Raw genomic sequence first — 56,574 nt, forward strand, 5'->3', positions numbered from 1 at the left:
CGAGAGTTTCCCGCCAGAACGCCAGGTTCTCGCGGCGGCTGCGGATCCGGGCGGCTTCGCGAGCGGTGGCGGGATGGATCCGCCCGAGGTCGGTGCCGGGCGCGGCGGCGGCGAACGCGTCGAGGAACTCGATGAACTTGCTGTGGTGCGCGGAGAGTTCGGCCTCGGTGTAGCGGTCGGGATTGGCCAGGAAGTGCAGGATCGTCCGGGACGGTTCTCCGGTCTGATACAGGTTGACCAGCAGATCCTCGACCGGCCCTGAGCTGAGGATGTGGAATTCCCCGGTCATATCGCCGAAGCGGACCTTCTGCGGGAAGAACATCACGTTCACCATCGGGCCCGCGAACCGCCGCTGCCACCGGGATCCGGTGGCGGCGCGAATGTCGGCGAGGCCGCACCGCTGGTGCCGCAGCGCGCCGACCAAGTCCGACTGCACCCGCCGTACCAGCGTCGCCACCGTGTCCCCCGCGCCGAGTGTCAGCGGAAGCGGCGCGAGGTTGACGAACACCCCGCCGGACCGGCGCAGCACGGCCGTGGTCCGGCCCGAGACGGGAACATCGACGAGCACCTCGTCTCGGCCGGTCATCCGCGCCAGATAACATCCGAACGCGGCGATCACCACCGCGGCCGGGCTGGCTTCCTGCGCTTTCGCGGACTCCGCGATCCGCTCCACCAGCTCCGTCGGCAGGTCGGCGATCGCGACCACGCTGTCCGCGCGCGGCGGCGCGTAGCGGGTGGCCAGGCTGGATTCCTCGTCGCCGACGCCCGCGAGTTTGTCCACCCAGTAGGCCTCGTCGTCGGCGAACCGCTTCGACTCCCGATAAGCGCGGTCGGCCTCGTACAGAGTGCGCAGGTCCGCCGCCCGGTTCGGCTCCGGTGGCCTGCCCTCTACGGCGGCGGTGTACAACTCCGCGAGCCGGTTCTGCATTGTCATCGCGGCATAGCCGTCCACCGCGACGTGGTGGGATCTGCTGTACAGCAGGTAATGTCGATCCCCGACCTGCAGAAGCGCCGATGCGAACAACCGGTCTCGAGTCATATCCAGTGGCGCGGTGTATTCCTCGCGCATCCACCGCAAGGCCGCCGCCATGGGATCCGGTTCGGCCCGCATATCGAGTATCGGCCCCCTCGAATGCAGCGACGTGTCGAAAAGTTGATGCGGATTTCCGTCGACCTCTACCAGGCGCATATATCCCGACTGGAACTCGTGGCCCGCTCGAATGATCATCTGACGCAGGAGTTCGCGATTCGGGTCCCCGTGGAACTCGACGTACTGCGCCTCACATATCGGAACGTCCGGACTCAGTCGTTGCGCCAGCCACAGCCCCCGCTGCCCAGCAGACAGCGGTACAGGCTCTGGTGGCGACACGTCCGGTACGGCGTTCGAACTCGGGTTGGGGTCGAACTGCGGTCGCGGAACGGTCATCACCTAGCCTCCAGACCCCGACCGGAATCAGTCTAAGCCGACCGGTTCGTTTGCGTACACCCAAACGGGTGAGAAATAATTGCCGAATTGACGACTCTGATAACCGGGGCGCGTTGGTTCCTCGGTGGAGGTTCGCGCGGCGCTATACCGCCCGAACAGTAAGGCGACAGCTCGATTCGGCGGGTGACGCTGTCATCCCGAGTGAGCGGCCGATTCGGACAAGAGTCGAAAACGAAAGGGCTGTCCCCGATATCTCTTTTGTCTCGATTTTCGGTATGGTGCATTTCTATTGAACCGCGGGCAGGTGTGAATCGTGGCGGTCGCCGGCGGTAGCACGGCCTGCGCCGCGGTGATCCGGCGCTGAACTCGGCGCGGGCGAAAGTGACTAATGTCCATGACATTCAGCGGCAGCTGTACGCCGAGGTGGCGAGGTGCGACTGCCCGCCGCGGTCCGCAACGGGCCCGTGTAGGCGGGATCGCCGTACCGGCGGAATCGGCAGCGCGCTAGTCGGCGGCCGGGACGGGCTCGGCGGTGTCGACCGGTGCGGGAACCGCCGTCTTCCATCGCGCGTCGACGACCAGACCGACCGAGCCGACCGCGAGGCAGACGCCGGACAGCGCGAGCATCGCCGGATGGGTCGTCCCGGTGAGCGCGTCGCCGAGGATGACGGTGCCGATCGTGCCGGGCAGCACGCCGAGCACCGTGGCGATCAGGTAGGGCCAGAACCGAATCGAGGACAATCCGCAGCAGTAGTTGATCACCGAGAACGGCACCGCCGCGATGAGCCGCAATGAGCCGACCGCCAGCCAGCCCCGTCGCGCGAGACGTTCGTCGATCGCGCGCACCGCGGGATGGGTGAGCCGGGCCGCGACCTGATTGCGGTCGAGCGCGCGGATGAGCAGGATCGCCAGCGCCGCGCTGACGGTCGTCGCGCCCACCGCCAGCGTGATGCCCAACAGCGGGCCGAACAGCAGCCCGGCGCTGACGGTGAATACCGTGCGCGGGATCGGCGCCACCGTCACCAGGGCGTGGACCAGGAAGAACAGCAGTGGGAAGACCGGGCCGACGGAGGTCGCCCAGTCCTGCACCTGGCGGGGCGACGGCAGCGGAACCAGCAGCGCGGCGCCGAACAGCGCCACCGCGCCGACGATCAGCGCGACGACCCGCGGGTCGCGGATCAGCCTGGCCACGACCGCGCCGCGCCGGCGCTCGGCTGTGTCGTGCCCGTCGGTGCTGCGCTCCGTCACGGGCGACAGGTTACCGGTTGGTAGTGGCGGGCAGGATCAACCGGCTGGGAATACGCCCGCTAGCATCAGGAGGAGCGGGACGAATGCCCGTTAACCGAAGTAGTCGCTGAGCTGGGCGAATGTGAGGGTTCGGGCGCGCACTGGCGGTGTGCCCGTGGTGAGGAAGAGGAACAGCAAGCTATGCCGATTGCTTCAGATCCCGGGGCCGACCCGGTGCCCGAATACGGCGCATGGCGCAAGGGCGTTGCGGGGGTGCTGGCGAAGGCTCGCCGCGTCGATGTCAGCGAACTTCCCGAGGAGCCCGAGCGGCTGCTCGACGAGACCACCTATGACGGATTGACCGTCGCTCCGCTCTACACCCGGCGCGACGAGTTGCCGGAGCAGCCCCTGCCGGGAACCTTCCCCTTCGTTCGCGGTCGGGACGCCACCCGCGACGTGCACCGGGGCTGGTTCGTCAGCGCGCGATTCGCCCGGTCCGACGCCGCGGCGGCGAACCGCGAGATCCTGGCCGCACTGGAGAACGGGATCAGCGCGATCTGGCTCGGCGCCGGCGAGCGCGGCGTCCCGGTGGCGGATCTGCCGACCGCCTTGACCGGCCTGCTGTTCGAACTGGCCCCCCTCACGCTGGACGCGGGCGCCGACGTCGCCGACGCGGCCGCGCAGGTGTTCGCGGTGCTCGACGGCTACACCGCGGCCACGCGCGAAGACATTCGGATCAACCTCGGCGCCGCGCCCTTGACCAGCCGCTTCGCCGGCCTCCCCGACATCGGTCCCGCCGAGGTCGGCGCGCTCGCAGGCCGGGCGGCGCAGCGGCCGGAGACGGTGCGCGCGATCACCGTGGACGGCACCGTCTTCCACGATGCCGGCGCCTCCGACGCCCAGGAACTGGGCGCGGCCGTCGCCGCGGGCCTGGCCTACCTCCGGTCGCTGACGGAAAGTCTCGACATCGCCGACGCGCTGGAACAACTGGAGTTCCGGTTCGCCGCCACCGACGATCAGTTCGCCACCATCGCGAAGTTCCGTGCCGCCAGGCAGCTGTGGGCGCGAGTCGCGCAGGTCTGCGGCGCACCGGATTTCGGCGGCGCGCCCCAGCACGCGGTCACCTCCGCCACCATGATGAGTCAGCGCGATCCCTGGGTGAACATGCTGCGCACCACGCTCGCCGCGTTCGGCGCGGGCATCGGCGGCGCCGACACGGTCACCGTGCTGCCGTTCGACTCCGCCCTGCCGCCCGGTGAGCTCGGCGTTTCGAAGTCGTTCGCCGAACGCATGGCCCGCAACACCCAGCTGCTGCTGCTCGAGGAATCGCACCTCGGCCACGTGCTCGACCCCGGTGCGGGCTCCTGGTACGTCGAGGACTTCACCGCCGCGCTGGCGGCGAAGGCGTGGGAGTTCCTCCAGGAGATCGAGGCGGCCGGTGGCTACCTCGCCGCGCTGGAGTCCGGACTGCTCGCCGAGCGCGTCGCCGAGACCAGGACCGCTCGCGACACCGATGTCGCCCACCGCAGGACCGCCGTCACCGGCGTGAACGAATTCCCGAACCTGGCCGAGCAGCCGCTGTCGGAGGCGGCGCGGGAGGCGGGCCGGGTGGCCCGCTACGGCGCCGCGTTCGAGCAGTTGCGCAACCGCTCCGACGCCTACCTCGCCGCGCACGGCGCGCGGCCGAAAGCGCTGCTGGTGCCGCTCGGTTCGGTGGCCGAGCACAACGTGCGGGTCACCTTCATCGCGAACCTGCTGGCCTCGGGCGGTATCGAGTCGATCAATCCCGGGCCGCTCACGGTGGACGGCATCGCCGCGGCGGCCACCGAAGCGGGGGCGCCGATCGCCGTGCTGTGCGGCTCGGATACGCGGTACGGATCCGAAGCCGGTGCGGCGGTGCAGGAACTACGTGCCGCCGGCGTGCCCACGGTGCTGCTGGCCGGCGCGGCGAAGGCCGTCGCCGACTTGGACGACACGCAGCGCCCGGACGGATTCCTCGCCGCGCGCATCGACGCCGTCGCCGCGCTGTCCGGCCTGCTGGAGAAGGTGGGAGCCTGATGACTACTCGTGAGATCAAGCATGTGATCGGCAGTTTCGCCGACGTGCCGCTGGCCGAGGGCGCGCCGGAGCCCGCCGCGGTCGACGCGGCGCAGGTGACGGAGTACGTGCGCGCGGCCGCGGCTGCCAACGAGTACGCCCCCGAGCAGCTGGTGTGGTCGACGCCCGAAGGCATCGACGTGCCGCCGGTGTTCACCAAGGCCGACCGGGACGCCATCGCGGCCGAGGGATATCCGCTCGACAGCGTGCCCGGCGTCGCGCCGTTCGTGCGCGGACCGTACCCCACGATGTACGTCAACCAGCCGTGGACCATCCGCCAGTACGCGGGTTTCTCCACCGCCGCGGACTCCAACGCCTTCTACCGGCGCAACCTCCAGGCGGGTCAGAAGGGTCTGTCGGTCGCGTTCGACCTGGCGACCCACCGCGGGTACGACTCCGATCACCCCCGGGTACAGGGTGACGTCGGCATGGCGGGCGTCGCCATCGACTCGATTCTGGACATGCGCCAGCTGTTCGACCACATCCCGCTGGACCAGGTCAGCGTCTCGATGACGATGAACGGCGCGGTGCTGCCGATCCTGGCGCTGTACGTCGTGGCCGCCGAGGAGCAGGGCGTCGCGCCCGAGCAGCTGGCCGGAACCATTCAGAACGACATTCTGAAAGAGTTCATGGTCCGCAACACCTACATCTACCCGCCGAAGCCCTCGATGCGGATCATCTCCGACATCTTCGCCTACACCAGCGCGAAGATGCCGAAGTTCAACTCGATCTCCATCTCCGGCTACCACATCCAGGAAGCGGGTGCGACCGCCGACCTGGAGCTGGCCTACACTCTCGCCGACGGTGTCGAGTACATCCGGGCGGGCATCGACGCGGGCATGGAGGTCGACAAGTTCGCGCCGCGGCTGTCGTTCTTCTGGGCCATCGGCATGAACTTCTTCATGGAGGTCGCCAAGCTGCGCGCCGGTCGCCTGCTGTGGAGCGAGCTGGTCGCGAAGTTCAACCCGAAGAGCGCGAAATCGCTGTCGCTGCGCACTCATTCGCAGACCTCCGGCTGGTCGCTCACCGCGCAGGACGCCTACAACAACGTGGCGCGCACCTGCATCGAGGCGATGGCCGCCACCCAGGGCCACACCCAGTCGCTGCACACCAACGCGCTCGACGAGGCGCTGGCGCTGCCGACGGACTTCTCCGCCCGCATCGCCCGCAACACCCAGCTGCTGATCCAGCAGGAGTCCAACACCACTCGCCCGATCGACCCGTGGGGCGGCTCGTACTACGTCGAGTGGCTCACCCACCAGCTGGCCAACCGCGCCCGCGCGCACATCGCGGAAGTCGAGGCGCACGGCGGCATGGCGCAGGCGATCGGCGAGGGCATCCCGAAGCTGCGCATCGAGGAAGCCGCCGCGCGCACCCAGGCCCGCATCGACACCGGCCAGCAGCCGGTGATCGGTGTCAACAAGTACCAGGTCGAAGAGGACCAGCAGGTCGAGGTCCTCAAGGTCGAGAACTCGCGGGTGCGCGCCGAGCAGATCGAGAAGCTGCAACGCCTGCGCGCCGAGCGCGACCCCGACGCGGTGCGGCGGGCGCTGGCCGAGTTGACCCGCGCCGCGGCCTCTTCCGAGGGCGGCATGGCGAACAACCTGCTCGCGCTGGCCATCGATGCCGCGCGGGCCAAGGCCACCGTCGGTGAGATCTCCGATGCGCTGGAGCAGGTGTACGGCCGCCACCAGGCGGAGATCCGTACGCTCTCCGGTGTGTACCGCGACGAGGCAGGGAAGGTCACCAACATCACCAAGGCGAGCGAGCTGGTCGAGGAGTTCGCCGAGGCCGAGGGCCGCAGGCCGCGCATTCTCGTCGCGAAGATGGGTCAGGACGGCCACGACCGGGGACAGAAGGTGATCGCCACGGCCTTCGCCGACCTCGGCTTCGACGTCGACGTGGGCCCGCTGTTCCAGACCCCGGAAGAGGTGGCGCAGCAGGCGGCCGACAACGACGTGCACGTCGTCGGTGTGTCGTCGCTGGCGGCGGGCCACCTCACGCTGGTGCCCGCCCTGCGGCAGGCACTGGCCGATGTCGGGCGACCCGACATCATGGTCATCGTCGGCGGCGTCATCCCGCCCGGTGACTTCGCCGAGCTCTATCAGGCGGGCGCGGCGGCGATCTTCCCGCCCGGCACGGTGATCGCGGACGCGGCGATCGACCTGCTGAAGAAGCTCGGCGCCGAACTCGGTCACGACCTCGGCAGCGGCGCCGCGGATTCCGCCGCGACGGAATGAGCGAAGCGGGTTCCCCGGCGCGCGACACCCCGGCGGTGGCCGGGCGCCGGGTGATCGACGTCGATGCCCTCGCCGCGGCGGTTCGCGCGAACGAGCGGGCCGCTCTGGCGCGGGCGATCACGTTGGTGGAGTCCACCAGGGCCGATCATCGCGCGCTGGCGCAGCAACTGCTGTTGAAGGTGACGCCGGAGGCGGGTGCGGGGGGCGCGCCGTCCAACCGAGTCGGCATCACCGGCGTTCCCGGTGTCGGCAAGTCGACTTTCATCGACGCGCTCGGGATGTATCTGATCGAGCGGGGGCACCGGGTCGCGGTGCTCGCGGTCGACCCGTCCTCGACCAGGACCGGCGGTTCCATCCTCGGTGACAAGACCAGGATGGCGCGGCTGTCGGTGCAGCGGGACGCCTATATCAGGCCCTCGCCGACGGCGGGCACGCTCGGCGGCGTCGCCAAGGCGACGCGCGAGACAATCGTGCTGCTCGAGGCGGCCGGATACGACGTGATCCTGGTGGAGACCGTCGGGGTGGGCCAGTCGGAGGTCACCGTCGCGAACATGGTCGACGTGTTCTGCTTCCTCACCCTGGCCAGGACCGGCGATCAGCTGCAAGGCATCAAGAAGGGCGTGCTCGAACTCGCCGACCTGGTCGCGGTGAACAAGGCCGACGGCAAACACGAGGTCGAGGCCAGGTCCGCCGCCCGGGAACTGGCGGGCGCGCTGCGGCTGATCCACCCGCACGACGCGCTGTGGCGGCCGCCGGTGCTGACCATGAGCGGTTTGGAGGGCATCGGCCTGGACCGGTTCTGGGACACGGTGCTGGAACATCGTCGGGTGCTCACCGACGCGGGGGAGTTCGCCGAGAAGCGCCGTCGCCAGCAGGTGGACTGGACCTGGACCATGGTCCACGATCAGCTGCTGCGCAGGCTGGCGGACAACCCGGACGTGAAAGCCATTCGGGCGCAGGTGGAAAAGCAGGTCCGCGACGGCACCCTCACGGCCGCGCTCGCGGCCGAGGAACTGCTGAACGCCTTCGACGGCCGCTGACCCGCCAGGACCCCGTTCCGGCGTGCCGCGACGAGGGTCAACGGCCGTTCAGTTGAATCCGCGCCACCAAGGCGCGATGGTCCGCGCCGGGGAGCCCCACGGTCTCCGCCGCGACCGCGCTACCGCCGGCGATGAGAATGTGGTCGATGCCGACCAGCGGAGGCCACCGCTTGTCGGTCGGATAGGTGACCAGATGTCCGGCGCCCGCCTGCTCGGCGGCATCGCCGAAGCGGCCGGACAGCATCGCGCGGAACTGCCGATGGTCGTAGGTCGCGTTGAAATCGCCGCCCGCGATCACCGGTCGATCGGCAGGCGATCGGTCGAGAATCGCTCGCAGGCGGGACAATTCGTCGGCCCAGACCCGGGTGCCGTACACCGGTGGGACCGGATGGAAGGCGTACACCGCGACCGGACCGAGCCCGGGAACGTCGGCGGTCGCCGACAGCTGATTCAGCACGAACCCGTCGTACTCCACGGTTTCCGTCAGGGGGTAGCTGCTCCATATTCCCGTCCCGGTCGCGGTTCTGCCCGGTGAGACGAAGCGGTACGGCAAGATCCGGTCCAGTCCCGCGCGGCCGAGGTCGTCGACTGCCGTCGGCGTGAGTTCGTTCACGGTGAGCACGGCGACGTTGCGTGCGCGCACCTCGTCGACCAGCGTCCGGGGATCGGCTCCGTCGAAAAGGAGATTGGCTTGCATCACCGTCAGGGTGTGCCCGTCCGCGTCGCCGGAGCGTCCGACATACAGCGGCGCTTGCGTCCACGCCGCGACGGCGACGACGACGATCGCGACTGCCGCACCGCTCCACTGCCGCATGGCGACGAACGCCACCGCCCCCAGCACGGCGGAACCCATCAGATACGGCGCACCCGAAGCCGCCAAGACCAACATCCGAGACTGCGAGCCACTGAAGTGCAGTGCGATCCCCACGCACCCGGCCAGTGCGGCAAGCCAGGCCAGTAGCTGGACGACGACCAGGATCGACTTGGAGATCACGTCCGATATTCGAACACACCGGCGACGCCGGGCATTCGACGGCAGCCGCCGCCGACCGCTGCTGCCGAGGCAGAGCGTGTTCTTCGGCCGTTCCGGACGCCGTAGGTGACGACCGCTGCGGGCAGGTGCGGTCGGGCTGATGCCCGCACGGCCCAGCGGCTCACGGTCATGGCGACCCGAAGGTCATTCGAGGCCGAACAGCGCCGCCGCGTTGCGATAGCAGACCTGGCGCAACCAGTCGTCACCGAGATCGAGCCGTTCGAGCGCCTCGATCGAATGAGCATAGGAATGCGGGATATTGGGAAAGTCGCTACCGAACAGGATGCGGTCGGCGAAGGCTCGCAGCCTGCCGTGTTCGTGCACCGGAAACGGGGCGTCGGCCTCGGAGAAGTCGGTCCAGACCATCGTGGTGTCCAGCCGCAGGTCCGCGTAGACCTCGGCCAGATCGAGGAATTCGGAGTACTCCGGCGTGCCCATGTGCGCGACGATCAGTCGCAGGCGCGGAAAGCGCCGCAGCACACCGGCGATCGGCTCCGGCCCGGTGTGCGTTCCGGGAGCGGGGCCGGAACCGCAATGGATGACGATCGGGACGCGCGCGTCCTCCAGCAGGCCCCATACCGGGTCCAGCAGCGGGTCGCCGGGATGGTAGCCGCCGACCTGGACGTGCGCTTTGAAGACGCGAGCGCCGCGCTCGACAGCCTCCCGCACATAGCTCGCCGCCTGCGGTTCGGGAAAGAACGTGGCGGTGTGCAGGCAATCGGGTGTGCGCGCCTCGAAATCGGCGGTCCATTCGTTCAGCCACGCGGCCATATCCGGCTTGTGGGGGTACACGAGAGCGGTGAACGCGCGGACACCGAAGTCCCGCAGCGTCTTCAAGCGGACCTGCTCGTCGGCGCGGTAGGTGATCGGCCAGGTGCGGCCGATCAGCGGGCCCGCCGAGTCGAAGTACGCCCACACCTTCCGCAGGACCTGGTCGGGCATGAAATGCGTATGGACATCGATGATTCCGGGCAGCCCGAGCCGGTCGTGGAATACGGACAGGTACGTCGTCTCGTCGGCGTCGCTCATCGGACCTCCTGCGTCGCGGGCGGATGCACCGTGCACGCGAGGTCGCCGACCCGCGCGATCAGTCGCTCGAAGAACAGCTCCTGGTCGGTGCCGATCACGATCTCGGCGTTGGGTTCCCGGCCCCACATGCCCGTCCAGTCGGCGACCGTGGTCGCGCGAGTGATGGTGCCCGCCAGTTCCACGTCCACCGTCGCCGGGCGGGTGCGGGCCAGCGCCGGGTCCAGCGCCACCGCGGCCGCGAACGGATCGTGCATGTGGGCCAGGTAGCCCAAGTCGTAGCCGTGGTGGAAGTCGAAGTAGAACCGCACGGCATCGGTGACGTACCGGACGATCGGATTGCTCGCCGCCGAACGGGCCTCGGGCGGATCGGCGGGCGAGACGACCTCCACCGGATAGCTCTTCGCGCGCTCGGCTAGGCGGACCAGGTGCTCGGGCCGCATCTCGATGGTCTCGGTGATGTCGAGCGCGCACACGATCGGCCTACGTTGCGCGGGGGCCGCGGCGAACGCGTCGAAGACCTCCTTGGCGGCTTCGGGGTCGACGTGCACGTTCCACTCGTTGGTCGGTGTCGTGTTGCCCGGGTGGTTGAACGCGCCGCCCATGATCACCAGGCGGTTCAGCAACAGCGGCAGCTCGGGTTCGATCCGCAGGGCGAGCGCGAGGTTGGTCAGCGGCCCGGTGCACAGGCCGACGATCTCGCCGGGATGCGCGCGCACCAGATCGGCCCACATCCGCGCGGCCGATCGCGGCGAGAGACGGCGAGCCGACGGGGGGAGTTCGGCGTACCCGATGCCCTGGGGTCCGTGCGTGTCCTCGGTGGTGCGCAGCGGGATCGCGAGTGGTTCGGCGGCGCCGAGCGCCACTTCGATGTCCGGCGCGTGGCAGACGTCGAGCCAGGCCAGATTGTTCGCGGCCACCTGCGCCGCCGGAACGTTGCCCGCGGTGGCGGCGATGCCGATGATCTCGGCCTCGGGCGAGCCGAGCAGGTACAGCAGCGCGAGCGAGTCGTCGATGCCGGTGTCGACGTCCAGGATGATCTTCTGCCGCACGGGACGAGACTAGCGAGCCGGGGTGCCGGGGCGACGCCGAGGGCTCGATAGCTCCGAGATCGCAGGCGATAGAACGTACGTCTAGTACATATGTCTGAGACGCTGTAGTCTCGGTTCATGGGAAATCGCGAGGATCTGCTGGCGGGAGCACGAAAAGTCATCATCGAGCGGGGCGTCGCCAAGGCGACCGCCCGCGACATCGCCTCCGCGGCCGGGGTGAGCCTGGCCGCGATCGGATACCACTTCGGCTCCAAGGACCAGTTGATCACCGAGGCACTGGCCGACTCCTTGGGCACCGCGATCGGCGACAGCATGGAGCAGAAGATTCGCGAGGGCAGCGGCGTCGAGCTGCTGACGGCGTTCGCCACGATGTGGAACGGCATGCCCGCGGTGTTCACCGAGAATCACGACAGCATGCTCGCGAGCATGGAGAACCTGGTCCGCGTCGCCCGCTCGCCGGAGTCGCAGAAGTTCTACGCGCAGGCTCTGCCCGGGGCCTACCGGGAAATGGCGGACGCGCTGCGAGAGACACACCCTCGGCTGAGCCGAGAGCAAGCCGAGGCGATCGCCGAACTGTATTTCGTGCTCGTCCAGGGCCTGGGCGTGCTGCAGACCATCGCCCCGGAGGCGAACCTCCCGGACGGCGACCGCCTTGCGCAGGCGGTCGCCGCACTCGTAGGGACCCAGGGTTAGTCGCTCGCTCGACGGCTCGGCGGCGGGAATGGGGCGCGAGCGCGGCACCGTGACCGCTTCGAGTGCCGCGATTCGGGGCGCCGCTGAACGAATTTCGCGGCGCCCCAGCGGGGTCAGTGCGTCGGCAGGGGCCACGCGGGGTGATCCGCGCCGTAGGCGGGCGCGGGCCAGGCGTAGTCCGGGTATTCGGCGAGCACGGGCAGCGCGGTGACGACCTGCCCGTGCCTGACCGCATGCGCCGCGCTCGGCGCCGCGGCACCGGCATGGCGCGGTGTGCGATCCGGCGCGTCGAGCAGCCAGGACGCGGTGCGGGCCAGCGCCACTCGCACGTCCCGGCCGACGCCGTCGCCCGCGCGCGCGACCAAGGCGTCGATCACACCGGCCGCGAGCAGATAGCCCGACGCGTGGTCGAGTGCCTGTGCGGGCAGGGCCCCGGGTACGGAGGGCGCGCCCTCCAGGATCGAGATGCCGGATGCGGCCTGCACGATGCTGTCGAAGCCGCGCCGCTCACCCCACGGGCCGGTTTCACCCCAGGCGGACACCCGCCCGTGGATCAGCCCGGGACGGGCTGCTGCCCGCACCCCGGCGCGCTCCAGCGCGCCCGGCCGGTATCCGGTGATCAGCACGTCCGCGGCGGCGATGAGATCATCGATGCCCCTGGTGCGCAGATCGACCAATGTCGAGCGCTTGCCCTGACCGGTGTCGGCGAATTGCCAGGGGATCTCGGGCAGTTGCGGCGGGTCGACCCGCAAGACGTCGGCGCCGAGCAAGGCCAGCGCCCGTGTGGCGACCGGGCCCGCGATGACCCTGGTCAGATCGAGCACACGCAACCCGCGCAGCGGCTGCAGAGGTGCGGCGCCCGCCGGCAATCCGGCTTCGCCACGGTCGGCGCGTGAGTCGATCGCGACCAAGGGGCCCGCTGCCGCGGCCTGTCCCTCCTGGCTGGTGGTCCATTCGTCCTCGGTGCGGACGCGAACGGCAATGGCGCCGTGTGCGGCCGCCTGGTCCTCCAGGTCGGAGGCGCGGATCATGGCCATCTGGGCGACGGCGAGGTCGACGGGCGCGGACTCGGGCAGGCCGAGTGTGGCGAGCAGCCGCGCCCGGTGATGCGGATAGTTGGCGTGCGTGCGAACCCATCCGTCGAAGGTGGGGAAGAAGCCGGAGAGGTCGGCGAATTGTGTCGGCAACCGGCCGCCGACGCGTAGCAGACGCTCGCTGGAGAAGGCCGCGGTGATGCGGGACGGGTCGATGCGATGCGCCACCGGGTCCAGACCGCGTGCGGCTCGCATGCGGTTCGCGGCGGTGGTGAGCGCCGCGACCGAACCGGCGGCAAGGGCCCAGACCGGTAATGTGGCGGCGAGATTGCTGCCCGGGTCGGGCGCGGGGGAGATGCGCGAGGCGGTGACACCGATACCGGCCTCGTAGTCCTGGACGAGCCGTGCGTGCGTGTTCACTCGCTTCAGCCTAGTTGCCGGTCCGGTGGACTCGGGTGCCGTGGTCGCCGCGGTCGTGGCGCGTGCGGACCGCGGTTTCCGCGCCGCGTCGCCGTTCTGTGCTGCGACCTGCGGTGATTCGCTTTCGAGACCGGCACGGCACGCGCGCGGGCGCGTGGCGCCTCGATGCCGCGGTGCGGTCGTCGACCGGATGGCGCGCCCGCCCCGGGTGGACCTCATCGGTGCGCTCGAACGTCGAGCGCCCGATCGCGCAAGGACGATGCCGAGATTGCGGATGAAATGCTGACGAGCCGGCGGCGTCCTCAGGATGCTCCCGATGCCCCGCGCGGTGGTGTGCCGGTCCGGTTTCGCGGCCTGCGCCGTACGAAAAAGGCTGTCCGAGTGGACTTCTCGCCAGTGAGGATAGTGGCGGACGCCGAATCCGGACGTATCGGCCAGGATGTCCGCATGCTGCACCGCAGCAGCCGGCGCGGGGACGCCGCGCCGATCCGATGACCTGCCCGTCGCGCGCGGGCAGAGGGGCAGAGCATGGCCGGCCGCACCGAACTGCCGCGCGGTGGCCGTAGGTGAGGTCGATCGACGATGACGGATGTCTACGCCGGAAGTGCGGAATACACGGTGCCCGCGATCAGGAAGAAACCGAATTCATCCTCCCGGGAACGGGTCCCGGTCTTCGGCATCGACCTGCGGCCGCGCACGGCTCTGCTGCCGGACCGGGTGCGCCGCGCGCCGATCACGCTCGACTACGAGCTGATGGCCGTGCAGGATGCCCAGAACGCCGGGTACCTGCGGGAGATCCAGGACCTCGCCGCCGAGCGCGCGGCACTCGGGACCGCGGGTCACGACCAGGCGATGCGATTGCGCGTGGAGCAACTCGAGGCGGCGCTCGCGGCCGCGCGGACGGACGCGGTCGCGGCGGGAGTCGCCACCAGCGACGTCGATCGTGCGGTGGAGTACGGCCGCGCCGGCGCCTACTGGGCCGACCGCCCCGCGCACCGCTACCTCGGCCGGATCGCTCAGCTGACCGACGAAATAACCTCTCGCCTCACGGAATTGGCCGACTATCGGCAGCGGATCGCCGAACTCGAACAGCGGCTCGCGCGGGCCACCCCCGACGAAGCCTGAGCCGTCCGGCACGCCCCCCGGCGCCGTAGCCGCCACCGCGGACGGGGATGCTGCATCGGTGCAGGAGATTTTTCGAACCGTCGGCGTCGAAGGGTGGGTACACGCCCGGTGTATCGACTGCGGCGCCGAGGCGGGCATCCGCGCGGATGAACCGGTGGTGCTCGCCTCGGTGGTGAAGGTGCCGCTGGTCCTGGAGTTCGCCAGGCAAGTGGCGGCGGGGCAGTTGGACCCCGCCGACCGGGTGCGGGCGCGGGCGGCGGATCGGCTCGGCGGCGTCGGCACCGCGGGTTGCGCCGACGACGTCGAGTTCAGCCTGCGCGACGCGGCGTACTTCGCGCTCACCGTCAGCGACAACACCGCGGCGGACCTGCTGTTCGACCGGGTGGGGCTGGACAACGTGCGCTCGCTGCTGCGCGAACTCGGTCTCACCGCCACCCGCGTGGTCGGTCCGCCGCGCACCGTTGTGCAGTCCATGGCCGAGGACATCGGCGCGGCGGACGCGGCCGAGTTCGCCCGCCGGTTTCCCGCGCTCGACGCCGAGCAGGTGCTGCGCACGCGCGCGCTGGACCCGCGGCGCACCACCGCGAGCACCCCGCGGGAGATGGTGCGGCTGCTCACCCTGATCGCCCGGGATCAGGCGGGCGCACCGGAGGCGTGCCGGTGGGTCCGTGACCTGATGCGCCAGCAGGTGAACTGGTATCGGCTCGCCGCCGCCTTTCCGCCGGAGGTGCAGGTCTGGGCCAAGACGGGGACGCTGCCCGGTGTGCGCAACGAGATCGGCGTCGTCGAGTACCCGGACGGAAAGCGCTGCGCCGTAGCGATTTTCACCCGTGCGACGACCTTGGTGCAGCGGTTGCCCGAGGTGGATCGCGCCATCGGCGCCGCCGCGGTCGAGGCCATCGGCCGGATCGTTCACGGTGGGCCGTAGACGACGTTCCACGGCCGTTGCGGCAGGTCCGCGGCCGTGCTCGGCCGCGACGCGCCGTCGCCTTGCAGCACCGTGACCACCAGCTCGGCCAGCTCGCCCACCAGCGGATGCGCCACGCCCACCGGCCAGGCCAGCGACAACCGATGACCGAGCGTTCCCTCCGGTAGCGGCCGCCAGACCACGCGGGGTTCCTTCTGCGCCACCATGCCCTGGTCGAAGGCCACACCCCGCCCCGAGAGCACCATCCCGAGGACGAATTCCGGATTGCGCGCGTGCTGCACCGACGCCGGGCGGAACCCGTGCTCCCAGCAGCGGCGCAGCGTCGCGTCGTAGAGCCCGGGCGCGGCGGCGCGCGGGAAGATCACCAAGCCGTGCCCGGCGAGATCGGCCAGTTCCAGTGCCGACCGCGCGGCCAGCGGCGAATCGCGGGGAAGTACCACGCCGAGCGGTGTCTCCACCACCGGACCGAGTTCCAGGCCGACGGTGTCGACCGGGTGTTGCAGCACCCCGGCGTCGAGCTGCCGGTCGGCGAGCAGCCGGACCTGCTCGGCGGTGGTCAGTTCCTGCAGATCGACCCGGACGTCGCTGGCCTCGAACGCGGTGAGCAGTGCGGCGAGCACCCGCCCGGCCAACTCGGGCGGCACCCCGATCCGCACGGCGTCGATCTCGCCCCGATGCGCCTTCCCGACCAGCGTTCGCGTCCGCTCCCAGCGGGCGAGCAGATCGCGCGACTCCGCGAGCAGGATCTGCCCGGCTTCGGTGAGTTCGACGCGGCGGCTGTCGCGGTCGAACAGGCGCGCGCCGAGGTCGGCCTCGAGGCGGCGGATGCGCTGGCTCAGCGGCGGCTGGGCGATGCCCAGCCGCTCGGCGGCCCGCCCGAAATGCAATTCTTCGGCGACGGCGACGAAGTACCGGAGTTGGCGCAGCTGGTCCACGCTGCGACGATATCGTTTCCGATATCACCGAGCACTGGGTCGGGTCTTGGACACGGCCGCCGCGCATGTGGTGTGGTGCCCGCATGACAGCTTTCGGACGGCGTGAATTTCTCGGCGCGACCGCGGGCGCGGCCGCGCTGGCGGGGTTGGTTGCTTGCGCGACAACGGATTCCGCCGACAACGGTGCGACATCATCGGTCTCCGCGCAGGGCTCGCCCAGTGGTGTGACGCTGCGGTGGTGGGGCAACAACAGCTGGGAGATCCGCCTGCCGGAAGGCAAGACCGTGCTCATCGACCCCTGGCTGACCAGGTTCCATACCGGAACCTACACCGCCGAGGGCGCGGACCCGCGGACACCGATCACCGTGAACACCGCGCTGATCGACCACTACGTCGACAGCGGTGAACTGCGCGCCGACCATATCCTGGTCACCCACGGCCACTACGACCACATCAGCGACGTGCCGTACCTGGCGAAGAAGACCGGAGCGACGGTGCTCGGCACCGAGACGCACCTGAACCTGATGGCCGCGCTCGGCGCTCCGGAGCAGCAGCTCGCCCTGGCGACGGGCGGCGAGTTCCTCCGTTTCGACGGTTACACCATCCGGGTGCTGCGTTCCCTGCACTCCGCTTCCGGGCCGCGTGCCACGGTGGCGTTCGCGGGCACCCGTCCTGGCTTCGGCACGAAAGAACTGCCGGAGCCCAAGGTGATCCGCGATCTGGTCGAGGGCGGCACGCTCGCCTATCAGGTGAGCGGCGGCGGCGTCGGCGTGCTGAACTTCGGCGGCTCGAACTACATCGAGTCGGAACTGGCGGGATTGCGCCCGGACGTGCTGCTGCTACCCGCAGGAGGCGGCAAGATCCAGGATTACGTCGGACGCCTGCTGCGGGCCACCGGCAACCCGCGCTACGTGCTGCCCACCCATTGGGACGACTTCGATCATCCACTCACCGAACCCGCTCGCGACTGGGGCGGCCTGGAGACCCTGCGGGCGGCGGTGCTCGCGGCGAGCCCGCAGAGCGCTTTCGTCACCGTGGACCATCTGCAGACCTTCCAACCCTGATCGAAGTCCGCTCCGATCGCACCGTCAGCCCGGCGGGCGCGGGCCGCGGCGCGCCGATCACGCGGTCGTATTGATCCGGCGGCCTGGGGTCACCTCGAGGCTTCGACCCGGTCCGGCGGCCGAGGGCGACTACCGTGGTCTGGTCCGGCCGCGCGGCGAGACCGGCGCAGGAGAAGGGAGATCCAACGTGGCAGGCGGTATCACCGATTCGGACTGGTTGCGGACGCTGCGATCCGAGGCGGTCGTGCGGCATCACCTGCTGTGCTTCCCGCCGGGCGGCGGCTCGGCCACGGCATTCCGTGACCTCGCACAGCGGTTCGGGCCCGGTGTCGCGGTCTTCGCGGTGCAGTATCCCGGGCGGCAGGACCGGTTGGGCGAGGACCTGATCACCGACCTGGCCGCACTGGCGGACCGGATCGCGCGCGAGGTGCTCGCGCGGGGCGAGATCGCGCCGCTGTCCTTGTTCGGGCACAGCATGGGCGCGACCGTCGCGTTCGAGACCGCCCGCAGGCTGGAGCGCGCCGGGCAGCCGGTGGCCACCCTGTTCGTATCCGGCCGTCCCGCACCGACATTCGAGGAGACGCAGCGGCTGCACCTGGCCTCCGACGACGCACTCATCGACGAGTTGGTGCGGCTGGCCTCGGATCCCGCTCCGCTGGAGATGCTGCGTGCCGAGCCGGGCCTCGCCGAACTCGTGCTGCCCGCCGTGCGCGCGGACTACCGAGCGGTCGAGACCTATCGCTATCAGCCGGGCGAACCGCTGCGCGCGGACATCGCGGCGCTGGTCAGCACCGAGGACCCCACGATGCGACCCGAACAGGCCGACGAATGGCGAGCGCACACCAGCGGCGGATTCGACCGCGCGACGTTCCCCGGCGGGCATTTCTACCTGGACGAGCACGGTGCGCAGGTCGCGGATTTCGTGCAGCGCCACCTCGGCGATTGAACACGGTCAGTGCGGTGCGTGCACCCGGGTGGCCGGGGCGGCCCGTCGGTGCAGCGCCCACGCGTAACCGATCCAGGACGCCACCACCAGCGCGGCCACGAGTGCCCGCACCAATCCGAGCGCGCTCTCGGGGTAGATCACACCGGTGAGATAGTGATCGATGAATCCGCTCGACGGCAGCCGCTGCTCCCCGGCGCGCTCGCGCGCCCAGTTCTCCGAATACGTGAGCGGGCAGTCGAACCCGAACACGATCGTGCTGAACCCCCAGCAGACCGCGAGCGCGTGCAGCCAGATCGTGCGCACGAAGCGCCACGCGAGGAACCCGCCGACCACCACGTAGGCCACGAAGGCGAAATGCGTGACGGCGGTGGCGTCGGCCAACAGCCGGTAGAGCACGCCTCCAGCGTAACCTTCCGCCGCGCGGCGGGTCCCGCGCCTGCGGCTACCACGGGGAGGGTTGATAGTCCTTGAGGAAACAGCCGAACAGATCGGTGCCGTTCTCACCCTGCACGATGGGGTCGTAGACCCGCGCCGCGCCGTCGACCAGGTCCAGCGGGGCGTGGAAGCCTTCCTCGGCGAGGCGGAGCTTGGTGTAGTGCGGGCGCTCGTCGGTGATCCAGCCGGTGTCGACCGCGGTCATCAGAATGCCGTCCTGCTCGAACATCTCCCTGGCGCTGGTGCGGGTCAGCATGTTCAGCGCCGCCTTGGCCATATTGGTGTGCGGGTGTCCCGGGCCCTTGTACGCGCGGGAGAACTGCCCTTCCATGGCGGAGACGTTCACGACGTACTTGCGGCGCGCCGCGGCGGCGGCCATCGCCGGGCGCAGCCGCGAGACCAGGATGAACGGCGCGACCGAGTTGCACAGCTGCACTTCCAGCAGTTCGGTCGGATCCACCTCCGCGACGGTCTGCACCCAGCTGTTGGTGTGCGCCAGGTCGGGCACCAGGCCACCCGCGTCGATCGCCACGCCGCGCGCGATCCGTTCCGGCGTCGCAGATCCGGCGACCAAGGCCAGCTCGGCGACATCGGCGGCGGTCAGCGCCGGGGTGAGCGAGGCGGTCAGCGCGGTCGGGTGCGCCTGCATGGTCTTGCCGAAGCTGACCACCTCCGGCAGCGCGCCCGCGGGCAGCGGTCCCGACTCCGCCTCGACCAGGGCGCTGTAGGCGCCGGGGGAGCGGCGCACCGTCTGCGCGGCGTTGTTGATCAGGATGTCCAGCGGGCCCTGGGCGGCGACGTCGTCGGCCAGGGCGACCACCTGGGCCGGATCGCGCAGATCGATGCCGACGATGCGCAACCGGTGCAACCAGTCGGCGCTGTCGTCCATCGCGGCGAAACGCCGGATGGCGTCGTTGGGAAAGCGGGTGGTGATGGTGGTGTGCGCGCCGTCGCGCAGCAGTCGCAGCGCGATGTACATGCCGATCTTGGCGCGACCGCCGGTGAGCAGTGCCCGCCGCCCGGCCAGATCGGTACGAGCGTCCCGTTTGGCGTGGCCGCGCGCCGCGCACTCCGGGCACAGCTGGTGGTAGAAGGCGTCGACCCGGGTGTAGCGCTGCTTGCAGATGTAGCAGGGACGCGGGCGGATCAGGGTGCCCGCGCTGGCTCCGGTGGTGCTCGAGCTGATCGGGATCCCCGCGGTCTCGTCATCGATCCGGTTCGGCGAGCCGGTCGCGGTCGCGGCGACCACCGCGCGATCGGCCTCGGACACCGCCGCGCGCGCGTCGGAGCGGCGCCGCTGCTTGAGCTTCTTGAACATGTGCCCGACCGCGCGCTGCACCGTCACCGAGTCGGGATGATCCTTCTCCAGCGTTCCGGCCTGCTCCAGGACCCGAAGACAGGTCGCGAGATCCTCGGGATCGATCATGCTTTCGGCCATCGCGGCTGGGGACATCCTTCATCGAGCTGGGCAGGCGACCGGCCCATTGTCGCAAACCCGCCGACCCGGTCGCCCGCACCCCGGCCGGTACGTCGTGGTCAGCTGCTGCGCGGGGTGATCGCCGCGCGGTCGGCGCGCAGGTCGTCGACGAAGTTGGCGATCGCCTCGGCGACCAGCAACGGCTCGGTGATCGGCAGCCAGTGATTCGCCGGGACGGCGCGGCGCCACAGCTTGTCCACCCAGCGCGCGGAGGCGTCGTAGACCGCGGCCGGGACGAACGGGTCGGTGGTGTCGACCAGCAGCTGAACCGGAACCGCGGTCCGCCGCACCCGCGGCTTGCCCAAGTGGTGCAGCAGATTCGCCTGCGCGATGCGCGCGCCCGCCAGCAGATCGCCGCGCCAGGTGCGGGCGATCCGCGCCGGGAGTGGCGAGAACCCGCCGAGCCCGCGCACGAGCAGTCCGCGCACTCGCGGCGGGTAGAGCCTGCGAGCCATCGGACCGGGCGTCAGCGCCCAGCGCGCACCGTGCAACCACCAGCCCAGGTCGCGGAGTTCCCGGCCGGCGAGCGGCGCGAGGGCGCGCAGCCACAGGCCGAGATGATCGAGGTTCGGTCCGGCGATCGCGGTGAACGAGGCGATGCGGGTGTTGGCCCGCTCGTCGCAGACCGCTTCCCACAGCTGCACCGCGCCCCAGCCGTGGCCGCACGTGTGCACCGGCCTGCGCGGGCTGGCGGCGTCGATCACCGCGAAGAAGTCCTCCGCCAGCGTGCCGAGGCGATACTCCGGCAGTGTGGCGGGAACGGACGAATCGCCATGGCCGCGCACGTCATAGGTGATGACCCGGAAGCCGTCGGCCAGCAGGGCCGCGACCGTGGACCACACCCGATGGGTGTCGGTGAGGCCGTGCACCAGCACCAAGGGCTCCGCGGCGGCGTCGCCCCATTCGAAGACGGCGAGTTCGGCGCCGTCCCGGTCGACCGTCCAGGTGCGGTCGGGTCGGGGCGTTTCGGTGGTGTCGAGCAGTTCGGTCATGTCCTTACCTCATTCGCTGCCGGCTACCGATCCGATGGCACGTCGCCGTCGTGCCCAACGTCAGTAATTCCGATACGGACAGTACGAAGGATTGACCCCGGAAGGGAAAGATGAAACGCCCGAATATGGCACAGCTCACCGCCGGTGTCGCGGCGGCGGCTCCCGCCTCGTCGTCCGGGTGGGCGGATTCGTCTCCGGACGGCCGTGACAACGATGCGGACCCCTTGTTGACAACTCGCCAATAGTTCGGGAATCTGGGGCGGAAACCGGCGACGGGGCCGGATCGGAGCTAGCAAAGGATCGAGCGATGGCGCGCGCGGCATGGAGTGACGACGAGGTCGAGGCGGTACGAGACCTGGCGAAGACCTTCTTCGAGAAGGAGGTCGTGCCCCATGAGGAGAAATACGTCGCTCAGGGGCACCCCGATCGCGCGCTGTACAACCGGGCGGGTGAACTCGGCCTGCTGTGTCCCGCGATTCCCGCCGAATACGGTGGCGGCGGTGGCACGTTCGCGCACGAGGCCGCGATCATCGAGGAGCAGGCGCGCGCCGGAGACGGATCGATGGGCATCCCCGTGCACAGCTCGATCATCGCGCCGTACCTGTACGAGTTCGGCTCCGAGGAGCTCAAGCGGCGCGTGCTGCCCAAGGCCGCGAGCGGCGAGATCCTGCTGTCCATCGGCATGACCGAGCCGGGCACCGGATCGGACCTGCAGAACATCAAGACCCGTGCGGTACGGGAGGGCGACGAGTACGTCATCACCGGCTCGAAGATCTTCATCACCAACGGCTGGCTCTGCGACGGCATCATCATCGCCGCCAAGACCGACCCGACCAAGGGCGCGGCCGGTGTCTCGCTGATCTTCGCCGAAGTCGGCGACGACACACCCGGCTTCAAGCGCGGGCGCATCCTGAACAAGATCGGCGGCAAGGCCCAGGACACCGCCGAGCTGTTCTTCGACGGCCTTCGGGTGCCCGCGTCCAACCTGCTCGGCGCCGCCGAGGGCCAGGGCTTCTACCAGATGATGCAGATGCTCGCGCAGGAACGCCTGGTCACGGCGATCATCGCGGTCGCGATGATGGAGCAGGCCGTGCAGCTCACCGTCGACTACACCAAGGGCCGCGAAGCGTTCGGCAAACCGCTGTTCGCGATGCAGAACACCAAGTTCGAACTCGCCGAGTGCGCGACCATCGCCAAGGTCTCGCGCGTCTTCCTCGACGACTGCATCGGCAAACACCTGCGCGGTGAACTCGATATTCCCAGCGCTGCCATGTCGAAGTACTGGCTGACCGATCAGCTCGGTATCGTGGTTGACCGCTGCCTGCAACTGTTCGGCGGCTACGGCTACATGACGGAGTATCCGATTTCCCAGCTCTACACCGGCGCCCGCGTCCTGCGCATCCTCGCGGGCAGCAACGAGGTGATGAAGGATCTCATTGCCCGGTCTCTCTGACACCAGGAGTGCGGCCGCGGACGGTGGCGCGGACCCGGCGCTACCGCGCCGCCGCAGGCTCGGACCCGACGAGCGGCGCGCGCAGATCCTCGCCTGTGCGATCGACATGTTCGGCGAGCGTCCGTACGCGGCCGTCTCCACCGCCGAACTGGCGCAGCGCGCCGGCGTCGCGCGCGGCCTGATCAACCACTATTTCGGCAACAAGCGCGACCTCTACCTCGCGGTGGTGCGGCGGATGGTGACGCTGCCCAAGCTCGACAACATGGTCGTGCCCACCGGCAGTTGGCGCGAGCGGGTGGAGGCCAGCGTTCGCTGGCTGCTGGACACCATCGCCGAACACGGCAACACCTGGGTGAAAGTGACCAGCCACGAGGGCGTCGGCGACGATCCCGAGGTGCAGCAGATCCTCGACGCGGCCGACGACGCGGCGGCCGAGCGCCTGCTGCTGATGGTCGGCCTCGCCGATTCGGCACACGATGCCGAACTGCGCGCGATGGTGCGCGCCTACGGTGGACTGGTGAAGGTCGCGGGCCGGGAATGGATCACCCGCGGCACGCTCACCCGCGAGCAAGTGCACGAACTGCTGTGCGACATGTTGCTGACGCTGGTCACCGAATCGCTGCCCAAGGTCGATCGCAGGCAGTGACTCGGCTTCCCGGATCACCGGTCGCCGCTGTAGCGAATCGGTCGCAGCGCGCCCGGCCCGTGTCCGTGGCGGCCGTGCTTCAGTTCGATCGCCTGCTCCCGGTGATGTTCGACCAGCAGGGCGCCGACGCCGGTGATCCACAGCGCCGCCGTCACGACCACCCCGACGCCCGCCCAGCCGGTGAACCCGTATCCGGCGGCGGTCAGCGTGCAGGCCAGTGCGACGACGCCGAGCGTGCAGAGCACGATGCCCGGCAGGTTGAAGTTGTCATCGAGCAAATCTCCGGCCCTGGCATGCCAGTGGGGGGTATCACGGCCGCTCGACGTCGTCTTATCGGACATGGATCCTCCTGGGGAAAGGCCGCTGTCAGAGGGGTCGCCTGTCGACCAGCATGCGCCTCGGCTAACACATTCGCGAGAGTTACGACACTTTTGTTATTACGGCCCGATCACAAATACCGGACAGTTCGGATCAACTTTTCGCCGCGCGCGCCCTATTCTGTGTCGGTATATCGGGGCGGGTCCGGGCAGTCCGAGGTTCCTGCACGGTGTGTTTGGTGTGGAGAGGGACCTGAATGACACGGGCAGAACGGCGTGATACGGATCGCTGGCCGCAGGCGCGGCCGGAGGATCGCTGGTCGGAGCCGGAGCCCGACGGCGGCTGGGCCGACGACGAGGACGAGCGCTGGCCCGAGCAGCCGCCGACGCGCCGCCGGACCGGGCGCCTGCGGGTGGAGATCCCGCCGATCGTCAATCCGTACGCGATCGTGGCGCTGGTGGCGGCACTGCTGGGGCTGTTCCCGGTCGCCATCGTGTTCGGTTTCATCGCCTTCAGTCACCCGCGCGGCCGGGTCATGGCGATGTTCGCGCTGCTGCTCGGCGTCGCCGAGGTCACCGCGGTGGCCGGGTTCGTCCTGCTGACGGGCAACTGGCTGCCGGACGCGATGAACCGCCAGGCCGTGATCGCGCCCACGCCCGTCGCATCGGTGCCCACGACCGTCGAGCGTCCGGCGGCCACGACCACGGCGGCGGCGCCGAGCCCTGCCGTGACCACCACGCCCGCGACGCCGCAGGGGCCGGTCACGAAAGGTTCGTCGTGCACCGAGGCGCAGCTCGGCCAGATCGGCAGCGCCGCCGACGGCGGCACCCTGATCTGTCTGACCACCTCCGGCGGCTACCAGTGGGCGGGCCCGCACGTCGTCGCGACCGCCGTGCAGCAGGCGGGTTCGAAGTGCGACGCCTCCGGGGCGAAGACCGGACGCACCGCCGACGGCCGCGCCCTGGTGTGCGAGCTCAGCGGCCGCAGCGGTACCTGGGTGCTCTGGACCGAATAGCGCTCGCTATTCGGCCTTCTTGGCGCGGCTCGGCTGCACCCTGGGCGGTTCGTTGGGCATCTTGGGGTATTGCGGGGGCCACGGCGCGTCCATGAGACCGGCCGCCATATCCCGTTCGGACATCTCCAGCAGCGAGGCGATCGACTGGGGCGCGCGATCGGCCCACGGGTCGCCCGATTCGGCGTAGCGGGCCGGGACGGTCGCGATGGTCAGCTCGTCGGGCACCACCGAATCCAGATCCGGCCAGCTGATCGGCGTCGAGACCTGCGCGCCGACCTTCGGCCGTACGCACCAGGCGCCGAAAACCGTCTTGTGCGGCGCGTTCTGATTGAAATCGATGAAGACCCGGTTGCCGCGCTCTTCCTTCCACCACTGCGCGGTGATGTCCTCCGGGTAGCGGCGCTCCAGCTCGCGGGCCAGCGCCACCGCGGCGGCCCGCACCTGATAGCCGTCCCACTTCGGTTCCAGCGCCGAGTAGAGATGCAAGCCGCGTGAACCGGAGGTCTTGATCCAGGATTCGATGCCGAGTTCGGCGAGCAGATCCCTGGTACGGATCGCGGCGTGCCGGAGATCGGCGAAGGTTGTGCCCGGCGAGGGATCGAGGTCGATGCGCAGCTCGTCGGCGATCTCCAGGTTGTCGGCGCGGTTGGGCCAGACGTGGAACCCGAGGCACCCCTGGTTCACCGCCCACAGGATGTGGGCCAGATCGTGGGCGACCAGGGCGTCGCTGGTGGTGCCGTTCGGCGTGGACACCTCCACGGTGTGCAGCCAGTCCGGGGCGGACTTCGGCACCCGCTTCTGGAACCAGGACTTGCCGGACGCGCCGTCCGGGTACCGCTCCAGCAGCAGCGGCCGACCGCCGACCACGTTCAGGAACGGTTCGGCGATCGCCTGGTAGTAACGCACGAGATCGAGCTTCGTCTCACCGCGCTTGGTGAAATAGATCTTGCCCGGATTGCTGATCGTGACGGTCCGGCCGTCGGTCTCGATGTCCACGGACTCGCTCATCGCGCCGCGCCTTCGCCGAACAGCGTGCCCAATTCCGCGGGCGCGACCTCGTCCAGCTGCGCGTAGGTGCACGATTCCGGCGTCCGGTCGGTGCGGAAGCGCACCAGCCTGCCGCCGTGGCGCAGCCGTCCCGACTGCACGTGCTCGTAGCGCACCTCGGCGACCAGCTCCGGCCGCAGCGCCTCCCAGGACAGATCCTTGCCGCCGGTCCAGCGGCTGACGCCGCCGGGCATCTTGCCCTCCGCCGCCGCCTGCGCCGCGGCATCCGCCCACTCCCGCCAGGGATGGTCGGCGAGCGCGTTCTCCCGCAGCGGCGCGAGTTCCTCGACCAGTTCCTTGCGCCGGGCCGCGGTGAAACTGCTGGCCACGCCGACGTGGTGCAGGTGACCCTCGTCGTCGAAGAGTCCGAGCAACAGCGAGCCGACCCCGGCCCCGTCCTTGTGCCAGCGGAAACCCGCCACTACACAGTCGGCGGTGCGCTCGTGCTTGATCTTGAGCATGACCCGCTTGTCCTGGAGATAGGCGAGGTCGTCGGACTTGACCATCACCCCGTCGAATCCCGCGCCCTCGAAGCGGGTGAACCAGTCCTCGGCCACGTCGGGATCGTGGGTGAGCGGCGTCAGGTGCACGCGCGCGAGCGCGGTGTCCAGGATCGTTTCCAGCAGCCGCCTGCGTTCGGTGAACGGCTCCCCGGTGAGATCCTTGTCGCCGAGGGCGAGCAGATCGAAGGCCACGAAACTGGCCGGCGTCTCCGCGGCCAGCTTGGCGACCCGGGACGCGGCCGGATGCAGCCGGTTCTGCAAGGTGTCGAAATCCAGACCCTGTTCGGTGACCACCACGATCTCGCCGTCCACCACGCAGCGGTCCGGCAGCGCCTGCTTCAGCAACTCGGCTACTTCGGGAAAATACCTGGTCAGCGGCCGATCATTGCGCGAGCCGAGCTCCACTTCGGCGCCGTGGCGGAACACGATGCAGCGGAAGCCGTCCCATTTGGGTTCGTAGCTCAGGCCCGGCTCGCGGGGCACCGCGGGCGCGGATTTGGCCAGCATCGGCCGCACTGGTGGCATCACCGGTAGATCCACGCGATCCTCCTCGGGTTCGATCCTCACCCATATCGACGGTGCGCGCGGACCGAACTCATCGGTATGTGGCCGCGGCCTCGGCTCGATCGTAGGCGGACGCCCCGACAGGTTCGTGGACTTCGCCGGTCAGTTCTCCAGCCAGCCGTGCTGGTCGGCGAATGCGGTGAGCCGATCGCGGATGGTGAGGATCTCGCCCGCGGTGAGGGCGGGGCTCGCGTCCAGGAGCAGTTCGGTGATCAGGCGCTTGTGCTCGGCGATGGTGAGCTGTCCCGAACCCGCCCTGTCCTTTCCCTTGTGCCGCGCGGGGGGCGCGGACGACCCGCCGACCACGGTGAGGTTCACCGCCTTGGGTCCGCGGTCGCCTTCGGTCACCTCGAACTCGAACACCCGCCCCTGCCGCAACTCGTCCTCGTCCAGACCGATGTCGTTGACGTGGACGAACACATCGGGTCCACCGTCCTCCGGCCGAATGAATCCGAATCCCCGAGAGCTGTCGAACGACACCAATTTCCCGATGGACACCAACACCCGCTCCTCGTCGCCGTCGCTACTCGGCAACTTTAACGCGCCTTTTCGCCGTCGTCGGAGGAAAGCGCCTTTTGCAACGAATTGAAAACGGTCAGTCCCTGACCGACCATTCCGTTCACCAGTTCGCTCACTCCGTCCGGTCCGTTCAGCACGGTGAGATTCGCGTTCGCCAACCCGTTCGACGCCTGCCGCACGATTTCCGGAAGTTGTTCGATCAACAACTGATCCAGCGCGATCCGGTTGTTCGACGCGGCCGCCTCGGCCTGGATACGGGTGCGGTCGGCTTCCGCCTCGGCCAGGATGCGCACCCGATCGGCTTCCGCCTGAGCGGGTTTGACGACCTCGGCCTGCAACTGCTGCTCGCGCAGTTCGGCTTCCTTGCGGGCCTGCTCGGCCTGCGCGGTGAGCACCTCCTGCAACGCCATCGCCTCGGCGAGCGGGCCGGCCTGCGCCGCCTCCGCGTTGGCCTTGTCGATGTCGCGCTGGTATTGCGCGCGCAGGATCGCCGTCTCGCGCTGATATTCCGCCTGCCTGCGCTGGGATTCCTGTTCGGCCTGCGCCGCCGCCTGCGCGGCCTGCGATTGCGCGATCTGCGCGTCGCGCTGGACGGCGGCATTGTGCGGGGCGGCGAGCGCGGCGATATAGCCGAGGTTGCCGTCGTCGATGGACTGGATCTGGAAGGAATCGACCCACAGGCCGATATTGCTCATCTCGACTTTCGACGCGACGAGCACTTCGTCGGCCAGTTTCTGCCGCTCCCGGATGATCTCCTCGACCGTCATCGAGCCGACGATCGAACGCAGGTGCCCGGAGAAGATGCGCCCGGTCAGCACGGACATCTCCCGCTCCTGCTCGGAGAGGAACCGCTGGGCGGCGTTCACGATGGACTGGGTGTCGTTGGCCACCTTGAACGCGATCACCGCACGGACGTCGAGCTGGATCGCCTGCTTGGTGACGCACCGCTCCTTGATCTCTGATTCGAACATCGCCAGCGACAGGTAGCGCACCTTGCGGAACAACGGAATCACCCAGGCGCCGCGTCCGATGACCACTTTGAACGGCGCGTTGTCGCGGCTCTTACCCCCGCTGACCAGCATCGCCTCGTCCGGATCCGGTACATGGTAGCCCAGCACGTCTGTCTCCCTTACTGTTTCAGGTCTCTCCGGCCGGGTCCGGGGTGAGCGGAATCCACGGGACGACGTCGACGACGCGCCCCGGATGGACCGCGATGACCAGCACGGCCGCACCGGCCGGAATCGGCTCGGTGGACTGTGCGATGTACAGCTCGGTTCCCCCGCGAATCGCGACCAGGACCTCGCCCAGCGTCCCGGCACCTCGGATCGGCGATGTGAGCGTACCCGTCAAACCCACCACCGGGTCGGTCATCGCGCGATCTCCTTCTTCCGGGTCTCGGACCGTCACCCTACGTCTCGCACAGCGCCTTTCGGTACCGGACCGGCGCGACGGTGCGGCGAAACGGCCACGGCGGCGCGAGTATGTTTCTTGCATGGGAGGTCGGCTGGCGCTGGTGGTGGGGTCGGAATGCGCGGCGCTGGGAGAATTGGGTTTCACCGAGGAACTCGCCAACGGCCTGTACGGGAGTCTGACCGCAGCCGGCGGGTGGCGGCCCGCGACCGATCTGGACGGCCCGGTGCTGAATCCCACTGCGGCGCAACTGCTGGAGTCCGTCGACGCGGCCTTCACGGCGGCATCGCAGCGGCAGGCCACCCTCCTGCTCGGCTTCATCGGGCACGGCGTGGCGACGAATGCCGAGGACTTCTACCTGCTCGGCCGCGATTCGCCCGCTGATCCCACCTCGCACAACGCGTTTCACCTGACCCAGGAGATCCGCGAGCGCCTCGACCGCGCCGCGCTGGACGGGCTGGTGCTGCTCGTCGACGCCTGCGAGGCGGGTCAGGGTGTGCAAGGGGCCGCGCGCCGGTGGACCGAACTGCTCGCGCAGTCGGGCGGCCGAATGGAACTGCTGGTCGCCTCGGGCGACGGGCCCGCGTACTCCGGATGCTTCACCCGAACCATGCTCGCCACCTTCGACCTGGGCCTGCCGCTGCGCGGGGAGAACCTGTTGCCCTCGGACCTGGTCGATCCGATCGCCGTGCAGTGCACCCACCAACAGCCGCAGCACCTGTCGTTCAGCTCCGGCGCGGTGTCCACGACGCAAGGCGTCGACCCGGGATTGTGGCTGGTGCCGAACACCGCGCGCCACCGGGACGCGGTGAGCGGACGCTCCGCCGCCGGATTCGTCGACCAGCTGACCAGGGGGCTGCTGCTGACGCCCGATGTGCGCGAGCGTCTGGACGCGATCGTCGACGCGGGCAGCCACCGGCTGCGCGCGGTGCTCGGTCCCGCGGGCGTGGGAAAATCCACGCTGCTGGCGATGCTGATCCGCCCGAGCCTGGTCGACGGGCTCGCCGTCACCCCCGACTACATCACCGCCGCGGTATTCCTGACGGTGAACAGTTCGGTGGAGTCCGTGGCCGCGGAGCTGGCCGCGCAACTCGCCGCGCGCCTGCCCGGGTTCCGGGAGGCGGCGCGCGCGGCCAGGGCGCACCGGCCCAGGGACGAGTTCGACATCTTCGACATCCTGGTCCGCCGCCCGCTGGCCCGCCTGTCCACCGCGGGCCGCCGGGTCACCCTGGTCTTCGACGGGCTGAACCAGCCGCAAGAGGGGACCAGGCGGTTGCTGGTGGCCGCGATCGCCGATCTGACCCGCCGCGAAGATCTTCGGCACGTGCGCGTGATCGTCGGCATCCGGCCCGGCACCGGCGTCGAGGACGATCCCGGGCTGGCGCACATGCACCGGATCGATGTCGCCGAACCGGCGGCCGACGACATCGCCGCCGTGGTGGATTCCGCGCGCGGCACGGCGCCGCTCGGCCCGGTCGACTGGATCGGCTGGATCCAGCGGCTACTGGCGGAGACCCCCACGGACGCGAGCGGCTCGCGGGCGGTGGCCGGTGGCTGGCTGGTGGCGCGCATGCTGCTGGAGGTCGCTGCGGGATTGACCGACAGTGCGGTCGCCGCCGGGATCGGCCTCGATCGGATCATCGCGCTGCGGGTCGAGACGGCGCTGCGCGGGAACGATGCCGAAATCGAGAAAGACACAGCGACATTGCTCGGCGTGCTGGTCGCGGCGGGCGTGGGGCCGGTGCTGCCGCTGGAGCTGCTGGATTCGGCGCTGTTGTCGCTCGGCGTCGATCTCAGCGCGGCACGGGTCCGCGATATCGCCGTGAATCTCGGCGCCCTGCTCACCCGCAGTCATCCCGGCACCGTTCGCGAGTCGCTCGGCGTGGCCCACAGCGCGTTCCTGCCCGCGCTGGACGCGGAGTGCCGTCGCCTCGGCGTGCGCATCGCGGACGCACATCGCGCCTTGATCGCGGCGATCCAGGCCGATGACAGCGACCGGGCCGCGGACTACGCGCGGGGCGCGGCCGTACGACACTGCCTGGCCTACGGCGATTCCGCCTTGGCCATCGACTTCCTGGAGAAGTTGGAAACCGGCAGGTCGGCCGACGACCGCGACTTGTGGGCCGCGTGGACGCCCGATTTCGCGGAGTCACTGGGCGCGGACCATCCCGACACCTTCACGACACGGGAGCGGTGGGCCTATCATCGCGCCGAGAGCGGCGACCTGGTCGGCGCCGTCGCCGATTTCGAACAGTTGCTCGCCGACCGGTTGCGGGTGTTCGGGCCCGACGATCCGTCGACTCTGGACACCCGCGACAAATTGGCCAGCTACCGCGCCCGTTGCGGTGACTATTCCGGCGCGGGCGAGGAGTTCGAGCACCTGCTGGCCGACCAGCTGCGCCTGCTCGGGTCCGACCATCCCGAAACCCTTCGCACCAGGAACAATCTGGCGTCCAATCGCGGCGACGTCGGTGATTTCGCCGGGGCGATCGACCGGTTCGAGCAGCTGCGCGCCGACCGTGCCCGTGTGCTGGGCGGCGATCACCCGGACACCTTGCGCACCCGCAACAGCCTGGCCTACTGGCGGGCGGGTAGCGGCGATCTCGACGGCGCGAAGGTCGAGTTCGAGCAGCTGGTGGCCGACTATCTCCGGGTCTTCGGCGCCGACCATCCCAATACGCTCGGCGCGCGCAACAACCTCGCGGCTTTCCGCGCGCGCAGCGGTGATCTGGCGGGGGCGGGCGCGGAGTTCACCCGCCTGCTCGACGATCGTCTGCGGGTACTCGGCCCCGACCATCCCGACACGCTGCTCACCCGCGGCAAGCTGGCCGCCTACCGCGCCGACAGCGGCGACCTCGATGGCGCTGTCGCCGATCTGGAAAAACTGCTCGGCGACCGGTTACGGGTGCTCGGCCCGGATCACCCGGACACCTTCGACACCCGCAACGAACTCGCGGGCTGCCGCGCCCGGCACGGCGACCTCACCCGCGCGATCGCCGAACTGGAGGTGCTGCTGGTCGCGGAGTTGCGTGCGCTCGGCCCCAACCACGCCGCCACCATCCGGACGCAGAACACCCTCGCGTACTGGCGGGGCCGGGCCGGTGAGCTACCTTCCGGCTGACGCGGCGCCGGTCAGGAACGGTAGAGCGCGCGGTACGCGGTGAGCATCGCGAGGCAGTGCTCGATGATCTGCTCGCGGGTGGCGCGCAGCGAGCCGTTCAGCCAGGCCGAGAACATGCCCGCGTTGCCGCTCGCCATGGTCACCGCCGCCAGCCTGCGCTTGACCGGGTCGTCGATGTGGGCGAACAGATGGTCCTGCATGATCCGGGTGAAGACCGGCATCACCGCGAAGGTGGTCTGCCCGAGCCCGGTGCTGGAATACGGCTCGACCAGGAACAGCCGCGATTTGCGCGGGTCGTCGAGCACCTTGTCCACCAGGATCTCCGACAGCGCGCGGTCGCGGGAGGGGTCGTCGGTGGCGGCGAAGGCCGTCATGGGTTCCAGGAATTCCTCGGCGACCTGACGGTAGAGCACGTCGAGCAACTCGTCGCGGCTGGCGAAGCTCTCGTAGAAATAGCGGTCGGTGAGATTGGCCTTACGGCACACCGCACGCATGGTGACCCCGCTCGCGCCCGACTCGCCGATCAGATCGAGCGCCGCCTCCAACAGCGCCGCCCGCCGCGTCTCCCTGCGCTCGGTGAGCGTCGTCCCACCCCAGATCCGTGGGCCCCCGTCGTCGTCTGCGTCCTGACCTGTCTGCACGGCCCAACGATAGTGCCTGGCGGCGCACCCCGGCGCCGCGCTCACCCGCCCCGCCCTCCCGGGCCTTGCCGAACTGGACTCCACGCCGTCACGGTGCGATAACTGTCGGTTTACTCGACCTGGTTACCTTCCCTCGGATGCTCGGTGTTTTCGGTAGTGGAGGGTAACGGCGCATGAACAACTCCGCTGCGGTGATCTCGTCCGAAGGAATCGGCTACGGACTCGGGCACCCGGGATGGCACCCGGTACGACCAGCGGTTCGTCCTGTCCCGCCGCCGCGCCGTCCGATGCCGCTCGCCCGCGGGCCGCGCCCGGCGCATATCCCGCTCGCCCCCGCGCAGGAACGGATGTGGCACGCCGCTCTATCCGGTAACTCGAGTGACTGGAACGTGGCTCGCGCGGTGCGCCTGTCCGGACCGGCGCTGCGGCCCGAGGCGATCGTCGCCGCGATCGACGACGTCGTCGCCCGGCACGAACCGCTGCGCACCCGCTATCCGAGGACCGCCGCGGGCCCGGCCCAGGTGATCGTCCCGGCGCACGAGGCCGGGCCGCTGACCGACGTCGTCGTGCTCACCGAAGCCGAATTGCCGCGGCGGATGGCGGAAATCGCCGCGACCGAGTTCGATCTGGAGACCGACCTGCCGCTGCGCGCCCGGCTGTGCGTGCTCGGACCGCACGAGGTGGTGCTGGTGCTGGTCGTGCACCACATCTCGATCGACGGGCGCTCGGTGGCCCCGCTGCTGCGCGATCTCGCCACGGCGTACCTCGCCAGGCAGGCCGGAGCCGCGCCGGACTGGCCACCCCTGCCGGTCGACTACGCGGACTACACCCTGTGGAAGCACGCCCAGCTGGGTGATTACTCCGACGAATGGAGCCGCGCCACGCAGCAGTTGCGTTACTGGGCCATCACCCTGGCCGGTCGGCCGCCGGTGCTCGAATTCCCCTGCGTACGGCCCCGTGCGATCCGCCGAGGCGGTGCGAGCGCGGGCGCCGTCGTGCCGGTCGCGTTCGGTCCCGACGTGCACCGCGCGCTGCTTGATCGGGCGTGCGCGGCGCGGGCCAGCCTGTTCATGGTGTTGCAGACCGCTTTCGCGGTATCCGTCGGCGCGTTCGCGGGCTGCGCCGACGTGACGGTGGCCACCGCGGTCGCCGGCCGCGATCATCGGCTGCTCGACGACCTGGTCGGCAACTTCGCCGACGACGTGCTGATGCGCGTGCGGCTCGACCGCGCCGCCGACGTGGAGGAACTGCTCGATCAGGTGCGCAGGGTGGCACTGGCCGCCTTCGCCCATCCCGACACCCCCGGCCAGCGGCTGAAGCGCTGCCTGTTGCAGGACGCGGCCTGCCCGCTGTTCCAGGCGACGCTCATCCTCCAGCGCGGTGCCGCTGCCGAGCCCGCGGCGGACGCATCCGGTGGGGTGACCATCACCGAGGTCGACACCGGAATCGTCCGCGCCAAGCACGACCTCGAATTCGGTCTCGTCGACCGGTACGACCGGCTCGGCGCGCCCGCGGGCATCGACGGCGTGTTCATCTACCCGGCCGCGCTGTTCGAGCGGGACACGGCGGTCCGCTTCACCGAATTGTTCACCGCCACCGTCGAACTCCTGGCCACCGGCTACCGTGGTCCGGTCGCCCCGTTGCTGTCGGGCTTTCCCGCCGGGCGGCGGGACTTCGCGCCCCCGGGCGATCAGCCTCGTTCCAGCGGCAGCCCCGCATCGCGCCAGGCGACCACGCCACCGGCCAAGCTGGCGGCGTCGTAGCCGGCTCGCCGGGCTCGGGCCGCGAATCGCACCGAGAGCTCGCCGACCGGGCAGACGAAGACGACGGGTCGCGAGCGCGGGAACGGGACGCCGTGGCCGAACATGTCGTCGAGCTGGTCGTCGCGGATGTTCAACGCGCCGGGCACGTGCCCGATCCGGTAGGCCATGGCGCCGCGACTGTCCACGATGGTCGGGCGCCCGGTCCGGTCCAGCTCGGCCAGCTGCTCGGGTGACAGGCGCGGCACCGCCGCCAGCTCCTCCTCGGTCGGCGCCGCCGCGCGTTCGGCGCGGCCGAACAGTTCCGGCCTGCGCTTCTTGATGTACGACAGGTACGGCTCGAGCCGATCGCAGACGATGAACACCGCCACGATCGGATCGTCCGGATCGGTCGCCGACCGATCGAGCGCGCCGAGCGTATCCAGCGCGGCGGCGTAACTCGCGCCGCTGGTCGGACCGGCCAGGACGCCGTACCCGGTCGCCAGGCGCAGCGTCGCGTCCACGGCGTCGCCGGCCGCCACGGTCGCGATCCGGTCGTAGAACTCGGGCTGGAACAGTCCGACATCCCACATCTCGCTCTCCGACCGGATACCGGGAATGAAGTCCGACCGCTCCGAAACCACGGCCACAGTGCGCAATTCGGGATTGTGCTTGCGCAGGTAGGTGGCGGTCCCCCTGGTGGAGCCGGTGGTGCCGAGTCCGCCGATCAGATAATCGATCCTGGTGATGCCGTCGGCCGCGAGGTCCTCGTGGATCTCCCGTCCGGTGCCGTGGTGGTGGGCCTCGATGTTCTTCTCGTTGGTGTACTGCGACAGATGCCGGTACACGCCGGGGTGCTGGGCCATGGTCGCCTCGATCACCGAATACACGTCGTTCGGCGTGGTCGGGTCCGGGCACTCGGACAGGCCGGGCAGTTCCACGATCTCGGTGCCGAACAGCTGCAGCAGATCGCGGACCTCGCCCACCTTGATCCGATTGGTCACCGCGCGCAGGTCGATCCCGTACACCGCGCCCAGGACGCGCAGTGCTTTGGCCGTATTCCCGCTGGACGCCTCGATGAGCGTCCGCCCCTCGGCACGGATCTCCGTCAGGTCGTCGCGCAGCATCGCCCAGGCCACCCGATCCTTCACCGAACCGAACGGGTTGTGCGACTCCAATTTCGCGTAGAGCTCCACGTTCGTCAGCCCGTGCACCGCGGGGTCGAGCCGCAGCAGCGGCGTGTTGCCGATGAGTTCGGTGATGTGGTCGTATCGCATCAGCGGGCCTCGACGGGTCGGACCGGAACGGTGGCGGAGTCGGTGGCGTGCGGCGCGATATGACGCGGCCGTGACGATTCGACGGGGAAGTCGAGCTCGTAGTCGGCGTCGTGCACGACGCGGAACCCGTCGGCCTCCCGGGTGACCGCGAGTTTCGCGGGCAGGGGGTGCATGGAGGCCGTCGCGGCGGACAGGTCCATGTGATAGGCGGCGGTATTCGGGAACACCACCGAATCGCCCGGCCGGGGGCGGGCGGGCAGCCATACCTTGTGATTGGTGATCAGGTCGCGCTCCAGGCACAGCCGCCCGGCGAGGTAGACGCCCACCGGACCCGTCGCGCCGTCGCCCGCGGTCGCGCCGGCGTGGGGCAGCAGGATCGGGTCGACCATGACTTCCTGGTCGGCGGGCGTCACCGCATCGCGGCTGAGGTCGACGTGCACCAGCACGCTGCCGTCGGCGACCTCCTTGACGAACTCGACCGTTGCCGCCGTGATGCCGGCGTGGTCCACCAGCGCCTTGCCCGGCTCCAGCCATATCTCGAGCAGATTGTCACCCGCCACCTGCGCCACCGTGCGTCCGCCGTGCCGCTCCAGCGGGGCGTCGAGCAGATCGGCGAGCATGCGGTCGGCGGGGACGGTGTTGGCGTACTTGTGGAACACCGGTGTGCCGTGCACCGCCCCGCCGGCGACGTGGTAGCCGAAGGTGTTGCTGCCCCAAGTCATCGGCTCGCCACGGCCGAGCAGCGATTCGCGCAGCGCGAGCACATAGGCGTCGAACCGTTGCGCGTCGGCGGTGAACACCTGCCGGAAGCCACCGCCGATGTCGAGCACCGAAGGGGTGAGCCCGTGCTCGTAGGCGCGCTCGATCAGTCGCAGGCAGGCGTCGATCGCCCGGACGCGCTCACCGAGGTCGCCGGAGTCGAGGTGGAAGGCCAACCCCAGGAAAGCGACCCGCCCGCGCCGCGCCGACAGCAGTTCGAACGCCTGCTCGACGTGGGCGAGCGGCATCCCGAACCGGCTCACCTGTCCCGCATCGAAACCGGAGACGCGCAGCAGCACAGGTATTTCCGCTTGCTCCGGGGCCAGTTCCGCGATGCGGCCCAGTTCCCAGAGGTTGTCCACGTTGATGGTGACCCCGCGGTCGACGAGGTCGCGCAGGAAGACTTCCCCCTTCGGGCCGGTGACCTCGATGCGCGCCGGATCGAACCCGGCGGCGCGGGCGCTGGACAGTTCCCGCGGTGAGGCGACGTCGATGGCGATGCCCTCGCGTTCGGCGGTGCGGACGAAGGCTGCGGACTGATTCACCTTGTGCGCGTAGCAGATTCGGTACCCGGGAAGGCTTCGCTCCAGCACGGAACGCAGTCGGAGCAGATTCTCCGAATAGACCTGCGGGAATACCAGATGCACCGGGGATCCGAATCTCGTCAGCGTTTCGGTCACGAGTCCGGGAGTGTCGAGAAAAGCGCGGACGATCGGGTGGAGCTGCGCGGGCAGCGCCGGCGGAAGCGTCATACGGCGGCTTCCGACGGCTCGGTGGCCGATGCCCGCGGCAGGTCGTCGGGCCGCTGCGCGACCGGGTTGTAGCCGCCGTCCCGGATCGCCTCGAACGCACGGGCCCGATTGCGCGGGCTGCGGAACTCGGCCACCACCCGTTTGCTGTCCAGGTCGATCTCGACCACGCGGATGTCCATCGACTCCAGCACGCCGCCGATCGTGCGGACGCAGTGCTTGCAAGTCATATCGGGGACATAGAACACCTGGTCCTCGGCGGTCGCGGCGCGGTCGGCGGTCGCATCGTCGAGTTCGGCGCTCACCTCCGTGACCGCGCAGCGGTCCGCGACCTCGGTGAACGTCGCGACGAACCGGTCGACCAGCAGCGGGAGGATGCTGAAATGCCCGCTGTCGAGCTGATGCGGGGTGGCCGCCAGGCAGGCCGGATGGCTGCCCGCGGGCAGCAAGGCGTACTGCCGGGAGATCAGGTCGAGGTCGTCGTGATACTTGGCGATCGCCTCGGCCACCGTCAGTCCTTCGGCCGTGGTGGCGCGCTCCATCACGGCGTGCGCGTCGGCGATGGTGGCGTCCTTCATCGCGCGCAGGGTCGCCACCGTCTCCGCCGAATAGCGGACGGTGCCGTCGGGTTGTGCGATCAGCGTCACCGGGATCATGCCCCGCCGGTAGGTCGAGGCCTGCAATTCCCAGAACCATCGGGTGGCCACCGCGGCGAAGATCCCGGAAACGCGGAGCCCTTCGGCGAATTCGGCGGCATCGCGGTAGGGGGTCCGGTCGGCCAGCAGCGCGTGCTGGGCCAGCACGCGGCCCGCCGCCTCGATGCCGACCCGGAAGATGTCGCGCGGATCGTGGTCGGTGGTCGTGCCCGCCAGTACGGCGTGTTCACCTGGTTCGAGCGCCGCGACCCGCGCGGCGAAATCGACGTCGGCGTCCAGTTGACGCCACAGCGCCAGGACGGTCTCGCGGGCCGCGATCGGCACCGAAGGGCCGAGACCACCGGCGCGGAAGTGCCCGGTATTCGGGATGCCCGCGCTGTCGGTCCACGCGATCCGATGGGTCGCGCTGGTCACCTGGTCCGCGCGGCACGGCCGCATGAAACGCTCCAGATACAGCCGTTGGGAGTAGGTGAGATGGCTGTCCGGCTCGAGACCCAATGCCGTACAGGTGTATTCGAAGCGCCGATGTCGGGGAGCCGCAGCGGGTTCGGTGAACAGCCCTGGCTGCGCCAAGCCGGCCAGCACCCTGGACGCGGCCCGCCGGTCGTAGCGGGGGATGTCGTTACTCACGTGACCTCCTCGGCGATGGTTCGCACGCACGCGACGAATCGGTCGATCTCGTCGGGCGTGTTGTAGATGTGCGTGCTGACCCGCACCGAGCCCGCGCCGCCGGTTTCGGCGGGGACGCAGTGCGCGCCGGTGCGCACCAGGAAACCGAGTTCGCTCAGGACGAAACCCGCGTCCGCGGCGGAGATTCCCGCCAGGGTGAAGGAGACGATCCCGTAGCCGACCTCGCAGGTCGCGTGCGCGGGACCGGGTAGGAATTCCAGGCCGGGGACCGGTCGCAGCCCGTCGATCAGGCGCAGGGTCAGGGCGCGATTGTGCGCGGCGACGGCGTCGAGGCCGAACGATTCCAGCACCTCCAGCGCGCTGCCGAGGGCGAGGATGCCCGGGATATCGGGCGTCCCTCCTTCCAGGCGCGCGGGCATCGGCCCCGGTCGCAGTCCGTCCGGATCCGGCTCGACACCGGAGTTGCCCCCGGGCAGGAACGGCGCCAACCGGTCGTGCACGCGCCGGTGGCAGTACAGGATGCCGGTGCCGGGCGCGCCGAACATCTTGTGCGCGGCGAAGATCGCGAAATCCGCTCCGAGCGCGGTGACGTCGACCGGAAGATGGCCGCCGCTCTGCGAGCAGTCGAAGCACAGCAGGATGGCCGGATCGATCCGGCCGCGCAATTCCTCCAGGGTGCTCAGACCGCCGAAGACATGGTGCAGATGCCCGGTCGTGATCAGCCGGGTACGCGGGGTGATCTTGGCCAGGATGTCGTCGGTGTCCGCCTCACCGGCGGCGGTCACCCGGTAGGGGACCAGGTGGACGCGGCGTCCGAATCGGGCGAGCAGCGCGCGCAGGTGCTGCCACGGGTACACGTTCGACGCGTGATCGCTTGCGTTGTAGAGGATTTCGTCGCCGTCGGTGAGCTCCGTCAGGCCCCAGGACAGCGCGACGGCGTTGAGTGCGGCGGTGGCGCCCGCGGTGAAGACCACCTCGTCCTGGTGCTCCGCGCCGATGAACGCGGCGGCGCGTTCGCGCACGCGGGCGATCCGAGCCGTCAGGCCGGTGGCCCAGGGGTAGGTACCGCGGCCCGCGTTGGCGGTGCCGTTGCTGTGGTACCGCCGGATGGTCTCGATGACCGGAAGCGGTTTCTGTGTGGTGGCGGCGCTGTCCAAGTAGACCTCGGAGGCGCTGGCGAGCGCTGGGAACAGCGACCGCACCGCGGCGGGCGCGAACGTCGGCGTTTCCGGCGGCCGGGGAGTGTCCTCGCTCCGCGTCACCGGCGATCTCGGGGTGGGGGACCGCAACGTGACGCTCCCTTCACACCGGTAACTCGGACGTCACCCACGATACGCATTTTCGGTACGGACTTCGAAGTTTTGTCGTGGACAACGGCTTTCACGACTAGCCTGGAACGTATGCCTCTGACACTGCAAGAGCGTCAAGAGTTCCTCGCGCAGCCGCATGTCGCGGCGTTCTCGGTGGCCGCGGGCGCCGGTCGCGGCCCGCTCACCGTCCCGATCTGGTACCAGTACAGCCCCGGTGGCGAGCCGTGGATCCTGACCGGTCCGGAATCGCAGAAGATGCGCTACCTCCGGGAGACCGGCCGGTTCGGTCTCATGGTGCAGCAGGTCGACCCCACGGTCCGGTACGTGAGCGTGGAGGGCCCGGTCACCCGGATCACCCCGATGACCGACGAGATGCACCGCGAGATGGCCGCGCGGTACGTGCCCGCCGAATCGCTGGACGCCTACCTGAAGGCGGCCGAGGCCTACGGTACGCAGGTCGCTGTCTACCTGCGCCCGGAGCACTGGCTCTCGGCCGACCTGGGGAACCTGAGCGAGCTCTAATACCTGCCCTGTAGGTACTCCACGAGGTGTTCGCGCTCGTCCGCCAGCTCCGAGATCGCGCTCTTGACCACGTCGCCGATGCTGACGATGCCGACCAGTCGGCCCTCGTGCACCACCGGCAGGTGCCGGATGCGGTGGTCGGTCATGGTGCGGCGCAGGCCGTCGACCCGGTCGTCGGGCGCGCAGGTGCGCACCGTGGCGGTCATGATCGCCGAGACCGGCGTGTCCAGCAGGTCCGCGCCCCACGCGTGCAGACTGCGTACCACGTCGCGCTCGGAGACGATGCCCGCGATCGTGTTCCCGTCGGGCGAGACGACGACCGCGCCGATGTTCCGCTCGGCCAGGGCGGCCAGCAGTGTGCGTACCGTCGTATCGGGCGCGACCGTGGCCACGTCGCTGCCTTTTCTGCGCAGGATCTCCGAAATTCGCATGTTTCACCATCCAGACGTCGCGGCACTACCAGGATCGCAATTTCGTGGCCCGGTGACCAGCACGAATCCGTTACAGGCCACGATCAGGTCACGGCGCGGACGTCACAGGCGGCGGGCGACGCTGCGGTCCAGATCCCGGGCCAGCAGGGCGATCGCCGCCTGTGAGATGCCCGCCGAGGTCGCCAGGTCGATCGAGGTGAGCTGGGCGATGCGGCGCAGGCGGTAGTCGACGGTGTTCGGGTGTACGTAGAGCTGGCGCGCGGTGAGCTGCCGGTTCATGTCGTTGCCGAGGTAGGCGCGCATGGTGTCGAACAGCTCCGGATGGGCGTCGAGCGGGTCGAGGATGGTCGCGATCCGCCGGGTGGCCGGGCCGCTGCGGGTGAGCTGGTATTCCACCGCCAGATCCGACATCTGGTAGAGACCGGGCGGCCGGACGCCGACACGCACGAGATTGAGCAGCTCGTGGGCCTGATCGGCCGATTCTGGGATCTGATCGGTGTCGGTCGGCACGACGGTCGCGGTGAGCGGGACCTCGGCGGCGGCGGCCAGCAGCTCGAGCGTCGCCGCCGTGAGAACGGTCTCGGCCTCCTCGCCCAACGGGATGAGCAGTGTGCCGCCCTTGGCGCTGAGCAGCGCGAGCGCGCGGGAGGCGAACACGGTGGCCAGTTCGGACTGCAGCCGCCGCAGCTTCCGGCGCGCGGCGACGTTCCCGTCGACACGCGGGTCACGCTCATCCGCATGCTCCGGAATCGACAGGGCGACAACTTGATACGCCTCCGCGATCGGAATCCCCGTCTGCCGGGCCAGAGCCGAGCTGCCGCGACCGCTCAGCAGCGCGGAGGCGAGCGTCTGCGCCGCCGTCTGGTGCTCCTTGGCGACCAGGTGCTGCTCGTCGACGTAGGCATCGGACACCGCCGCGGTGATCGCCTCGAGCAGTTCGAGGAGCAGATCGGCGGCGACCAGCACTTCCTCGACGTCGTCGGCTTCGGCGGGCGCGGTGACCAGACCGAAGGCGATGCGCAATCCTTCGTGGTAGGCGCGCAGGATGGTGCTCAGCGGCACACCCTCGCGCGCCCAACGCGCGGCCGCCGCGCGCACCGGACCGAGTTGGTCCTCGTCCGGCACGGTGCGGCGGTCGAACATCTCGGCAGCGAGGTTCAGGCAGCTGCGGGTGAGTTTCGTGACGTCCCCGCGTAATTGCTCGCCGGGCAAGGTGCGGCAGGGCGCCATCACGTTCTCGAAATAACCGACCATGTGGGAGGCCACGCTGTCGGTGTTCTGCAAGGGCACCGAAGCCGGCTGTCCACCGATTTCCAGCACCGGGTCGGACGAGTCGGCGGACAGATCCAACGCGGAGTAGGTCATGACGAGTTCGCTCCCCAAAGCCACGCCAGGCGTGCGAGAAAATCGCGCCCGAGTCGATCGATCACTATACGAAAGGGGCGTGTGGACCGGGAGTGATCTGTGAGATCACTTGACATCACGCCGCATTCCGTAGCGACTCGAATGCCGACGTCGGCGTCGCGAGCGAGGTTACGGAGCTGGAGCCGGGTTCACCCCGCGGCGAAAACGTCTTCGCGTTCCGCGGTGTGGCCCGTTCTATTCGTCGTCCAGCCCGGCTGACAGATAGGCGGCCGCCGCCAGCCACTGCCTGCACTGCGGGCCGTGCACCTCGTGGGCGTAGAGAATGTCGCGGGCCTGCCGATAGGTGAGGCCGCCGGGCTCCACACTGCAATCGGTCATGGCGAACTCGGGCGCAGAGTACTGGCGCAAGGGCTCGACGCCTGCGCCATCGATGACGGCAACCCGGGGGGAAGTTCGAAATGGCTCGATCATTCGACTACCCCTCGCGTCCGACGTGCGGCGGGGAGGCCGACGTACTGGTGACGCAGACTCGAACTCCCTGCGTACCTCCCCGATTTCGGGTTCGAGTCTATTCCTCCGTCGCTTGCAAATGCAAGTACATCTGCACGATCGGTGGGAGAAAAAACCGGCGACGGTCGCCGGTGTGAGACCGGCGACCGTCGCTGTGCCGCTTACGGTTTGGTGTTCAGGGGCCTTACGGTTTGCGCGCGACCGCGCCGTAGGCGGAGATCGGGCGGGACTCACCCACCTCCGTCTCGCCCGAGCGCCACTGCGTGATGGAGACGAAACCCGGCTCGACCAGCTCCAGACCGTCGAAGACGGCCTTGATCTGAGCCTGCGGGCGGGGGACATAAGGGGTGCCACCCGTGCCGGTGTAGTTCTCGCACAGGGTGACATACGCCTTGCTGTCGTCGGTGCCGTCCCACATCACCAGGTAGCTGCCCGACGGAACGGCATCCAGCACGGTGTGCACGATGCGCAGCAGATCGTCGTAGGTCTTGGCGTGGCCGAGCACGCCCATGAACATCACGGCGATGGGCTCGTTGAAGTTCAGGACGTGCTTGGCGTCGTTGATGATCCGCTCGGGATCGTGGTAGTCGGCGTCGATGTAGGTGGTGACGCCCTCCGGCGTGGTGGAAGTGAGCAGCGCCCGCGCGTGCGTGAGCACGAGAGGGTCGTTGTCCACGTACACGATCCGGGACTCCGGCGCCACGTTCTGGGCGACCTCGTGGGTGTTCTGCATGGTGGGCAGGCCGGTCCCGATGTCGAGGAACTGGCGGATGCCCTGTTCCCCGGCGAGGTAGCGCACCGCGCGGATGAGGAACTGGCGCGACTGCACCGCCATGGTGGTGATGTCCGGATCGACCTCGATTCCTGCGTCACCTGCGATGCGGTCGATCTCGTAATAGTCCTTACCGCCCATCCAGTAGTTCCAGATCCGCGCGGAGTGGGGGATGTCGGTTCGGATGAGGGGGCTGTGGTCTTCGGGCATGGGTTGTACTCCTAGGCAAAAACGGGTCCGCGACACTGCCGTGCTGGTGGGCGCGTGGGGTTGTCGCGAATGACTGGTACATCCGATGTGCACTGCGACAGTACAAGATTCGCGCTCGTCCAGCGGGCTGGATCGGGGAGCTGATCTCGGCGTTTCCGAGTCGACGTGATCACGTTTCACATCTACCGCCGGATGAGGGCGATCTGTGGGCGCACGGAGGGCGAACTTCGTGCTATCGTCCGGTGTCGGTGCAGATGCAAGAACGTTTGAACGTGCATCTGCACGAACCGAATCGCCTGACTGCGGTAACGGAGGAGTGGGGAAGATGTCGGATACATCCACCAACGAGATCATCGGAACTTGGCGCAAGAGTTCCTTCAGTAATCCGAGCGGCAACTGCGTCGAGGTGGCCGAAACTGCCAACGGCCAAGTGGCGGTGCGTAACTCGCGGGACCCCGAAGGTGGGGTCTTGATCTACACCCGTCCGGAGATCGATGCGTTCGTTCGCGGCGCGAAGGCCGGGGAGTTCGACTATTTGACTAGCTGAGCGGTAACATTAGCGGTCGGTGCGGTGTGTCTCGCGACAGGTGGTTGTGACACACTGTGGGCAACCCCCGGAGTATCGGAGACGAACTCGATGATCGCTGAACCCGATGACGATGGTCATGTGCAATCCGTTGTCGCGGAACGTGGTCCGACCGTGCTACGTATCGCACTGGGCGGCCAGTTGCGCAAGCTTCGGGAGAAGAAAGGCATCACCCGTGAAGCGGCGGGTGACGCGATCCGTGGATCGCACGCCAAGATCAGTCGTCTCGAGTTGGGCCGTACCGGCTTCAAGGAACGCGACATCCGTGATCTGCTGACCCTGTACGGCGTCCACGATGCCGAGGAGCGCGAGTCGTTCCTCGAATTGGCCAGGCAGGCCAACGAGCCCGGTTGGTGGCATCGCTACAGCGACCTGCTGCCGCAGTGGTTCGGCACCTACCTCGGCTTGGAACAGGCCGCGAGCAAGATCCGCACCTACGAGGCGCATCTCGTTCCCGGACTGCTGCAAACGCCCGAATACGCCAGGGCGGTCGTGTCGCTCGGATACGAGGACGCCGATACGGATCGGCGGGTCGCGGTCCGTCAGCGCAGGCAGGAAATCCTCTTCCGCTCGGACCCGCCGGTGGTGTGGGCGGTGCTCGACGAAGCCGCGTTGGTTCGGCCCGTCGGCGGCGTGCAGGTGCATCGCGAGCAGATGCTGCACCTGGTCCGGCTGGCGAAGTTGCCCAACGTGACCATCCAGGTACTGCCGTTCACCGCGGGTGAGCACGCCGCGGCGGGCAGTTCCTTCAGTATCCTGCGTTTCGCCGAGGCGGAACTGCCGGACATCGTGTATCTCGAACAATTGACCAGCGCGTTGTATCTCGAGCGGCGGCAGGACCTGGCGCTGTACCTGTCGGTGATGGACCGGCTCAGCGTCCAAGCCGAGCGCCCGGAGAAGTCGATCGAGATCATGGAAAGGTACGCCGAAGGGCGCTGAGATCGCGCGGTAGCGGTCCGCGCGACCGAAGACCCGATACGCCGAGCGGCCGCCTCCGAATCCGGAGGCGGCCGCTCGTTTTGCTTTGCTGTCCAATCGCTCGGCGGCAGTAGCCGCCGGAAATCTCGCTCTATCGGATCGGCGCCCCGGCGTCGATGGGATAGTGGTGGCTATCCGCCGGCGTCGGGTGGCGCGACGAAACTGCTTATGACCGAGTGTTTCGTGACCTGCCGGGCTCGGACGGCAGGACGGTCGGTCTACTGCTTGATGAAGCTGGAGGCGATTCGCCAGAATGTCGCCGGCTGCAATGCCTCGAGATCCCAGTCGTCGGCCATCGCGTGCGCGGTGGTGACGATCCGGTCGATATCGAAATCGTGCCGAGTGGCCGCCCCGGTGGATTCGACGGCATCGATAACGTATGCCACGGCGGTTTCTCGGGAAAATGCGGTATCGGTGTGGCCGCTGTGGGCCGGTAATGTGCTCATATGTCCACCGTTCGCCGGCTGGTCGGCCAGTGCGGTGTCGGCTGATCCGAACCGACCGCCGGTAAGTGGTTGTTTCATTCGAACGCCCCTGTTTTGTCTGGCGGCGGCAAACCCACGGCGGCTTCGGCCTTCGGCTCGCCCACGCGGCCTCCCCTGATGGTCCCCTGTAAAGCGTTGCGGGACCGAGTTTATGCCGCCGTACCTTTCAGATGCAAGCACATCTGCACGATCGATTGCACATGCGCAGTGCGCATTTCGCGGCCGGAAGTTTGCGGGCACGGTGCCCGACGCGGAAATTCAGTCGTGGCCGAATAGGACGTCCGTGCTGTAATCGATCTGTGTACCCGGCTCGACGAATTGGTCCGCCGCGGCACGCCAGGCAAGAAAATGTTCGGTGAAACGGTGCGCTTCCGCGGCCTCGTCGTCGGTGTAGAGCTGATAGAGAAAGAACCGGTGCGGATCCACCCGATCTGCGCAGACGTCGAAGCGCAGACAACCGGGCTCGGTCCGGACGGAGGCGTCGGCGCTGCGGGATATGGCCGCCAGGAACTCGGCGCGGGAGCCGGGGCGGATCTTCATCGAGACGATTCGACTGAACACGGTTGTTCTCCCATCGTGACCGTTGCGGTCGATCGGCAAGGGCGGTAGCGGGGCGCGTGACAGCTCAGTCGGCCAGTTGTGCAATCGCCCGGCTAATCGGAGTGTCACCCGAGACGAGCTCGAGCGTGCGCCCGTGGGTGTGCGCGGCAGGCAGCAGTCCGGCCGATACGGCCGCCACATCGGCGCGCGGGACCTCGCTGCGCCCGACCAGGGGTGGCGCGAGAGTCACCAGTCCGGTGCCGGGGGAGTCGGTCAGGCGGCCGGGGCGCAGGATGGTCCAGTCGAGATCCCGGCCGCGCAGATCGTCTTCGGCCTTGGTCTTCGCGTCGATATACGCCGCCCACACCTCGTCGGTGCCTGCAGCGGGTGGCGAGCCCGCGCCCATCGAGGAGATCTGCAGGAAGCGGCGCACCCCGGTGCGCTCGGCGGTCTCGGCCAGGCGGACCGACCCGCCCAGGTCGACGGTGTATTTCCGGCGCACGCCGCTGCCCTGCCCGGCGCCGGCGGCGAAAATGGCCGCCCCGCAGCCTTTCACGACGTCCGCCAGCTCGTCGGTACCCGCGTTCTCCAGATCGCATAGCACCGGCTCGGCGCCGGTGGCGCGCACGTCGGCGGCGTGGTCGGGGTTGCGGATCAGGGCGGCGACCTCGTGGCCGTTCGCGGTGAGTACGGGGGCGAGCAGCAAGGCGATCTTCCCGTGCCCGCCTGCGATGACGACGCGCATGGATCACTCCTTCCGGTCGGGGCGGCGCCCGCGCTCAGCGCTCGGGGCCGCCCGGATTACAGCGTGCTTCGACGGTGGCCTGGTAGCCCACCGCCGGGCGCCACGGTTCCAGGTTCCAGCTCGGCTTGTCCGGTTGCACCAGCCGCGCCCACGCCCAGTGACAGACGAACTGATCGTGCATGCCGGGTGCGTCCGCGTCCGCCGAATCGGCCACGACCTCCTGCCATGCTCGTTCGTCCGAGCCGGGAAAGGTGGTTCGCCGCCCGGCCTGGGTCGGGAAGACGAGCAGCCGGGGTCCGTCGATCGCGTCGACCCAGGTGACGTGATCGATCAGCGGCTGTCCCGCGTAGGGGTCGACCGACGGCACGGCAGCGAGCGATGTCGATGCCGGTGACGCCGGTGGGCTCGGGGTGGCCGCGGCGACGGTCGTGGTCGTGGCCGCCGAAGGGTCGGACGAATCGTTTCCGCAGGCGGCCGTCACGGGCAGCAGTCCCGCTGCGAGCAATGCGGCGACGCGACGCCGGGTGACGAGGCGATACGGGTACCGCTGCGCCACGGTCGAGCCTCCTGTGTTCTCCTCGGCACCGGTTTCCGGCGTGCTCATCCGAGCCTAGCGAGCGCGGGCGGTCCCGGCGAGGTTCCCGGCCGGGCCACCGATTGTGGTGGCTTGCCGGTAACGCCGCGGCTGGGGATAGTCGGTGCGGTGCGGTGCGGACGGTTCATGGCGGGGGCGGCGGGCGTCGTGGTGTCGGTGACGGTCGCGTTGGCCGGCCCCGCGGACGCCGGGGTGGGCGAGGCGCCGGGCACCGTGACGGATCTGGTGGAACTGGCGGGGCGGCTGCACGTGGCGGGGGCGACGACCGCCGAACGGCTGACGTACTGGTCGCGTGGCCCGCGTGGGCCGATGCTGAGCACCGGAGCGCTGTATCTGCCCGAAGGCGCTCCGCCGCAAGGGGGTTGGCCGATCATCGCCTACGCGCACGGCACGTCCGGGATCGCCGACGAGTGCGCGTTCACGCTGCGACCCCGGGACTACTACCTGACGTCGGTGTATCCGGATCTGCTGCGCGCCGGCTACGCGGTGGTGATCTCCGACTATGTCGGACTCGGCACCCCCGGCGTGCATCCCTATCTGGACGGCCCGGCCCAAGCTCGCAGCATCATCGACGGCGTGCGCGCGGCACGGGCGGTCGCCCCCTCGCTCGGCACACGCTGGGCGGTGTTCGGGCAATCGCAGGGTGGGCACGCGGCGCTGTTCACCGCTCATCTGGCACCCGGCGACGCGCCCGAGCTGGATCTGCGCGGGGCGGCCGCGACCGGTGCGCCGTCGAATCTGGACGCGGTGTTCCCGATGGCCGGGCCCTGGCTGCCGCGGCTGCCGCTGCAGAAGACGACGACCTATTTCGGCATGCTGCTGGCCGGATTGCGCGCCAGTGCGCCCGAGTTGGACATCGACGGTTACCTGACCCCGGTGGGCAGGGACGTCCTGCGCATCGTGGAAACGGACTGCGCCGCCGAGGCGGACGCGCAGGTGGCAGGCATCGGCATCGGCGCGATGCTGTCGCGGCCCTTGGACGATCCCGCGCTGCTTGCCGCGGTCCGCGCGATGCTGAAGGTGCCGACCAGCGGCTATGCCGTGCCGCTCTACCTCGGTCAAGGGCTGGCGGATCTGGAGGTGCCCGCGCCGCTGACGCTCGAGCTGATCGCCGAGCTGCGTTCCGCGGGCACCGATCTGCGGGTGGGCTGGTATCCCGGCGATCATCTGGGTGCGGCGCGGGAAGCGTTCCCCGACGCGCTCGCCGTTCTGCGCGGTGTGCTCGATCGGCCCTGAGCCCGCTCGCTCAGCGCCAGAGCGATCGGCACGGTAGCCTGCGCAGGCCGGGACGAATCTGGCCGTCGACGGTGACGGTGAGCCCGGCGTGCGCGGCGGCCGAGGTGAACTCCCAGGCCTCGGTGCTGGTGGCCGCGTACTCGAGAACCAGCGCGTCCTCGGGTGTGGGCCCGTCGAAGTAGACGGTGATCCGCCGAGTCGGCGGATCCTGGGTGTCGTCGCGGTCAGCGAGTCTGCGCACAGTGCCGTCCATGCCACCGTCTCCTTCCGGCCGGCGCGGCAGCCACGCCGGTAGGACTGACGGTAAGGGGCCGCCACTGCTGAGAACATGTTCCACGTTATCGGCTGGAAATGTCACAGAACGGACCTGGCGTCCTGGGGTACAGTCACCAGCCGGGGCCCGCCGCGAGCACCGGCCGGGCGACCCAATGTTGTGAATTGTCAACATGATCGCGTCGGGTGGTGTCCCGCGCGGGTCAGGTTGTCGAGGATGAGCACAGCGTCGGACGATTCAGGAGGCACACGTCGATGAGTCAGGGCCCACGTACGTTGGGTAGGGGAGTGGGGCGAAGACGTCTCGCACGTGCGATCGGAGCGATGGCCGCGGGCTTGGTGCTGGTCGCGAGCATGGCGGGCGCCGCGACCAGCGCGCCGTTGTATCCCGAACCCGATCCGGATCCCTTCTATTCGACACCCGCGGACATCGCCGACCGCAAGCCCGGCGATGTGCTCGCGACCCGGGTGATGCCGCCGCTGGCGATCTTCCCGGAGACCACGGTGACCGTGATCCGGTTCCGGTCGACGAGTTCGGAGGGGAAACCGATCGCGGCGACCACCACGGTGCTGACGCCGAAGGCGCATCGGGCCGACGGTCCGCTGCTGTCGTTCCAGCACATCATCAACGGGCTCGGCTCGGAGTGCTCGGTCTCCCGGGTGCTCTACACCGGCGACCCGAATCTGATCGTGCGGGAAGCGCCCGGCTGGAACGTCCTGCTGGCCCGCGGCTGGAGCGTCGCGCTGCCCGATCACCTCGGTCCCAACTTCGCCTACGGCGCCGCGAAGCTCGGCGGGCAGATCACCCTGGACGGGATCCGCGCCGTGAAGCAGGTCGCCGAACTCGGCGTGCAGCGCAGCCCGGTGGCGATGGTCGGCTACTCCGGCGGCGGGATGGCGACCGCGTGGGCGGCGGCCCTGCAGCCGAAGTACGCACCGGAACTCGACATCGCGGGCGCGGCCATGGGCGGCGTGCCGATGAATCTGGTGAAGATGCTCGAGGGGCTGGGGCTGAATCCGCATCCGGTGTTCGGTCTGGCGTTCGCCGCCGGGTTCGGGCTGGAGCGTGAGTACCCGACGCGCTTCCCGCTCAGCGAGCAGCTGAACGAACGGGGTCTGGCCGCCCGCGCGCAGATCGCCAACAGCTGCACCAACGACATCCTCGCCACGGGAGCGGGCCACGGCGCGCTGGACTTCGCCAAGACGACCTCGATGATCAACGACAACACCGCGCGCGCCGTGGTGGAGGAGAACAGCCTCGAGCTCTACGACGGCGTGCCGAAGACACCGGTGTTCGAATGGCATTCGCCGATCGATGGCCTCATCCCGATCGACGCGGTGGTCAACACCGACAAGCGGTGGTGTGCGGCGGGCGCGAAGGTGCAGGCCGAGCAGATCCCGGTTCCGGACCACTTGACCGCGGCGGTGCTGGGCATTCCCGCGGCACTGACTTGGTTGGACGCCCGTTTCCGAGGGGAGCCCGCGCCGAGCAACTGCTGAGCGACGGTACACGCACGGCCGAGCCGGGACCCTTTCTCCGAAAAAGGGTCTCCGGCCGGTTGTTGCGATATGGATACGCGACAACACAACTCGGATGCTTTACTGCGTCCAGTCGTAGGCGCTGACGTAGCCTGACGTCCTGGCTCCCGGTCTGACAGGGGACATTTCGGGGGTCGAAGGCCAGTGCGCCCGGGTGCCAGACGACGTTGCCGTTCGCACCCGAAGGCGTGTGCCATGAAGATTTCGCGTGCCATTGCTGTGGCATTGCTCGCCGCCGGCTCGGTCCTGGCTGTCCCCGCCGCCGCAGAGCCGCCGCCCGCCCCGCCGCCCGGCGGGCTGCTGCCCGCGCTGCAACAACTCATCGATCAGGTGATCCCGCCGCCGCCGATCGCGCCGCTGCCGGAACCGATTTCGCCTGCGCACGAGGCGACCACGCTGTCGCCGTCGCTGGCGGCGCTGCGCTCGGCCACGCTGCCCTCCGCCGTCGGCGACCCGATGTTCGACCTGCTGCCCGCGAACCTCGACGAAATGGCCGATGGACAGGTCATCGAGGTCCGCGACGTGCGCCCGACGGCCGCGCCGCTGCTGCTGCTGCCGATCCAGCGTGCGCTGCTGGTGAAGTACCGTACGACGGACGCGCACGGCGCGCCGTCGTACGCCACGGCGACGCTGATCATTCCCGCCGCGCCGTGGCCGGGGCCGGGGCAGCGGCCGGTGGTGGTGAACAACCTGCCCATCGACGCCCTCGGCCGTACCTGCACGCCGGGATACACCCTCGCGCACGGGCTCAACCCCGACACCAGCACCACCGACTTCCTACCGCCCACGACCCATCTGGCGGCGCTGCGCGGTTACGCCGTGCTGATCCCGGACCACGAAGGGCCTTCGATGGCCTATGCCGAGCCCATCGTGGCCGGGCACGCCGTGCTCGACTCGATCCGGGCGGTGCGCGGGCTGCTACCGGAGGAGTTCGGCGCCGCGAAGTTCGGTCTCGCGGGGTATTCCGGCGGCGCGATCGCGACGCACGGGGCGGTGAAGCTGATCGACGGCTACGCACCGGAATTGGCGGACGTGATCGTCGGCGCAACACTCGGCGGCGTGCCCGCCGATTTCGAGATCCTGGCCCGCAGCATGAACGGCAACCTCGCCTCGGCGATCTTCATGGGCGCGGTGTTCGGGATCGGACGCGAGCGGCCGGAGATCCTGGCCGGGATGAACAATCTCGCGCAGTGGGTGGCCACCTCGCCGGTGAAGAACATGTGCGGCAGCAGCTACGGAGCGATCGGCGTGCTGATGCTGCCGATCGACATCGCCGCGAATTTCCCCGACCCGCTGCATTCGGCGCTGGCCGCGGACATCTATCGGGTGACCAAGATGGCCGGTATGCGGTCGGCGACGCCGCTGTACGTCTACAACGGTGAGCAGGAGTTCTGGATCCCGGCCGAGGGCGCGCGCAATCTCTACCTGGAGCAGTGCCGCCTCGGCGTGCCCGCGGTGTACCGCAGTGTGCTCGGCGAGCACATCATCGCGGGTGCGGTCGGTTATCCGGAGGCCATGATCTGGCTCGACGACCGGCTGCGGGGAGTCCAGGCGCCCGACGAATGCTGATCGGGTGACGGCGCCGGGGGAATCCGGTAACGCGGTGCACCCGCGATCGCGATCAAGAAGTGTTCCCCTTCGGCCCGTCGGTTCGTATGCCCAGATCTGGCGACGGCGCTCCTGCGGCGTCGTCGCGGCTTCGGTACGGTGGGCCGTTCCGGTCGGGGGGACGGCGATTTTTCGAGAGAGGCACATGAACGACATCACGACCACCGCGTCCGAGCAAGCCAAGGCGCTGGTGGGGCGGCACTACCGTCTGACCGACCCGTACGAGGTGGGGCGCGAGAAGATCCGGGAGTTCGCGCGAGCGTTGCAGGACGGCCATCCCGCCCACCGCTACGAAGACGCCGCGGCGGAACTCGGCTTCGACGGGCTCGTCGCACCGATGACGTTCTCCTCGATCGTCCTCATGTTGATGCAGCGCAAGATGTTCGAGTCCGTGCTCAGCGGCTACGACCTCGGCCAGGTGCTGCAGACGGAGCAGTCGATCCGGGTGCACCGGCCGATCGTCGCGGGCGACGAGGTGCGGTGCGATTCCTACATCGAGTCGTTCCGGCAGTTCGGTGACAAGGACTTCATGGTCACCAGGAACGTGCTGAGCAACCAGCACAAGGAAGTGCTGCAGACCGCGCACACCACGGCGGTGGCGCAGACCGGGGTCGACCTCGCCGCCGACCTGCGCGCGGCGGTCGACGGTGTGATCATGACCGGGCAGTCGGCCGCCGACCGCGCGGACGCGGCGGCGGGTCGCAAGCCCGATGACGACGGCGGCCTGGTCGAGAGCTTCGATGAGGTGGTGCAAGCGGACGAACCCGACGAGCCGCGCACGCCGCGAACCATCCCCGCCTTCGAGGACCTGGCCGTCGGTATGGAACTCGCTCCGCGAACGGTGCTGCTGTCGCGCGGCGATCTGGTGAATTACGCCGGTGTGTCGGGTGATTCGAATCCCATCCACTTCAGCGACGTGGTCGCGCGCAGCGCCGGGCTGCCCGACGTGGTGTCGCACGGACTGCTGACCATGGGCGTCGGCGCGGGGTATCTCACCTCGTGGCTCGGTGATCCGGCCGCCGTCACGCGGTACGGGGTGCGGTTCGCCGGGTTCGCCCCGGTCCCGGCGACCAAAGCGAGCGCGATCGAATTCCGCGGTCGCGTAAAGCAATTGGATCCGCAGCGCCGCGCGGCCACCATCGCCTTGACCGCGACGTGTGGGGATCGCAAGCTGTTCGGTCGCGCGACGGCGGACGTAGTGCTGCGCTGAACCGAGCGGCCCGCTGTCACCTGATTCCGGTGACAGCGGGCTCCGCGGTCCCCGCTTCGGCGGGCTTGCGGTGGAACATCTCCGGCGCAGCGCTTTTCGGTATCGACCCATCTCTCGCGACCTGCGCCCTGCTCGGCGGCGCTGTCGTACCCACGGTCCGGTGGGCGAGCAGGCCGGATCGCGGCGGCACGCGATCGTCCAGCGAACAGCGGGCGCCCCGGCGATCGGGAAATGATCTTGCGGATGTGCTTGCACCTGCGCATACGCGGCTTTTCGGGGGGTTCGGTGCTGGAGTGCGGGCACCGCACATGCGAGACTCGGTACATGCGTGCTTCGGTAGTGCGGCCTCAGAACGAATCCATCGCTCGTGGAACGGCTCCCGCCGCGGAGGGCGGCCCTACCGCCCTACGGATGATCCTCGGCGGGCGGATGCGGCGGCTGCGTGAGGCGCGCGGCATCTCGCTCGAGGAAGCGGGCGAGGCGATCCGCGGCTCGCACTCGAAGATCAGCCGCTTGGAATTGGGGCGTACCGGTTTCCGGGAGCGGGATCTGGTGGACCTGCTCGCACTGTACGGCGTCACCGACGAGGAGGAGTGCGCGGAGTTCAAGCGGCTGGCCAAGCAGGCGAACACCTCGGGATGGTGGCATCACGACGCCGACTGGCTGCCGAAGTGGTTCGACACCTATCTCGGGCTGGAACATGCCGCGCAGCTGATCCGCTGCTACGAGCCGCGGGTCGTCCCGGAGCTGCTGCAGACCCCCGAGTACGCCCGCGCGCTGTTCGTGCTCGCGCATCCGCACGAGGACGAGGAGTCGATCGAGCGGCGCGTGGCTCTGCGTATGCGCCGCCAGGAAATCCTGACCAGGCCGGACCCGCCCCAGATGTGGCTGATCGTCGAGGAGGCGGCGCTGCGGCGCAGGATCGGGGGATCGCAGGTGTGGCTGGCGCAGCTCGACCACCTGTTGCGGGTCGCGGACGCGCCCAACATCACCGTGCAGGTGCTCGCCGATCACGTCGGCGGCCCCGCGGTGTCCGACGGCGCCTTCACCATGCTGCGCTTCGCCGAGTCCGACCTGCCGGACATCGTGTATCTCCAGCAGCTCACCGGCGCGCTGTATCTGGACAAGGACGCCGATCTCGCGGCCTATCGCGCGGTGGCGAACCTGCTGTCGGTGCACGCGGCGCCCCCCGAGTACACCCGCGCTCTCATCGCGGCGTTGCGCGAGCGCGAGCCGCAGATCGTCGAGCTGCCGTCCGGCCCGGCCTGACCGTTCGGCGGCGGTACCGGACCCGGTGGAACCCACGAATGTGCGGCGGTACAGGGACTTTCGGCCGTAGATAACGACTGGGTCAACATGGCAGACTCGGGGGATGCGTCCTTCGAACGTACGACAGGCGTCCGATTCGGCAAGGCCGGGCGCCCAGCCGGTGGCCGGAGGCGGGCCGACGGTCCTGCGGATGGTCCTCGGTGGCCGGCTGCGTCGCCTGCGCGAGGCGCGGAATATCACCCGTGAAGCGGCGGGTGAGGCCATTCGCGGGTCGCATTCGAAGATCAGCAGGCTGGAGCTCGGGCGCACCGGCTGCCGGGAACGCGATCTGGTCGACCTGCTCGATCTCTACGAGGTGACCGACCCGGCGGAACGGGACCGATACCTGGAGCTGGCCAGGCAGGCCAATGCGTCGGGCTGGTGGGCACGGGACAACGACTGGCTGCCGAAATGGTTCGACACCTATCTCGGTTTGGAACAGGCGGCCTGCCGGATCCGCTGCTACGAACCGCGAGCGGTCCCGGAATTGCTGCAGACCCCGGAGTACGCCCGCGCGCTGCTCACGCTGTCGCACCCGGGCGAGCCGGAGGACGCGATCGAACGGCGGGTCGCACTGCGCATGCGCAGACAGGAGATCCTCACCGATCCGAACCCGCCGCAGGTGTGGATGCTGATCGAGGAAGCCGCGCTGCGCCGCAGGATCGGCGGCTCGACGGTCTGGCGCGCCCAGCTGGACCGCGTGCTGCACGCGGCGGCGCAGCCGAACATCACCATCCAGATCCTGGCCGATCATGTGGGCGGTCCGGCGCTCACCGACGGCGCGTTCACCGTCTTGCGCTTCGCCGAGTCGGATCTGCCCGACATCGTCTACCTCCAGCAGCTGACCAGCGCGCTGTATCTGGACAAGATCGCCGATCTGGACGTGTACTACACGGTGCTGAACCAACTTTCGCTGCTGGCCCCGTCGCCGGAGCACTCCCGCCAGCTGCTGCGGATCTTGCGCGACGGCGTCCCGCCGACGGTCGACCAACCGATGGACCGCCCCACGAGCTGACCGGGCGGCGGACTGCCCTCCTCGCCGGTGCGGCGCGCGATTCAGCGCGCCCGAATCGGGCATCTTTCCTGCGAGGTGATGCGCATGGCGGGGAAGAGCGAAGTATTGTCCCATTGGGACAATACGGATATGCTCGGAGGCATGAGCGACGACGGTGTCGGTCTGGACGGCCGTCGGCTGCGCACTCGGCGCAGCCGCGAGGCGCTGTCGCGCGCGGCGTTCGACCTGCTCACCGAGCGGGGGCTCGACGCGGTGGCCGTCGAGGACATCGCGCTGCGCGCCGGGGTCACCCGGCGCACGTTCAGCAGGCACTTCGCGTCCATCGAAGAGGCGATTCTCGGCGATGTCGACCAGGATGTGCACCTGTTCAACGAAGCCCTGTGCCGTCGTCCGCTTTCCGAGCCGCCCCTGATCGCCTACCGCGGCGCCGTCCACGACTGGCTCGCCACCGAGTACGGCGGGGCCCGTGCGTCCCTGCTCGCCCGCCGTTGGGCGCTGTTCCAGCGATTCGAGGACGAACCCGAACTGTTCGCCGGCTATCAGCGCATCCGCATCGAGGGGCAACGCGAATCGGTCCGGATCATCGCGGCGCGGCTGGGCGTGGATCCGCAGGCCGATCCGCGTCCGGCCGTCGCCGTCGGCGCCGGTGCGGGCATGCTGCTCGCGGCGCTGCAGAGCTGGGCGGCGGGACCCGATCCGATGGGCCTGCCCGGCCTCGTCGAGGAGTTCTTCGACACCCTCGTCACCCTCACCGCCGAAATTCGCAACGAGGAGTCACCGTCATGTCTACCGGGTCGGTGAACATGTACCGCCGGACGTGCCGACGCGTCGGCCTGGATCGAAATCCGCTGCGCCGAAGAGAAGACCGTGTGCAGACCGGGGTGGCGGTGCTGCTGGCCCTGGTGTTCCTGATCGTCGTGCCCGTACTGGCGGTGACCGTCGGCGGCCGGGTGTACCGCGTCGAGACGGCCGCGGTGCAAGCCGAGACGGCACGGCTGCATCGGGTCGACGCCACCGTGATCGAAACCGGCAAGACGCCGCTGTACGCACCGGTGGTGCCTGCGCGCGTGTCCTGGAAGGACGCCGACGGCGTGGCCCA

54 protein-coding genes (1 of these 54 only partly in view) are annotated in these 56,574 nt (G+C 69.3%); 24 read left to right on the forward strand and 30 right to left on the reverse strand.

What is annotated here, in order from left to right; genetic code table 11:
- Positions 1–1,426: condensation domain-containing protein (locus ON21_RS11910; protein WP_157170804.1), on the reverse strand; the 1,426-nt coding region annotated here is incomplete at its 3' end.
- 504 nt (positions 1,427–1,930) lie between these two features.
- Positions 1,931–2,617, reverse strand: coding sequence for a TVP38/TMEM64 family protein (locus tag ON21_RS11915; RefSeq protein ID WP_039797931.1), 687 nt, complete (start codon positions 2,615–2,617; stop codon positions 1,931–1,933).
- 237 nt (positions 2,618–2,854) lie between these two features.
- On the opposite strand from ON21_RS11915, the gene ON21_RS11920 reads away from it, so the two are divergent.
- From ON21_RS11920 to meaB, 3 genes are read left to right on the forward strand one after another with little or no spacing between them, the layout of a single operon-like run.
- Positions 2,855–4,711, forward strand: coding sequence for a methylmalonyl-CoA mutase family protein (locus tag ON21_RS11920; RefSeq protein ID WP_039797891.1), 1,857 nt, complete (start codon positions 2,855–2,857; stop codon positions 4,709–4,711).
- A complete protein-coding gene (gene scpA / locus ON21_RS11925) occupies positions 4,711–6,990 on the forward strand; it encodes a methylmalonyl-CoA mutase (RefSeq protein ID WP_039797892.1) in 2,280 nt (759 codons plus the stop codon). The genes ON21_RS11920 and scpA overlap by 1 nt, the downstream gene beginning before the upstream one ends.
- Complete coding sequence (meaB, locus tag ON21_RS11930; protein ID WP_051020709.1) at positions 6,987–8,030, forward strand: methylmalonyl Co-A mutase-associated GTPase MeaB; 1,044 nt, start codon at positions 6,987–6,989, stop codon at positions 8,028–8,030. The genes scpA and meaB overlap by 4 nt, the downstream gene beginning before the upstream one ends.
- Positions 8,031–8,067: 37 nt before the next feature.
- On the opposite strand, the gene ON21_RS11935 is transcribed toward meaB, so the two are convergent.
- The 3 genes from ON21_RS11935 to ON21_RS11945 all read right to left on the reverse strand — a co-directional run bounded on the left by ON21_RS11935 (position 8,068) and on the right by ON21_RS11945 (position 11,141).
- Positions 8,068–9,024 carry an endonuclease/exonuclease/phosphatase family protein gene (locus ON21_RS11935; protein WP_039797893.1) on the reverse strand — a complete coding sequence of 319 codons (957 nt, stop codon included), beginning with the start codon at positions 9,022–9,024 and terminating at the stop codon, positions 8,068–8,070.
- Between the two features lie 183 nt (positions 9,025–9,207).
- Positions 9,208–10,092 carry an amidohydrolase family protein gene (locus ON21_RS11940; protein ID WP_039797933.1) on the reverse strand — a complete coding sequence of 295 codons (885 nt, stop codon included), beginning with the start codon at positions 10,090–10,092 and terminating at the stop codon, positions 9,208–9,210.
- A complete protein-coding gene (locus tag ON21_RS11945) occupies positions 10,089–11,141 on the reverse strand; it encodes a nucleoside hydrolase (protein WP_039797894.1) in 1,053 nt (350 codons plus the stop codon). Before ON21_RS11945 ends, ON21_RS11940 begins: the two co-directional genes overlap by 4 nt.
- Before the next feature lie 117 nt (positions 11,142–11,258).
- On the opposite strand from ON21_RS11945, the gene ON21_RS11950 reads away from it, so the two are divergent.
- Positions 11,259–11,834 carry a TetR/AcrR family transcriptional regulator gene (locus tag ON21_RS11950; protein WP_039797895.1) on the forward strand — a complete coding sequence of 192 codons (576 nt, stop codon included), beginning with the start codon at positions 11,259–11,261 and terminating at the stop codon, positions 11,832–11,834.
- Between the two features lie 113 nt (positions 11,835–11,947).
- On the opposite strand, the gene ON21_RS11955 is transcribed toward ON21_RS11950, so the two are convergent.
- Complete coding sequence (locus ON21_RS11955; RefSeq protein WP_083880569.1) at positions 11,948–13,288, reverse strand: CoA transferase; 1,341 nt, start codon at positions 13,286–13,288, stop codon at positions 11,948–11,950.
- Positions 13,289–13,870: 582 nt separating this feature from the next.
- Between ON21_RS11955 and ON21_RS11960 the strand changes: the two genes are divergently transcribed.
- Positions 13,871–14,413, forward strand: a complete 543-nt coding sequence (locus ON21_RS11960; protein ID WP_039797896.1) for a hypothetical protein — start codon at positions 13,871–13,873, stop codon at positions 14,411–14,413.
- Between the two features lie 58 nt (positions 14,414–14,471).
- The gene (locus tag ON21_RS11965; protein WP_039797897.1) at positions 14,472–15,341 is read left to right on the forward strand and encodes a serine hydrolase; all 870 of its coding nucleotides are present in this window, start codon (positions 14,472–14,474) and stop codon (positions 15,339–15,341) included.
- On the opposite strand, the gene ON21_RS11970 is transcribed toward ON21_RS11965, so the two are convergent.
- A complete protein-coding gene (locus ON21_RS11970; protein WP_039797898.1) occupies positions 15,326–16,276 on the reverse strand; it encodes a LysR substrate-binding domain-containing protein in 951 nt (316 codons plus the stop codon). The genes ON21_RS11965 and ON21_RS11970 overlap by 16 nt on opposite strands.
- 83 nt (positions 16,277–16,359) lie before the next feature.
- Here ON21_RS11970 and ON21_RS11975 point away from each other — a divergent pair, with 83 nt between their 5' ends.
- Positions 16,360–17,340 carry an MBL fold metallo-hydrolase gene (locus tag ON21_RS11975; RefSeq protein ID WP_039797899.1) on the forward strand — a complete coding sequence of 327 codons (981 nt, stop codon included), beginning with the start codon at positions 16,360–16,362 and terminating at the stop codon, positions 17,338–17,340.
- A 187-nt stretch (positions 17,341–17,527) separates the two neighbouring features.
- Positions 17,528–18,286 carry a thioesterase II family protein gene (locus ON21_RS11980; RefSeq protein WP_039797900.1) on the forward strand — a complete coding sequence of 253 codons (759 nt, stop codon included), beginning with the start codon at positions 17,528–17,530 and terminating at the stop codon, positions 18,284–18,286.
- A 6-nt stretch (positions 18,287–18,292) separates the two neighbouring features.
- Here ON21_RS11980 and ON21_RS11985 read toward each other — a convergent pair whose 3' ends face one another.
- The 3 genes from ON21_RS11985 to ON21_RS11995 form a co-directional block, all read right to left on the reverse strand.
- The gene (locus ON21_RS11985; RefSeq protein WP_039797901.1) at positions 18,293–18,682 is read right to left on the reverse strand and encodes a DUF2784 domain-containing protein; all 390 of its coding nucleotides are present in this window, start codon (positions 18,680–18,682) and stop codon (positions 18,293–18,295) included.
- Positions 18,683–18,728: 46 nt separating this feature from the next.
- Positions 18,729–20,159, reverse strand: a complete 1,431-nt coding sequence (locus tag ON21_RS11990) for an SDR family NAD(P)-dependent oxidoreductase (RefSeq protein WP_039797902.1) — start codon at positions 20,157–20,159, stop codon at positions 18,729–18,731.
- Positions 20,160–20,257: 98 nt separating this feature from the next.
- Positions 20,258–21,190: an alpha/beta fold hydrolase gene (locus ON21_RS11995; protein ID WP_039797903.1), complete on the reverse strand. Its 933-nt coding sequence runs from the start codon at positions 21,188–21,190 to the stop codon at positions 20,258–20,260.
- A 307-nt stretch (positions 21,191–21,497) separates the two neighbouring features.
- Between ON21_RS11995 and ON21_RS12000 the strand changes: the two genes are divergently transcribed.
- Both ON21_RS12000 and ON21_RS12005 read left to right on the forward strand, forming a co-directional pair.
- Positions 21,498–22,643: an acyl-CoA dehydrogenase family protein gene (locus ON21_RS12000; RefSeq protein WP_039797904.1), complete on the forward strand. Its 1,146-nt coding sequence runs from the start codon at positions 21,498–21,500 to the stop codon at positions 22,641–22,643.
- On the forward strand, positions 22,627–23,289 hold the full coding sequence (locus ON21_RS12005) for a TetR/AcrR family transcriptional regulator (RefSeq protein WP_039797905.1): 663 nt from the start codon (positions 22,627–22,629) through the stop codon (positions 23,287–23,289). The genes ON21_RS12000 and ON21_RS12005 overlap by 17 nt, the downstream gene beginning before the upstream one ends.
- Before the next feature lie 14 nt (positions 23,290–23,303).
- On the opposite strand, the gene ON21_RS12010 is transcribed toward ON21_RS12005, so the two are convergent.
- A complete protein-coding gene (locus ON21_RS12010) occupies positions 23,304–23,630 on the reverse strand; it encodes a hypothetical protein (RefSeq protein WP_039797906.1) in 327 nt (108 codons plus the stop codon).
- A gap of 233 nt (positions 23,631–23,863) precedes the next feature.
- Here ON21_RS12010 and ON21_RS12015 point away from each other — a divergent pair, with 233 nt between their 5' ends.
- The gene (locus tag ON21_RS12015; RefSeq protein WP_039797907.1) at positions 23,864–24,622 is read left to right on the forward strand and encodes a DUF4190 domain-containing protein; all 759 of its coding nucleotides are present in this window, start codon (positions 23,864–23,866) and stop codon (positions 24,620–24,622) included.
- Positions 24,623–24,628: 6 nt separating this feature from the next.
- Here the strand turns inward: ON21_RS12015 and ligD are convergent, their stop codons facing one another.
- The 5 genes from ligD to ON21_RS12040 all read right to left on the reverse strand — a co-directional run bounded on the left by ligD (position 24,629) and on the right by ON21_RS12040 (position 28,626).
- Positions 24,629–25,630: a non-homologous end-joining DNA ligase gene (gene ligD, locus ON21_RS12020; RefSeq protein WP_039797908.1), complete on the reverse strand. Its 1,002-nt coding sequence runs from the start codon at positions 25,628–25,630 to the stop codon at positions 24,629–24,631.
- Complete coding sequence (locus ON21_RS12025; protein WP_218004072.1) at positions 25,627–26,712, reverse strand: ATP-dependent DNA ligase; 1,086 nt, start codon at positions 26,710–26,712, stop codon at positions 25,627–25,629. Before ON21_RS12025 ends, ligD begins: the two co-directional genes overlap by 4 nt.
- 126 nt (positions 26,713–26,838) lie before the next feature.
- A complete protein-coding gene (locus tag ON21_RS12030) occupies positions 26,839–27,270 on the reverse strand; it encodes a cold-shock protein (RefSeq protein ID WP_373281127.1) in 432 nt (143 codons plus the stop codon).
- 2 nt (positions 27,271–27,272) lie between these two features.
- Positions 27,273–28,373 carry an SPFH domain-containing protein gene (locus ON21_RS12035; protein ID WP_039797909.1) on the reverse strand — a complete coding sequence of 367 codons (1,101 nt, stop codon included), beginning with the start codon at positions 28,371–28,373 and terminating at the stop codon, positions 27,273–27,275.
- Between the two features lie 19 nt (positions 28,374–28,392).
- Positions 28,393–28,626: an NfeD C-terminal domain-containing protein gene (locus ON21_RS12040; RefSeq protein ID WP_039797937.1), complete on the reverse strand. Its 234-nt coding sequence runs from the start codon at positions 28,624–28,626 to the stop codon at positions 28,393–28,395.
- A gap of 121 nt (positions 28,627–28,747) precedes the next feature.
- Between ON21_RS12040 and ON21_RS35795 the strand changes: the two genes are divergently transcribed.
- Complete coding sequence (locus ON21_RS35795; RefSeq protein WP_051020710.1) at positions 28,748–31,786, forward strand: tetratricopeptide repeat protein; 3,039 nt, start codon at positions 28,748–28,750, stop codon at positions 31,784–31,786.
- An 11-nt stretch (positions 31,787–31,797) separates the two neighbouring features.
- Here ON21_RS35795 and ON21_RS12050 read toward each other — a convergent pair whose 3' ends face one another.
- Positions 31,798–32,427, reverse strand: coding sequence for a TetR/AcrR family transcriptional regulator (locus ON21_RS12050; protein WP_051020711.1), 630 nt, complete (start codon positions 32,425–32,427; stop codon positions 31,798–31,800).
- A 173-nt stretch (positions 32,428–32,600) separates the two neighbouring features.
- On the opposite strand from ON21_RS12050, the gene ON21_RS12055 reads away from it, so the two are divergent.
- Positions 32,601–34,190, forward strand: a complete 1,590-nt coding sequence (locus tag ON21_RS12055; RefSeq protein ID WP_157170805.1) for a condensation domain-containing protein — start codon at positions 32,601–32,603, stop codon at positions 34,188–34,190.
- On the opposite strand, the gene ON21_RS12060 is transcribed toward ON21_RS12055, so the two are convergent.
- Genes ON21_RS12060 through ON21_RS12075 form a run of 4 tightly spaced genes read right to left on the reverse strand, consistent with a single transcriptional unit; the run spans position 34,118 to position 39,499 of the window.
- Complete coding sequence (locus ON21_RS12060; RefSeq protein WP_039797910.1) at positions 34,118–35,443, reverse strand: pyridoxal-phosphate dependent enzyme; 1,326 nt, start codon at positions 35,441–35,443, stop codon at positions 34,118–34,120. The two genes, ON21_RS12055 and ON21_RS12060, sit on opposite strands and share 73 nt — an antisense overlap.
- Positions 35,443–36,954 carry an alanine racemase gene (locus ON21_RS12065; RefSeq protein ID WP_083880567.1) on the reverse strand — a complete coding sequence of 504 codons (1,512 nt, stop codon included), beginning with the start codon at positions 36,952–36,954 and terminating at the stop codon, positions 35,443–35,445. The genes ON21_RS12060 and ON21_RS12065 overlap by 1 nt, the downstream gene beginning before the upstream one ends.
- Positions 36,951–38,237 (reverse strand): heavy-metal-associated domain-containing protein, encoded by a 1,287-nt coding sequence (locus tag ON21_RS12070; protein WP_039797911.1) that lies wholly within the window; start codon positions 38,235–38,237, stop codon positions 36,951–36,953. The genes ON21_RS12065 and ON21_RS12070 overlap by 4 nt, the downstream gene beginning before the upstream one ends.
- A complete protein-coding gene (locus ON21_RS12075; protein WP_086006400.1) occupies positions 38,234–39,499 on the reverse strand; it encodes an aminotransferase class V-fold PLP-dependent enzyme in 1,266 nt (421 codons plus the stop codon). The genes ON21_RS12070 and ON21_RS12075 overlap by 4 nt, the downstream gene beginning before the upstream one ends.
- Positions 39,500–39,637: 138 nt before the next feature.
- On the opposite strand from ON21_RS12075, the gene ON21_RS12080 reads away from it, so the two are divergent.
- The gene (locus tag ON21_RS12080) at positions 39,638–40,069 is read left to right on the forward strand and encodes a pyridoxamine 5'-phosphate oxidase family protein (RefSeq protein WP_039797913.1); all 432 of its coding nucleotides are present in this window, start codon (positions 39,638–39,640) and stop codon (positions 40,067–40,069) included.
- Here the strand turns inward: ON21_RS12080 and ON21_RS12085 are convergent.
- The 4 genes from ON21_RS12085 to ON21_RS12100 form a co-directional block, all read right to left on the reverse strand.
- On the reverse strand, positions 40,066–40,500 hold the full coding sequence (locus ON21_RS12085) for a CBS domain-containing protein (protein ID WP_039797914.1): 435 nt from the start codon (positions 40,498–40,500) through the stop codon (positions 40,066–40,068). The genes ON21_RS12080 and ON21_RS12085 overlap by 4 nt on opposite strands.
- A gap of 102 nt (positions 40,501–40,602) precedes the next feature.
- Positions 40,603–41,865, reverse strand: coding sequence for a PucR family transcriptional regulator (locus ON21_RS12090; RefSeq protein WP_051020716.1), 1,263 nt, complete (start codon positions 41,863–41,865; stop codon positions 40,603–40,605).
- 234 nt (positions 41,866–42,099) lie between these two features.
- Positions 42,100–42,243 carry a hypothetical protein gene (locus ON21_RS40000; protein WP_245562557.1) on the reverse strand — a complete coding sequence of 48 codons (144 nt, stop codon included), beginning with the start codon at positions 42,241–42,243 and terminating at the stop codon, positions 42,100–42,102.
- 316 nt (positions 42,244–42,559) lie between these two features.
- Entirely contained in the window at positions 42,560–43,357 is a 798-nt protein-coding gene (locus ON21_RS12100; protein ID WP_039797916.1) for an SAM-dependent methyltransferase, read from the reverse strand.
- Between the two features lie 325 nt (positions 43,358–43,682).
- On the opposite strand from ON21_RS12100, the gene ON21_RS12105 reads away from it, so the two are divergent.
- Positions 43,683–43,904, forward strand: a complete 222-nt coding sequence (locus ON21_RS12105) for a DUF397 domain-containing protein (protein ID WP_039797917.1) — start codon at positions 43,683–43,685, stop codon at positions 43,902–43,904.
- A 90-nt stretch (positions 43,905–43,994) separates the two neighbouring features.
- A complete protein-coding gene (locus ON21_RS12110) occupies positions 43,995–44,882 on the forward strand; it encodes a Sco1979 family transcriptional regulator (protein ID WP_051020713.1) in 888 nt (295 codons plus the stop codon).
- A gap of 257 nt (positions 44,883–45,139) precedes the next feature.
- Here ON21_RS12110 and ON21_RS40005 read toward each other — a convergent pair whose 3' ends face one another.
- The 4 genes from ON21_RS40005 to ON21_RS12130 all read right to left on the reverse strand — a co-directional run bounded on the left by ON21_RS40005 (position 45,140) and on the right by ON21_RS12130 (position 47,295).
- Positions 45,140–45,307, reverse strand: a complete 168-nt coding sequence (locus ON21_RS40005; protein ID WP_245562558.1) for a hypothetical protein — start codon at positions 45,305–45,307, stop codon at positions 45,140–45,142.
- 357 nt (positions 45,308–45,664) lie between these two features.
- Positions 45,665–46,006 (reverse strand): putative quinol monooxygenase, encoded by a 342-nt coding sequence (locus ON21_RS12120; RefSeq protein ID WP_245562559.1) that lies wholly within the window; start codon positions 46,004–46,006, stop codon positions 45,665–45,667.
- A gap of 25 nt (positions 46,007–46,031) precedes the next feature.
- The gene (locus ON21_RS12125; protein WP_039797920.1) at positions 46,032–46,691 is read right to left on the reverse strand and encodes an SDR family oxidoreductase; all 660 of its coding nucleotides are present in this window, start codon (positions 46,689–46,691) and stop codon (positions 46,032–46,034) included.
- A 34-nt stretch (positions 46,692–46,725) separates the two neighbouring features.
- A complete protein-coding gene (locus ON21_RS12130) occupies positions 46,726–47,295 on the reverse strand; it encodes a DUF2599 domain-containing protein (RefSeq protein ID WP_063821054.1) in 570 nt (189 codons plus the stop codon).
- Between the two features lie 117 nt (positions 47,296–47,412).
- On the opposite strand from ON21_RS12130, the gene ON21_RS12135 reads away from it, so the two are divergent.
- Positions 47,413–48,522 carry an alpha/beta hydrolase gene (locus ON21_RS12135; protein ID WP_039797921.1) on the forward strand — a complete coding sequence of 370 codons (1,110 nt, stop codon included), beginning with the start codon at positions 47,413–47,415 and terminating at the stop codon, positions 48,520–48,522.
- A gap of 10 nt (positions 48,523–48,532) precedes the next feature.
- On the opposite strand, the gene ON21_RS12140 is transcribed toward ON21_RS12135, so the two are convergent.
- Entirely contained in the window at positions 48,533–48,775 is a 243-nt protein-coding gene (locus ON21_RS12140; protein ID WP_039797922.1) for a hypothetical protein, read from the reverse strand.
- A gap of 344 nt (positions 48,776–49,119) precedes the next feature.
- Between ON21_RS12140 and ON21_RS12145 the strand changes: the two genes are divergently transcribed.
- From ON21_RS12145 to ON21_RS12175, 7 genes are all read left to right on the forward strand, one after another.
- The gene (locus ON21_RS12145) at positions 49,120–50,295 is read left to right on the forward strand and encodes a lipase family protein (RefSeq protein ID WP_039797923.1); all 1,176 of its coding nucleotides are present in this window, start codon (positions 49,120–49,122) and stop codon (positions 50,293–50,295) included.
- A gap of 234 nt (positions 50,296–50,529) precedes the next feature.
- On the forward strand, positions 50,530–51,903 hold the full coding sequence (locus tag ON21_RS12150) for a lipase family protein (RefSeq protein ID WP_039797924.1): 1,374 nt from the start codon (positions 50,530–50,532) through the stop codon (positions 51,901–51,903).
- Positions 51,904–52,087: 184 nt separating this feature from the next.
- Positions 52,088–53,152, forward strand: a complete 1,065-nt coding sequence (locus ON21_RS12155) for a fused (3R)-hydroxyacyl-ACP dehydratase subunits HadA/HadB (protein ID WP_039797925.1) — start codon at positions 52,088–52,090, stop codon at positions 53,150–53,152.
- Between the two features lie 324 nt (positions 53,153–53,476).
- The gene (locus tag ON21_RS12160; RefSeq protein WP_039797945.1) at positions 53,477–54,421 is read left to right on the forward strand and encodes a Sco1979 family transcriptional regulator; all 945 of its coding nucleotides are present in this window, start codon (positions 53,477–53,479) and stop codon (positions 54,419–54,421) included.
- A 103-nt stretch (positions 54,422–54,524) separates the two neighbouring features.
- The gene (locus ON21_RS12165) at positions 54,525–55,475 is read left to right on the forward strand and encodes a Sco1979 family transcriptional regulator (protein WP_245562561.1); all 951 of its coding nucleotides are present in this window, start codon (positions 54,525–54,527) and stop codon (positions 55,473–55,475) included.
- A gap of 141 nt (positions 55,476–55,616) precedes the next feature.
- Positions 55,617–56,276, forward strand: a complete 660-nt coding sequence (locus tag ON21_RS12170) for a TetR/AcrR family transcriptional regulator (protein WP_051020717.1) — start codon at positions 55,617–55,619, stop codon at positions 56,274–56,276.
- Positions 56,258–56,574, forward strand: partial view of an Rv1733c family protein gene (locus tag ON21_RS12175; RefSeq protein ID WP_157170806.1) — the 5' portion only. Its footprint extends 265 nt past the window's final position; only the first 317 of its 582 coding nucleotides appear in the window; the start codon lies at positions 56,258–56,260; the stop codon falls past the right edge of the window. Before ON21_RS12170 ends, ON21_RS12175 begins: the two co-directional genes overlap by 19 nt.

Origin of the sequence: Nocardia araoensis NBRC 100135, from assembly GCF_000308435.1 — a bacterium.
In the GTDB taxonomy this organism is placed as follows: Bacteria; Actinomycetota; Actinomycetes; order Mycobacteriales; family Mycobacteriaceae; genus Nocardia; species Nocardia araoensis.

Excerpts from the sequence above, each read along its gene's own strand:
- ON21_RS12085 (WP_039797914.1), bottom strand. The coding sequence starts at position 40,500 with ATGCGAATTTCGGAGATCCTGCGCAGAAAAGGCAGCGACGTGGCCACG.
- ligD (WP_039797908.1), bottom strand. The coding sequence starts at position 25,630 with ATGAGCGAGTCCGTGGACATCGAGACCGACGGCCGGACCGTCACGATC.
- ON21_RS12010 (WP_039797906.1), bottom strand. The coding sequence starts at position 23,630 with ATGTCCGATAAGACGACGTCGAGCGGCCGTGATACCCCCCACTGGCAT.
- ON21_RS11920 (WP_039797891.1), top strand. The coding sequence starts at position 2,855 with ATGCCGATTGCTTCAGATCCCGGGGCCGACCCGGTGCCCGAATACGGC.
- ON21_RS11950 (WP_039797895.1), top strand. The coding sequence starts at position 11,259 with ATGGGAAATCGCGAGGATCTGCTGGCGGGAGCACGAAAAGTCATCATC.
- ON21_RS11995 (WP_039797903.1), bottom strand. The coding sequence starts at position 21,190 with ATGACCGAACTGCTCGACACCACCGAAACGCCCCGACCCGACCGCACC.
- ON21_RS12040 (WP_039797937.1), bottom strand. The coding sequence starts at position 28,626 with ATGACCGACCCGGTGGTGGGTTTGACGGGTACGCTCACATCGCCGATC.
- ON21_RS12000 (WP_039797904.1), top strand. The coding sequence starts at position 21,498 with ATGGCGCGCGCGGCATGGAGTGACGACGAGGTCGAGGCGGTACGAGAC.
- ON21_RS12145 (WP_039797923.1), top strand. The coding sequence starts at position 49,120 with ATGGCCGCGGGCTTGGTGCTGGTCGCGAGCATGGCGGGCGCCGCGACC.
- ON21_RS12160 (WP_039797945.1), top strand. The coding sequence starts at position 53,477 with ATGCGTGCTTCGGTAGTGCGGCCTCAGAACGAATCCATCGCTCGTGGA.
- ON21_RS12135 (WP_039797921.1), top strand. The coding sequence starts at position 47,413 with ATGGCGGGGGCGGCGGGCGTCGTGGTGTCGGTGACGGTCGCGTTGGCC.
- ON21_RS11940 (WP_039797933.1), bottom strand. The coding sequence starts at position 10,092 with ATGAGCGACGCCGACGAGACGACGTACCTGTCCGTATTCCACGACCGG.
- ON21_RS12110 (WP_051020713.1), top strand. The coding sequence starts at position 43,995 with ATGATCGCTGAACCCGATGACGATGGTCATGTGCAATCCGTTGTCGCG.
- ON21_RS12100 (WP_039797916.1), bottom strand. The coding sequence starts at position 43,357 with ATGCCCGAAGACCACAGCCCCCTCATCCGAACCGACATCCCCCACTCC.
- ON21_RS12015 (WP_039797907.1), top strand. The coding sequence starts at position 23,864 with ATGACACGGGCAGAACGGCGTGATACGGATCGCTGGCCGCAGGCGCGG.
- meaB (WP_051020709.1), top strand. The coding sequence starts at position 6,987 with ATGAGCGAAGCGGGTTCCCCGGCGCGCGACACCCCGGCGGTGGCCGGG.
- ON21_RS12125 (WP_039797920.1), bottom strand. The coding sequence starts at position 46,691 with ATGCGCGTCGTCATCGCAGGCGGGCACGGGAAGATCGCCTTGCTGCTC.
- ON21_RS12170 (WP_051020717.1), top strand. The coding sequence starts at position 55,617 with ATGAGCGACGACGGTGTCGGTCTGGACGGCCGTCGGCTGCGCACTCGG.
- scpA (WP_039797892.1), top strand. The coding sequence starts at position 4,711 with ATGACTACTCGTGAGATCAAGCATGTGATCGGCAGTTTCGCCGACGTG.
- ON21_RS12130 (WP_063821054.1), bottom strand. The coding sequence starts at position 47,295 with ATGAGCACGCCGGAAACCGGTGCCGAGGAGAACACAGGAGGCTCGACC.
- ON21_RS12055 (WP_157170805.1), top strand. The coding sequence starts at position 32,601 with ATGAACAACTCCGCTGCGGTGATCTCGTCCGAAGGAATCGGCTACGGA.
- ON21_RS11990 (WP_039797902.1), bottom strand. The coding sequence starts at position 20,159 with ATGGCCGAAAGCATGATCGATCCCGAGGATCTCGCGACCTGTCTTCGG.
- ON21_RS12105 (WP_039797917.1), top strand. The coding sequence starts at position 43,683 with ATGTCGGATACATCCACCAACGAGATCATCGGAACTTGGCGCAAGAGT.
- ON21_RS12155 (WP_039797925.1), top strand. The coding sequence starts at position 52,088 with ATGAACGACATCACGACCACCGCGTCCGAGCAAGCCAAGGCGCTGGTG.
- ON21_RS12140 (WP_039797922.1), bottom strand. The coding sequence starts at position 48,775 with ATGGACGGCACTGTGCGCAGACTCGCTGACCGCGACGACACCCAGGAT.
- ON21_RS12090 (WP_051020716.1), bottom strand. The coding sequence starts at position 41,865 with ATGACCTACTCCGCGTTGGATCTGTCCGCCGACTCGTCCGACCCGGTG.
- ON21_RS12165 (WP_245562561.1), top strand. The coding sequence starts at position 54,525 with ATGCGTCCTTCGAACGTACGACAGGCGTCCGATTCGGCAAGGCCGGGC.
- ON21_RS11960 (WP_039797896.1), top strand. The coding sequence starts at position 13,871 with ATGACGGATGTCTACGCCGGAAGTGCGGAATACACGGTGCCCGCGATC.
- ON21_RS12060 (WP_039797910.1), bottom strand. The coding sequence starts at position 35,443 with ATGCGATACGACCACATCACCGAACTCATCGGCAACACGCCGCTGCTG.
- ON21_RS12080 (WP_039797913.1), top strand. The coding sequence starts at position 39,638 with ATGCCTCTGACACTGCAAGAGCGTCAAGAGTTCCTCGCGCAGCCGCAT.
- ON21_RS12150 (WP_039797924.1), top strand. The coding sequence starts at position 50,530 with ATGAAGATTTCGCGTGCCATTGCTGTGGCATTGCTCGCCGCCGGCTCG.
- ON21_RS35795 (WP_051020710.1), top strand. The coding sequence starts at position 28,748 with ATGGGAGGTCGGCTGGCGCTGGTGGTGGGGTCGGAATGCGCGGCGCTG.
- ON21_RS40000 (WP_245562557.1), bottom strand. The coding sequence starts at position 42,243 with ATGACCGATTGCAGTGTGGAGCCCGGCGGCCTCACCTATCGGCAGGCC.
- ON21_RS11975 (WP_039797899.1), top strand. The coding sequence starts at position 16,360 with ATGACAGCTTTCGGACGGCGTGAATTTCTCGGCGCGACCGCGGGCGCG.
- ON21_RS12065 (WP_083880567.1), bottom strand. The coding sequence starts at position 36,954 with ATGACGCTTCCGCCGGCGCTGCCCGCGCAGCTCCACCCGATCGTCCGC.